Source organism: Pseudomonas sp. HUK17, from assembly GCF_001566765.1.
Genome location: NZ_LSMW01000002.1, coordinates 1 through 57,357 on the forward strand (window position 1 = coordinate 1; position 57,357 = coordinate 57,357).

General features: G+C 60.8%; 51 protein-coding genes and 4 pseudogenes (1 of these 55 only partly in view). 22 read left to right on the forward strand and 33 right to left on the reverse strand.

The features are described from left to right. Positions 1-96 precede the first annotated feature (96 nt). A complete protein-coding gene (locus tag AX284_RS01035) occupies positions 97-399 on the reverse strand; it encodes a putative quinol monooxygenase (protein WP_007182542.1) in 303 nt (100 codons plus the stop codon). A gap of 768 nt (positions 400-1,167) precedes the next feature. Here AX284_RS01035 and AX284_RS12200 point away from each other — a divergent pair. Further along, positions 1,168-1,476, forward strand: coding sequence for a helix-turn-helix domain-containing protein (locus AX284_RS12200; protein WP_371106407.1), 309 nt, complete (start codon positions 1,168-1,170; stop codon positions 1,474-1,476). Positions 1,477-1,952: 476 nt separating this feature from the next. After that, a complete protein-coding gene (locus AX284_RS01045) occupies positions 1,953-2,936 on the forward strand; it encodes an LLM class oxidoreductase (RefSeq protein WP_068383093.1) in 984 nt (327 codons plus the stop codon). Between the two features lie 55 nt (positions 2,937-2,991). Here the strand turns inward: AX284_RS01045 and AX284_RS01050 are convergent, their stop codons facing one another. After that, positions 2,992-3,300 carry a putative quinol monooxygenase gene (locus AX284_RS01050; RefSeq protein ID WP_068383095.1) on the reverse strand — a complete coding sequence of 103 codons (309 nt, stop codon included), beginning with the start codon at positions 3,298-3,300 and terminating at the stop codon, positions 2,992-2,994. Positions 3,301-3,384: 84 nt separating this feature from the next. Continuing rightward, positions 3,385-4,392 (reverse strand): zinc-binding alcohol dehydrogenase family protein, encoded by a 1,008-nt coding sequence (locus AX284_RS01055; protein WP_068383097.1) that lies wholly within the window; start codon positions 4,390-4,392, stop codon positions 3,385-3,387. A gap of 109 nt (positions 4,393-4,501) precedes the next feature. Here AX284_RS01055 and AX284_RS01060 point away from each other — a divergent pair, with 109 nt between their 5' ends. Next, the gene (locus tag AX284_RS01060; RefSeq protein ID WP_068383099.1) at positions 4,502-5,392 is read left to right on the forward strand and encodes a LysR family transcriptional regulator; all 891 of its coding nucleotides are present in this window, start codon (positions 4,502-4,504) and stop codon (positions 5,390-5,392) included. Between the two features lie 20 nt (positions 5,393-5,412). Here AX284_RS01060 and AX284_RS01065 read toward each other — a convergent pair. Then, positions 5,413-6,616, reverse strand: a pseudogene (locus tag AX284_RS01065) (cation:proton antiporter domain-containing protein); the annotation flags it as partial. On the opposite strand from AX284_RS01065, the pseudogene mobH reads away from it, so the two are divergent. Next, positions 6,609-8,127, forward strand: a pseudogene (gene mobH / locus AX284_RS01070) (MobH family relaxase); the annotation flags it as partial. The pseudogenes AX284_RS01065 and mobH overlap by 8 nt on opposite strands. 80 nt (positions 8,128-8,207) lie before the next feature. Here the strand turns inward: mobH and AX284_RS01075 are convergent. From AX284_RS01075 to frmR, 7 genes and pseudogenes are all read right to left on the reverse strand, one after another. Further along, positions 8,208-10,830 (reverse strand): annotated as a pseudogene (locus tag AX284_RS01075) (excinuclease ABC subunit A). 4 nt (positions 10,831-10,834) lie between these two features. Continuing rightward, positions 10,835-12,721 (reverse strand): Na+/H+ antiporter NhaA, encoded by a 1,887-nt coding sequence (nhaA, locus tag AX284_RS01080; RefSeq protein WP_068383101.1) that lies wholly within the window; start codon positions 12,719-12,721, stop codon positions 10,835-10,837. A 60-nt stretch (positions 12,722-12,781) separates the two neighbouring features. Further along, positions 12,782-14,095, reverse strand: coding sequence for a replication-associated recombination protein A (locus AX284_RS01085; protein ID WP_068383103.1), 1,314 nt, complete (start codon positions 14,093-14,095; stop codon positions 12,782-12,784). A 158-nt stretch (positions 14,096-14,253) separates the two neighbouring features. Beyond that, positions 14,254-14,781: a DUF3422 family protein gene (locus AX284_RS01090; protein WP_009681674.1), complete on the reverse strand. Its 528-nt coding sequence runs from the start codon at positions 14,779-14,781 to the stop codon at positions 14,254-14,256. 182 nt (positions 14,782-14,963) lie between these two features. After that, complete coding sequence (locus tag AX284_RS01095; protein ID WP_068383105.1) at positions 14,964-15,362, reverse strand: VOC family protein; 399 nt, start codon at positions 15,360-15,362, stop codon at positions 14,964-14,966. A gap of 43 nt (positions 15,363-15,405) precedes the next feature. Then, positions 15,406-16,515: an S-(hydroxymethyl)glutathione dehydrogenase/class III alcohol dehydrogenase gene (locus AX284_RS01100; protein ID WP_068383107.1), complete on the reverse strand. Its 1,110-nt coding sequence runs from the start codon at positions 16,513-16,515 to the stop codon at positions 15,406-15,408. 59 nt (positions 16,516-16,574) lie between these two features. Further along, the gene (gene frmR / locus AX284_RS01105; RefSeq protein ID WP_007182548.1) at positions 16,575-16,850 is read right to left on the reverse strand and encodes a formaldehyde-responsive transcriptional repressor FrmR; all 276 of its coding nucleotides are present in this window, start codon (positions 16,848-16,850) and stop codon (positions 16,575-16,577) included. Positions 16,851-17,199: 349 nt separating this feature from the next. Between frmR and AX284_RS01110 the strand changes: the two genes are divergently transcribed. Further along, on the forward strand, positions 17,200-18,177 hold the full coding sequence (locus tag AX284_RS01110; protein WP_068383109.1) for an IS5 family transposase: 978 nt from the start codon (positions 17,200-17,202) through the stop codon (positions 18,175-18,177). A gap of 153 nt (positions 18,178-18,330) precedes the next feature. Here the strand turns inward: AX284_RS01110 and AX284_RS01115 are convergent, their stop codons facing one another. The 5 genes and pseudogenes from AX284_RS01115 to AX284_RS01135 all read right to left on the reverse strand — a co-directional run bounded on the left by AX284_RS01115 (position 18,331) and on the right by AX284_RS01135 (position 23,305). Beyond that, on the reverse strand, positions 18,331-18,636 hold the full coding sequence (locus AX284_RS01115) for an ArsR/SmtB family transcription factor (RefSeq protein ID WP_068383111.1): 306 nt from the start codon (positions 18,634-18,636) through the stop codon (positions 18,331-18,333). A 93-nt stretch (positions 18,637-18,729) separates the two neighbouring features. After that, entirely contained in the window at positions 18,730-19,854 is a 1,125-nt protein-coding gene (locus AX284_RS01120) for an alkene reductase (protein ID WP_068383113.1), read from the reverse strand. 213 nt (positions 19,855-20,067) lie between these two features. After that, positions 20,068-21,144: pseudogene (gene tnpC / locus AX284_RS01125) on the reverse strand (IS66 family transposase); the annotation flags it as partial. 338 nt (positions 21,145-21,482) lie between these two features. Continuing rightward, on the reverse strand, positions 21,483-22,466 hold the full coding sequence (locus tag AX284_RS01130) for a zinc-dependent alcohol dehydrogenase family protein (RefSeq protein ID WP_068383115.1): 984 nt from the start codon (positions 22,464-22,466) through the stop codon (positions 21,483-21,485). A gap of 95 nt (positions 22,467-22,561) precedes the next feature. Continuing rightward, positions 22,562-23,305, reverse strand: coding sequence for an SDR family oxidoreductase (locus tag AX284_RS01135; RefSeq protein WP_068383196.1), 744 nt, complete (start codon positions 23,303-23,305; stop codon positions 22,562-22,564). Between the two features lie 143 nt (positions 23,306-23,448). On the opposite strand from AX284_RS01135, the gene AX284_RS01140 reads away from it, so the two are divergent. Further along, positions 23,449-24,363, forward strand: a complete 915-nt coding sequence (locus tag AX284_RS01140) for a LysR family transcriptional regulator (RefSeq protein ID WP_068383117.1) — start codon at positions 23,449-23,451, stop codon at positions 24,361-24,363. A 997-nt stretch (positions 24,364-25,360) separates the two neighbouring features. Here AX284_RS01140 and AX284_RS12115 read toward each other — a convergent pair. From AX284_RS12115 to AX284_RS12120, 5 genes are all read right to left on the reverse strand, one after another. After that, positions 25,361-25,477: a HipA domain-containing protein gene (locus AX284_RS12115; RefSeq protein ID WP_269084834.1), complete on the reverse strand. Its 117-nt coding sequence runs from the start codon at positions 25,475-25,477 to the stop codon at positions 25,361-25,363. 5 nt (positions 25,478-25,482) lie between these two features. Next, positions 25,483-26,043: a HipA domain-containing protein gene (locus AX284_RS12015; RefSeq protein ID WP_269084835.1), complete on the reverse strand. Its 561-nt coding sequence runs from the start codon at positions 26,041-26,043 to the stop codon at positions 25,483-25,485. A 480-nt stretch (positions 26,044-26,523) separates the two neighbouring features. Then, positions 26,524-26,823, reverse strand: a complete 300-nt coding sequence (locus tag AX284_RS01160; protein ID WP_153015297.1) for a HigA family addiction module antitoxin — start codon at positions 26,821-26,823, stop codon at positions 26,524-26,526. A gap of 241 nt (positions 26,824-27,064) precedes the next feature. After that, a complete protein-coding gene (locus AX284_RS01165) occupies positions 27,065-27,316 on the reverse strand; it encodes an EexN family lipoprotein (RefSeq protein WP_068383121.1) in 252 nt (83 codons plus the stop codon). Between the two features lie 1,139 nt (positions 27,317-28,455). Beyond that, the gene (locus tag AX284_RS12120; protein ID WP_269084836.1) at positions 28,456-28,581 is read right to left on the reverse strand and encodes a hypothetical protein; all 126 of its coding nucleotides are present in this window, start codon (positions 28,579-28,581) and stop codon (positions 28,456-28,458) included. A 221-nt stretch (positions 28,582-28,802) separates the two neighbouring features. Here AX284_RS12120 and AX284_RS01175 point away from each other — a divergent pair, with 221 nt between their 5' ends. The 4 genes from AX284_RS01175 (at position 28,803) to AX284_RS01190 (ending at position 34,082) form a co-directional block, all read left to right on the forward strand. Continuing rightward, the gene (locus AX284_RS01175) at positions 28,803-29,933 is read left to right on the forward strand and encodes a phosphoadenosine phosphosulfate reductase domain-containing protein (protein ID WP_068383125.1); all 1,131 of its coding nucleotides are present in this window, start codon (positions 28,803-28,805) and stop codon (positions 29,931-29,933) included. 542 nt (positions 29,934-30,475) lie between these two features. After that, complete coding sequence (locus AX284_RS01180) at positions 30,476-31,297, forward strand: RepB family plasmid replication initiator protein (protein WP_201785579.1); 822 nt, start codon at positions 30,476-30,478, stop codon at positions 31,295-31,297. 423 nt (positions 31,298-31,720) lie between these two features. After that, positions 31,721-32,848, forward strand: a complete 1,128-nt coding sequence (locus AX284_RS01185; protein ID WP_068383127.1) for a ParA family protein — start codon at positions 31,721-31,723, stop codon at positions 32,846-32,848. A 202-nt stretch (positions 32,849-33,050) separates the two neighbouring features. Then, a complete protein-coding gene (locus AX284_RS01190; protein WP_068383129.1) occupies positions 33,051-34,082 on the forward strand; it encodes a ParB/RepB/Spo0J family partition protein in 1,032 nt (343 codons plus the stop codon). A gap of 178 nt (positions 34,083-34,260) precedes the next feature. Here AX284_RS01190 and AX284_RS01195 read toward each other — a convergent pair whose 3' ends face one another. The 5 genes from AX284_RS01195 to AX284_RS01215 are packed head-to-tail and all read right to left on the reverse strand — an operon-like array spanning position 34,261 to position 38,925. Next, positions 34,261-36,924, reverse strand: a complete 2,664-nt coding sequence (locus AX284_RS01195; protein WP_068383131.1) for a DEAD/DEAH box helicase — start codon at positions 36,922-36,924, stop codon at positions 34,261-34,263. 40 nt (positions 36,925-36,964) lie between these two features. Next, positions 36,965-37,687 carry a hypothetical protein gene (locus tag AX284_RS01200; protein ID WP_068383133.1) on the reverse strand — a complete coding sequence of 241 codons (723 nt, stop codon included), beginning with the start codon at positions 37,685-37,687 and terminating at the stop codon, positions 36,965-36,967. 41 nt (positions 37,688-37,728) lie between these two features. Further along, positions 37,729-38,283: a hypothetical protein gene (locus AX284_RS01205; RefSeq protein ID WP_068383134.1), complete on the reverse strand. Its 555-nt coding sequence runs from the start codon at positions 38,281-38,283 to the stop codon at positions 37,729-37,731. Then, positions 38,280-38,672, reverse strand: coding sequence for a hypothetical protein (locus AX284_RS01210; protein ID WP_068383136.1), 393 nt, complete (start codon positions 38,670-38,672; stop codon positions 38,280-38,282). The genes AX284_RS01205 and AX284_RS01210 overlap by 4 nt, the downstream gene beginning before the upstream one ends. Before the next feature lies 1 nt (position 38,673). Continuing rightward, on the reverse strand, positions 38,674-38,925 hold the full coding sequence (locus AX284_RS01215) for a hypothetical protein (RefSeq protein ID WP_068383138.1): 252 nt from the start codon (positions 38,923-38,925) through the stop codon (positions 38,674-38,676). Positions 38,926-39,161: 236 nt separating this feature from the next. On the opposite strand from AX284_RS01215, the gene AX284_RS01220 reads away from it, so the two are divergent. Further along, positions 39,162-39,377 (forward strand): Imm31 family immunity protein, encoded by a 216-nt coding sequence (locus tag AX284_RS01220; protein ID WP_068383139.1) that lies wholly within the window; start codon positions 39,162-39,164, stop codon positions 39,375-39,377. A gap of 123 nt (positions 39,378-39,500) precedes the next feature. On the opposite strand, the gene AX284_RS01225 is transcribed toward AX284_RS01220, so the two are convergent. Then, complete coding sequence (locus tag AX284_RS01225; RefSeq protein ID WP_068383142.1) at positions 39,501-41,366, reverse strand: phosphoadenosine phosphosulfate reductase domain-containing protein; 1,866 nt, start codon at positions 41,364-41,366, stop codon at positions 39,501-39,503. Positions 41,367-42,540: 1,174 nt separating this feature from the next. Between AX284_RS01225 and AX284_RS01235 the strand changes: the two genes are divergently transcribed. Genes AX284_RS01235 through AX284_RS11790 form a run of 3 tightly spaced genes read left to right on the forward strand, consistent with a single transcriptional unit; the run spans position 42,541 to position 43,610 of the window. After that, positions 42,541-42,882 carry a hypothetical protein gene (locus AX284_RS01235; protein WP_068383146.1) on the forward strand — a complete coding sequence of 114 codons (342 nt, stop codon included), beginning with the start codon at positions 42,541-42,543 and terminating at the stop codon, positions 42,880-42,882. Positions 42,883-42,920: 38 nt separating this feature from the next. Further along, positions 42,921-43,103 carry a hypothetical protein gene (locus AX284_RS01240; RefSeq protein WP_068383147.1) on the forward strand — a complete coding sequence of 61 codons (183 nt, stop codon included), beginning with the start codon at positions 42,921-42,923 and terminating at the stop codon, positions 43,101-43,103. A 33-nt stretch (positions 43,104-43,136) separates the two neighbouring features. Further along, on the forward strand, positions 43,137-43,610 hold the full coding sequence (locus AX284_RS11790) for a hypothetical protein (protein WP_143008570.1): 474 nt from the start codon (positions 43,137-43,139) through the stop codon (positions 43,608-43,610). A 392-nt stretch (positions 43,611-44,002) separates the two neighbouring features. On the opposite strand, the gene AX284_RS01250 is transcribed toward AX284_RS11790, so the two are convergent. Further along, positions 44,003-44,923, reverse strand: coding sequence for an alpha/beta fold hydrolase (locus AX284_RS01250; protein WP_068383151.1), 921 nt, complete (start codon positions 44,921-44,923; stop codon positions 44,003-44,005). Further along, positions 44,920-45,810, reverse strand: a complete 891-nt coding sequence (locus AX284_RS01255) for an alpha/beta fold hydrolase (protein WP_068383153.1) — start codon at positions 45,808-45,810, stop codon at positions 44,920-44,922. Before AX284_RS01255 ends, AX284_RS01250 begins: the two co-directional genes overlap by 4 nt. 118 nt (positions 45,811-45,928) lie before the next feature. Between AX284_RS01255 and AX284_RS01260 the strand changes: the two genes are divergently transcribed. The 4 genes from AX284_RS01260 (at position 45,929) to AX284_RS01285 (ending at position 49,426) form a co-directional block, all read left to right on the forward strand. Further along, the gene (locus AX284_RS01260; protein ID WP_068383155.1) at positions 45,929-46,306 is read left to right on the forward strand and encodes a MerR family transcriptional regulator; all 378 of its coding nucleotides are present in this window, start codon (positions 45,929-45,931) and stop codon (positions 46,304-46,306) included. Positions 46,307-47,532: 1,226 nt separating this feature from the next. After that, entirely contained in the window at positions 47,533-48,057 is a 525-nt protein-coding gene (locus AX284_RS01270) for a hypothetical protein (RefSeq protein ID WP_068383160.1), read from the forward strand. A gap of 778 nt (positions 48,058-48,835) precedes the next feature. Beyond that, positions 48,836-49,120 (forward strand): hypothetical protein, encoded by a 285-nt coding sequence (locus AX284_RS01280; RefSeq protein ID WP_143008569.1) that lies wholly within the window; start codon positions 48,836-48,838, stop codon positions 49,118-49,120. Positions 49,121-49,225: 105 nt separating this feature from the next. Next, positions 49,226-49,426, forward strand: a complete 201-nt coding sequence (locus AX284_RS01285; protein WP_007162522.1) for a hypothetical protein — start codon at positions 49,226-49,228, stop codon at positions 49,424-49,426. A gap of 39 nt (positions 49,427-49,465) precedes the next feature. Here the strand turns inward: AX284_RS01285 and AX284_RS01290 are convergent, their stop codons facing one another. Then, positions 49,466-50,725 (reverse strand): DUF1173 family protein, encoded by a 1,260-nt coding sequence (locus tag AX284_RS01290; protein WP_068383165.1) that lies wholly within the window; start codon positions 50,723-50,725, stop codon positions 49,466-49,468. Between the two features lie 970 nt (positions 50,726-51,695). On the opposite strand from AX284_RS01290, the gene AX284_RS01295 reads away from it, so the two are divergent. The 4 genes from AX284_RS01295 (at position 51,696) to AX284_RS01310 (ending at position 52,930) form a co-directional block, all read left to right on the forward strand. Next, entirely contained in the window at positions 51,696-51,932 is a 237-nt protein-coding gene (locus tag AX284_RS01295; RefSeq protein ID WP_039976339.1) for a hypothetical protein, read from the forward strand. Then, positions 51,932-52,171, forward strand: a complete 240-nt coding sequence (locus AX284_RS01300; protein WP_007162519.1) for a hypothetical protein — start codon at positions 51,932-51,934, stop codon at positions 52,169-52,171. The genes AX284_RS01295 and AX284_RS01300 overlap by 1 nt, the downstream gene beginning before the upstream one ends. Positions 52,172-52,390: 219 nt before the next feature. Next, on the forward strand, positions 52,391-52,678 hold the full coding sequence (locus AX284_RS01305) for a hypothetical protein (protein WP_007162518.1): 288 nt from the start codon (positions 52,391-52,393) through the stop codon (positions 52,676-52,678). Between the two features lie 51 nt (positions 52,679-52,729). Beyond that, positions 52,730-52,930, forward strand: coding sequence for a hypothetical protein (locus AX284_RS01310; RefSeq protein ID WP_007162517.1), 201 nt, complete (start codon positions 52,730-52,732; stop codon positions 52,928-52,930). Positions 52,931-53,451: 521 nt separating this feature from the next. Here the strand turns inward: AX284_RS01310 and AX284_RS01315 are convergent. The 3 genes from AX284_RS01315 to AX284_RS01325 all read right to left on the reverse strand — a co-directional run. Continuing rightward, positions 53,452-53,661 (reverse strand): hypothetical protein, encoded by a 210-nt coding sequence (locus tag AX284_RS01315; protein ID WP_007162516.1) that lies wholly within the window; start codon positions 53,659-53,661, stop codon positions 53,452-53,454. A gap of 91 nt (positions 53,662-53,752) precedes the next feature. Then, positions 53,753-56,890, reverse strand: coding sequence for an efflux RND transporter permease subunit (locus AX284_RS01320; protein WP_007162515.1), 3,138 nt, complete (start codon positions 56,888-56,890; stop codon positions 53,753-53,755). Between the two features lie 9 nt (positions 56,891-56,899). Next, positions 56,900-57,357, reverse strand: partial view of an efflux RND transporter periplasmic adaptor subunit gene (locus AX284_RS01325; protein ID WP_371099833.1) — the 3' portion only. It continues 811 nt past the right edge of the window; 458 of the gene's 1,269 nt are visible here — the last part of the coding sequence; the start codon falls outside the window, past its right edge — the gene reads right to left on this strand; it ends in the stop codon at positions 56,900-56,902.

Below are 57,357 nucleotides of genomic sequence, written 5' to 3' on the forward strand. Positions count from 1 at the left end.
CTCCCTGGGCAAGTGCAATCGGGGGGGGGGGATCGCTGCGTAGGGCCGTGTGACCCCCATCCTGCAGCGTGACCTGATTGGGTCAAGGCCGGGTTGTCATGCAGGCAGTTTGGCTGCAAGCAGTTCGACCTTCTCGATATTGGGCGGAGAACTGAGCAAGGTCGCGGCGTTGGCCATCAAGGCCGCGGCGATCTGGCCGTTCAGATGTGCTTGGCGACCTGCCTCATCGGCAAAGGCATCGAACACACCGAACGTCGAAGGGCCAAACTTCAATGCGAACCAGGCAGTGGTGCCGGACTCGGCGTTGGCGAGCGGCAGTGCGCTGGCCAGGAAGTCGGCAAGCGCAGCCTCCTGGCCGGGTTTGGCTTCGAGGCGAACAAACAGGGCGAGCTTGGTCATACTGTAATCCTTTGGGTAAATGGGTTAGGTGAATGGATCAACGAGCCTGCAGTCTAAGTCGTCATGACAGCCATCTCTATAGACAATAATGACAACATTGATATCATTGTTGCCATGAAACTCCACATCCTTGTTTGTGATGGCGTGTTTGATCTGGGGCTTGCGGCGCTCACCGACACAGTGGGCTTGGCCAATGCGATGGCGGGCTCGCTGCCACAGGCTCCCGCGCACATAGAGCTCACGCTGGTGGGCGTGCGGCGTCGCATCCGAACTGCGCAAGGCTTGACGGTCCCCGTGGTCCCTGCGCGTAGTGTGCCGGAACCAGACGTCGTGCTCGTGCCCGCGTTTGGCGACAAGATGCCTGACACGCTCTCGGCTCGGCTCACACGCCCCGATGTGCCCGACGCGGTCGCGGCGCTACAGCAGTGGTCCACCGCTGGCGCGCACCTAGGTGCCGCTTGCTCCGGTAGCTTCTTGATTGCAGAGAGCGGCCTGCTTGATGGGCATCGTGCGACGACGTCATGGTGGCTGGGGCCGATGTTTCGGCAGCGCTATCCGAACGTCAAGCTGGAAGAGTCACGCATGATCGTGAACTCGACACGCTTCACCACCGCTGGTGCCGCTTTGGCCCACGTCGACCTGGCCTTGCGCATCATCCGGGAGCGCAGTCCGGCGCTGGCGGCCCTGGTGGCACGCTATCTGCTGGTCGAGGCACGCAGTTCGCAAGCCGAGTTCGTTATTCCCGACCACCTTGCGCATGCCGACCCGATGGTGGAGCGCTTCGAGTGCTGGGCCAGAAGTCAGCTCGCGAAGGGGTTCTCGCTGGCCGAGGCGGCCAGCGCCGCGGGCACAAGCGAGCGCACCTTGGCGCGGCGGCTGCAAAGCGTTTTGGGCAAGACACCGTTGTCGTATTTCCAGGACCTGCGCGTGGAGCATGCCGTCCATCTCTTGCGCACCGGAAACGCGAGCGTCGACCAAGTCGCCGCACAGGTCGGGTACTCGGATGGGGTGAGCCTGCGGGCCCTGTTGCGCCGCAAGCTGGGCCGGGGTGTCAGAGAGTTGCGACGCGGTGGATGACCAGAGGCGTTTGGTGTATACACGGCTGGAGACCGCCGAGAAACTGACGCAGGCCAAACGGCGCATTTGGACCTGACAAAACTACTGCCCGCCACGGCGCGCAAGCTCCAGCTTGACCCCGGACAAAGTTTTGCTGGCAAGTTTTGCTGGCAATGTCGTGGTTGAGTAAATCAATACCTTGATTGAGCAACGCTGTGCACTGACGATTCCGCGGCTCACCGACCCCGCCGCCGACAATGACGCAGCCGCCGAGCCCACCGTTTGAACTACCGTGCGGACACGGGTTCGATTCAGGGTTTGGGAATTGAACCTACATCCCATCGCAGACGAGTTTGATGCCCGTTTCCGGCGACCAGTATGGCTGAGAAACCTGCTTGCAGGTCTACAATCGGGCAGGCTTTACGATCGAGTTCGCAATGGTTCGCAGCAGCTCGTTGCACTTCTATTGCGTGGTTCTCCCATTGAGGAAGATTAGAATGTATCTGCCGAGCACGATTCCTTATCAGCAGCATCGAGGGTTCAGCCGAACCTTCACTCCGGGTCATTTGAGCCTGGGATTGTTCTTCCCTTTGGAGGCCTTCGGTGGGGACATTCCGAGCATGCGCAACCAGGTCGCATTGGCCAAACGAGCAGAGGAGCTGGGCTTCTCCGCGCTTTGGTTTCGCGACGTGCCTCTTCGGGACCCTAATTTCGGCGATGTCGGCCAAGTCTTCGATCCCTGGGTTTACCTGGGCTATATGGCGGCTCATACGTCAGAGATAGCGCTTGGCAGCGCATCCATTGCCATCCCTTTACACCATCCTCTGCACACGGCCAAGGCGTCAGCCAGCGTCGATCAGTTGAGCGCAGGTCGCTTGATTCTGGGCGTAGCCTCCGGCGATCGCCCAGTGGAGTTTTCAGCCTTTGACGTCGATCCCGAAAGGCGCGGAGAAGTCTTTCGAGAGCACTACGAGGTGATTCGCCGAGCCTACAGCACCAGCTTCGAACCCATCCGCTGGAGCGGTGGTAAGCTGCGCGGCGCAGACCTCATTCCGAAACCCACAACCCAAGTGATTCCGATGCTCGTGACCGGACATAGCCGCCAGTCACTGGATTGGATCGCGCGCGAAAGCGCCGGATGGATCAACTATCCACGCGCGCCGAAAATGCAGCGACTGATCGTGGAAGATTGGCGGATGGAGGTCATGAAGCAATGTGGTTCCGTCTATAAGCCCTTCACTCAGTCGCTTTACATCGACCTCAGTGAGAACCCGTCCACGCCGCCCACTCCCATTCATTTGGGGTTCAGGCTCGGACGCGACCACCTCCGGGCTTTGCTGGAGTCGCTTGAGGAAATCGGGGTGGACCACGTTATCCTCAATCTCAAGTACGGAAAGCGCCCTGCGGCGGACGTCATTGAGGAACTGGGCACTCACATCGTTGCGCAATTCGGAGTAAAGGCGCGTCCTGGAGCAAATTGATCCGCCGGCCGCGTCCAAGCCCGGCCGAGGTGGTGCGGCTCAATAGGCTGAATGATCAGGCCGATACCTGTTCAAGGAATATCAGTTGCAACGGCTCTTGCAGCAGATCATCTGCCGTGGCGGCAAAGCGCTGAAAGTAAGGCATCGAAAAATGCGCATCCAGCGCCGCCTGATCCCTGAAAGCCTCGCGCATGTAGAAAGTGCCCTGCTCGTCACGCTGCTCGAACAACACATAATCGAGATTGCCCGGCTCTGCGCGGGTCGGCTCTATCAGCGTCAGCAATTCTTCTTTCAATGCCTGTTCTTTGCCTGCCTTGGCCTTGAGCACGGCAATTGATACCAACTTGTTACTGGACGTATTCATCGTCAACTCTCCAACATAAAAAACGGCAAGTGATGCCGCAGGCGGTTCAACGGGCCCGCAGGCGAGCCCGTCTGATGAGTGAAATCAGAAACCTTCGAGAACGATCTTGCCCCGGGCCTTGCCGCTCTCGATCAGCGCATGGGCACGACGCATGTTTGCCGCATTGATCGCACCAAAGTGCTCGCCCACGGTAGTTTGCAGAACACCTTGGTCAATCAGAGCGCTGACCCGATTGAGCAGGTGATGCTGATTAATCATGTCCGGGGTTTCGTACAGCGAGCGGGTGAACATCAGCTCCCAATGCAATGACAGCGACTTGCGCTTGAGCGGCATCACATCGAGGGTTTCGGGATCGTCAATCACACCCAGACGCCCCTGTGGCTTGAGCACGTCGATCAGTTGTGCAAAGTGTTGTTCGGTGTGGGTTAGGCTGGCGACATAGTCGATCTCCGGCACACCGAGCGCTTGCAACTGTGCGAGCAGTGGCTGGCTGTGATCGATCACGTGATGCGCGCCCAACTGCCGCACCCAATCAGCGGTTTCCTGGCGTGAGGCGGTACCAATGACGGTAAGGCGGGTCAACTTTCGGGCCAGTTGCACCAGCATCGAACCGACGCCGCCAGCCGCTCCAGTGATCAACAGGCACTTGCCCTCCCCCGTACCCTCGACGACACCGAGCCGGTCAAACAACAATTCCCAGGCCGTGATCGAGGTCAATGGCAACGCTGCCGCATCGGCGGCACTCAATGAATGAGGCTTGTGCCCGACGATCCGCTCATCGACCAAATGGAATTCGCTGTAGCTGCCGGTGCGGGCAATCGAGCCGGCATAGAACACTTCATCGCCCGGCTGAAACAGCGTCACTTCAGCGCCGACCTCGCGGACAATGCCTGTGGCGTCCCAGCCGAGGATTTTCGGTTCTTTTGTGAAAGTTCCGGCGCGCACCTTGGTATCCACCGGATTCACTGATACCGCGCGAACTTCGACCAGCAGATCCCGAGGGCCAGGCGTGGGCCGCGGGAGACTGATGTCGATCAATGCTTGTGGATTGTCGATGGGCAAAGCGTGCTGGGTAAAGCTGATGGCTTTCATGGAGACTCGCTGTCGAAGGGTTGATGCATTCACTTGCGGCAATCTTCGACTTCCCATGGACAAAGAAAAACAAGCAGAATGCGCCAACACTTTCACTTCAGGAGTGAAAATGATCCGCATCGATGATCTTGGTTTATTCATCCGCAGCGCCGCGCTGGGCAGTTTCACCGCAGCGGCGCTGGAGGCTGATCTGCTGCCTGGTCAGGTCGCAGCCGCCATCAAACGTCTGGAGCGCGAACTGGACGTGCGCCTATTCGCCCGTACGACGCGCAGCCTGCGATTGACTGCCGAGGGCGAGCAATATCTGCCCACCGCCCACTCAGTGCTAGAGACCCTGCAGCAAGGCAAGGAAAACCTGCGGGGTGAGAACGCCACGCTGCGGGGCGTGCTGCAAGTGACAGCGCCGTCCGATCTGGGGCGCAACATACTGCTGCCGTGGCTGACGCTGTTCCGCCGTCAGCATCCTGAATTGACGTTGCGTTTTTTCCTGTCGGACCAGATGGCCAATCTGTTTCGCGACCCGGTGGACGTGGCGATTTGCTACGGTCCAAATGAAGACGCCAACTACGTGGCACTGCCGCTTGCACCTCGGAACCAGCGGGTGCTGGTTGCCTCGCCGGAGTATGTGCAACGCTGCGGTTCTCCCCAAACACCGGATGACTTGAGCAAGCATGCCTGCCTGCTCTATCTGCAAAATAGCCGGGTCTACGACAAGTGGAACCTGGGCGGGCAAACCGTGCAGGTTTCGGGACCGTTGTTCAGCGATGACGCCGATGTCGTGCGGCGCTGGTCATTGGAGGGTGAAGGTATCGCCTACAAATCCTGGCTGGATGTCAGTGCAGATATCGCCGCAGAGCGTCTGCTTGTGCTGCTGCCGGATTATCCTGGCGAAGCGTCACCGTTGAGTCTGGTGTGCCCGCATCGCAAGCAGATCAGCCCTGCGGTTTCTCAGCTTCACACGTGGCTGAGTAGCCAGTTTTCTGCTCTGGAGCGCAGGTGAACCGATCCTGTGATTGATGCTCACTGAGCATCCCGCGCTTCATGGTTCGGCGGATCAATGCGTTCAATATTCCCCAGTACCAGCGCTCGCCCGGCAAACAGGCCGCCTGCTGTTTCCAAGGCAAAACGTTCGGCGTCGCGTTTGCGCACTTCCTCGATCACTGCGTCGGCTTCGTGCTCAGACGCACCCAGAGTCAGCACGGCCTGACCACCGAGCAGCAGGGCGGCCTCAAAGGTTTCCCGCACTATGTAGTCGGCATCGTGTTTGACCAATTCCAGCGCATGTTCGCGGTCAAAAGCGCGCACCACCAATTTCACCTGCGGGCAGTAGTGCCGAGTACTTTCGACAATGCGTGTCGCGGCTTTCTTATCATCCACACAAATAATGATGGCGCGGGCGTGATGGGCACCAGCAGCGTGCAATATTTCATGGCGGGCACCATCGCCGTAATAGACCTTGAATCCATAGGGTGTCACGGCGCGGATGACCTCCGGATTTATATCAATGATGGAAATTTTCGCTCCCTGGGCGAGCGGTGCCTGGCAGGCAATCTGCCCCACTCGGCCAAAACCGATGATGAGTACATTGCCTTGCAGGTTGTGTGCGGCTTCCACACCGTCCATGGAAACGGTCTGCACGCGCGCAAAGCGTTTGTACAGCAATACAGTCACCGGCGTAATGGCCATGGAGAGCACCACAATAGCCGTCATATTGGCGCTGACTTCAGGACTGATGACCCTGAATTTGAGCGCTTCGGCAAACAGCACAAAAGCAAATTCGCCCCCCTGCGCCATAAGCACGGCGCGATCCAGTGCGTCGCTATGGCTGCTTTTCGCGAGGTCGGCGCGCGACCCCATAAATGCACAGCGCCTTGACCGTCATCAGCGCAAGCACACCAGAGGCGATGAGCATCCAGGCCTTGTCCACCACCTGCAGATCCAACGACATACCGACGCCGAGGAAAAACAGCCCCAGCAGCAGGCCGCAAAATGGCCCTATGTCGGCCTCCAACTGGTGGCGGAAGGTGGATTCCGACAGCAGCACACCAGCAACGAAAGCCCCCATCGCCATTGAAAGGCCGCCGATTTCCATCAGCAGCGCGACACCCAACACAATCAGCAACGCAGCGGCAGTCATGACCTCGCGCGCTTTGGCTCGGGCCAATACCTGAAACAGAGGATTGAGCAGCCACAATCCAATGGCCACCAATGCGCCCAAGGACAATCTGCTGCCCATCGGTGCCAGTCCCGAAGACCAGGCGGCGCAGTCCGAAGCCTGGACCGCCGCCGTTGCCTATGCTGCGCTGCTCCACGATATTGGCAAGATCGCCGTCGATCTACACGTCGAACTGGCCGACGGCAGTACTGGCATCCGTGGCATGGCCCGCTGCACCAGGCGTACCGATTTCGCTACCGTGACGACCGCGAATACCGCCTGCACAGCGCCGCAACAGGCTTGCTCTATCGTCAACTGCTCGACCGTCACGTCCTGGACTGGCTCAGCGACTATCCGGCTCTCTGGGCACCGCTGCTCTATGTGCTGGCCGGTCAGTACGAACATGCCGGTGTACTGGGGGAACTCGTCGTGCAAGCAGACCGGGCGTCGGTGGCCCAGGAGCTGGGCGGCGATCCGGCGCGCGCCATGGCCGCGCCCAAGCATGCACTGCAACGCAAGCTGCTGGACGGGTTGTGCTACCTGCTCAAGGAACAGTTGAAGCTGAACCAGCCGGAAGCCTCCGATGGCTGGCTCACCGAGGATAGTTTGTGGCTGGTGAGCAAGACGGTTTCGGACAAACTGCGCGCACACCTCCTGTCTCAGGGGATCGATGGCATTCCTGCGAACAACACCGCCGTGTTCAACGTGCTGCAAGACCACGGCATGCTCCAGCCCACCTCGGACGGCAAAGCGGTCTGGCGCGCGAACGTGACCAGCACGACCGGCTGGTCCCATTCGTTCACCCTGTTGCGTCTCGCTCCCGCGCTGATCTGGGAGTCTGGCGAGCGACCAGCACCTTTCGCGGGGACGGTAGAGATCGACGCGACGCCCGCGGAAAACGACGCCAGCATGTCGGCTCCCGCGCCTCCGTCTCGGTGAACCCAGCGCAGGGAGGTCAAGAGCCTCCGATTTGGGAGGGCGACAGCACCACCATCGTTTCACCGCCCGCAGCCCAGCCCGAGCCCGACGTCATGGAGGATTTGCTCGCGATGGTGGGCTTGGGTGAGTCGGCCGGCGTTGGCCAGGATGCCGAGGAGTTCCTCCACACCCCCGCGCCAGCAACAGCCGCGACGTCCATTCCATCGCCTGCACCTGCACCCGCGCCTACGCCTGGGCCATCGGCAACGAAGCCATCCGGGGAACAGTTCATGGTTTGGCTGAAGCAGGGAATCGCCTCACGACGGCTCATCATCAACGACGCGAAGGCACTCGTGCATACGGTGAATGACACGGCCTACCTAGTCAGCCCGGGTGTGTTCCAACGCTATGCGCAGGAGCATCCCGAAGTGGCCGCACTCGCCAAGCAGGAGAATCAACAGGATTGGCAGTGGGTGCAGAAGCGCTTCGAGAAGCTGCAGCTACATCGAAAGCAGCCCAATGGCCTGAACATTTGGACCTGTGAAGTCACGGGCCCGAGGAAGTCCCGCCGACTGCATGGCTACCTTCTCGAAGATGGGTCCTTGGCACTCGCCGAAATACCGCCCAACAACCCCTATCTTGCTCTGACTCAGGAAGGATGACGCGATTCGGGCATTGATCGCCACCGTCGTGTGGCGACGATCAATGCCCCGCGAAAATTGGCAACATTTGGCGAACTGAGCTACTCGGCCCGCGCCAACTCCTGTGCAAGGAACGGAGCGGTTCTGCTGCCAGACGTTCGGGCCACCTGCTGAGGGGAGCCCGCCACCACGATGCTGCCGCCGGCAGCGCCTGCACCAGGCCCCACGTCGATCACCCAATCAGCCTGGGCCACCGCGCGCATATCGTGTTCGATCATCACTACGGTATTGCCGGCATCGACCAGGCGCTGCAACTGCACCAACAGCGGTCGGCGTCCGACGCATGCAGCCCGGTAGTCGGCTCGTCGAGCACGTACAGGCTTCGGCCGCGCTGGCTGCGCTGAAGCTCGGTCGCCAGCTTGATACGATGCGCCTCGCCACCGGAAAGCTCGGTGGCCGGTTGCCCCAGGCGCAGGTAGCCCAGTCCGATATCGCGCAGCAGTTGCAGTGGCCTTGCCACAGCGTCTTCACCCGCGAAGAATTCGCTGGCTTCGTCCACGGTCATCTGCAGCACCTCGGCGATGTTGCGCCCGTTCCATTGCACCTTCAGCGTGGCCTCGTTGTAGCGTGCGCCATGGCACGTCGGGCACGGCGCGTACACGCTGGGCATGAACAGCAGTTCCACGCTGACGAAGCCCTCGCCCTCGCAGGTCTCGCAGCGCCCCTTGGCGACGTTGAACGAGAAACGGCCGGCGTCATAGCGGCGGCGGCGAGCGTCGGGCGTGGCGGCGAACAGCTTGCGCACGTGGTCAAACAGGCCGGTGTAGGTAGCCAGGTTCGAGCGCGGCGTGCGCCCGATCGGCTTCTGGTCCACCTGCACCAGGCGCTGTATGGCGTCCACATCGCCCGCCAGATGACCGCCAGTCGCTTCGATCACCGCCGGCCCTTCGCTGGTGGCGCTTTCGGCTACATCGTCTTCCGGCTCATGGCCCAGGTGCAGCAGCACCAGCTCCGGCAGGGCCTGCGCGACGAGGCTGGACTTGCCGGAGCCGGAGATACCGGTGACGGCCGTCAGCACGCCGAGCGGAATGCGCGCATTCACGCCATGCAGGTTGTGGCGGTGAATGTCCTGCAGCTCCAGCCAGCCGGTCGCTTCGCGTGCCCGGCTTCCCGGCGCGGGGATCTCCTCGAACAGATAGCGGGCGGTGCGCGATTCGGCAATCTTGCTCAGGCCACCCGGCTCCTCGCTGTAGAGCACGCGGCCGCCACGCTCTCCGGCATCCGGCCCGACATCCACCAGCCATTCCGCGCGGCGCATCAGGTCCAAGTCGTGCTCGACCACGAATACCGAGTTGCCGGCATCGCGCAGCCGGTCGAGCGCGTCGTATAGGGCCTGGCTGTCGGAGGGGTGCAGGCCCGCCGAGGGCTCGTCGAGCACGTACACGACACCGAACAGCAGGGAACTCAATTGCGTGGCCAGCCGCAGGCGCTGCAACTCGCCGGCCGACAGCGTCGGCGTGGCCCGGTCCAGCGTCAGGTAACCCAGGCCCAGCCCACGCAGTTGACGCAGGCGCGCCATCACGCCACCGGCCAGGCGCTGCGCGGCGAGGCGTTTTTCTTCCGACAGTGCGGAGGTGCGGCGCACGTCCGGCGATACCGCATGGACGGCGCGTTCGGCACGGTCGCGTCGGGTCGCTTCCTTGTCCGTAGCCGCCCCCGCTGCATGGGCGCGGAAATCGCCCTGGGCGATGGGTTCGAGCAAAGCCGCCAACTGGTCCAGCGGCATCTGCATGAACGCGCCGATGTCCACGCCGGCGAAGGTGACCGACAGCGCCTCGGACTTGAGCCGCTTGCCGTGGCAGGTGGGGCACGGTTTGCCCTCCATGAACCGGGACACGCGCTTTCTCATCAGCGCGCTCTGGGTATTGGCAAAGGTGTGCAGCACATACCGCCGGGCGCCGGTGAAGGTGCCCATGTAGCTCGGCTCCATCTTGCGCTTGAACGCGGCGCGGGTTTCGGCCGGCGTGAAGCCCGCGTACACCGGCACCGTCGGTGTTTCCTCGGTGAACAGAATCCAGTCGCGGTCCTTCCACGGTCGGTTAACGTCGTAGCCCATGCTGACCAGGATGTCGCGCAGGTTCTGGCCTTGCCAGGAGGGGGGGGCCAGGAGGCGATCGCCCGCTCGCGGATGCTCAGGGAGGGATCGGGCACCATGATGGCCTCGGTCACCTCGTACACATGGCCCAGGCCGTGGCAGGTCGGGCACGCTCCCTGCGGCGTGTTGGGCGAAAAATCCTCGGCGTACAGCATCGGCTGGTTGGCCGGATAGGCGCCGGCGCGCGAATACATCATCCGCACCAGGCTGGACAAGGTGGTCACACTGCCCACGGAGGAACGCGCGTTGCTGGAGCCCCGCTGCTGCTGCAGCGCCACCGCCGGCGGCAGGCCGTCGATCGCATCGACGTCCGGCACGCCGGCCTGTTCGATCAGTCGCCGCGCATAGGGGGCCACCGACTCGAAGTAGCGTCGCTGGGCCTCGGCATAGATGGTGCCGAAGGCCAGCGAGGACTTGCCGGAGCCGGAGACACCCGAGAACACCACCAGCGCGTTACGCGGGATGGAGACGTCCACCTCCTTGAGGTTGTTCTCGCGCGCACCTCGCACTTCCACCATGCCGCTGGCCGCAGCGGTACAAGAGGATTCACCGAAAGAATTGTTTGGCAAGTTTTTATCCTGTAGTTCGTCCCGCTAAGGACGGGACTTCCTGAGTTCGGATGCCGCGGCGGCTGGCTTCGAGCGCTGCGGTGACAGTGCGGGCGTCGTAGCTGCCGCGCAGACGACGACCCTCGACGAAGAACGTCGGCGTGGCGTGCGCACCGCTGGCGACCGCACTGGCGAGGTCGCGCTCGACACGCTCGATCACCGCGGTGCTGTCGAGATCCGCGATGAACCGTTCGACGTCGAGCCCAAGCTCGGCGGCGTAGCCGATCAGATGCTCGCGCTCCAGCGCATGCTGACGGGTGAACACGAAGTCCAGCCACGGCCAGAACATCCCCTGGTTCGCCGCTGCCTCGGACGCCCTCGCGGCAATCGGCCCGTGCGGGTGGTGCGGCAGATGGCGCACCACATACCGCAGGTCGTCACCGAAGTGGGCGCGAAGATCGTCCCACGAACCGGTGGCGTGCGCACAGTACGCGCACTCGAAGTCCACGTACTCGACGAGTGTGAGCTGGGCGTCCTCCGGCCCGCGGATGTGATCGATCTCCGGATCGACCGGCGGCTCAAGCACCATCGGCAGGTCAGCGGTCTTCTCACCCCACCGCTGGGCGGCGACCTTGAAGATCAGCCACCCGAGCAACGTGGCGAACACCATCGACACGAGCACGCCGACCGTCGCCTGGCGGCCCAGGTCGGAGGTCGTGCCGAACGCGAGCCCGATGATCAGCAGCGACACGGTGAAGCCGATCCCGGACAGCGCCGCCCCACCGAACACGCTCCCCACCCCGACGCCCTCGGGCAGCCGGCCCAGGCCGAGACGGACGGCGACGAGCGTGGTGAGCCCGATGCCCAAGAGCTTACCGAGCACGAGCCCTGCGATGACGCCCCACGTGACTGGCGAGCCAAAGGCCTCGGCGAGCAGCCCGCCACGCACGTCCACCCCGGCGTTCGCCAAGGCGAAGATCGGCACGATCAGCAGCGCCGTCGGCAGCCGCAGGAACTCGTGCAATCGCTCGTTCACCGAGATACCTCGGGACAGCCCGCAGTCCACCGCGCGGGCCGATGCGGCACTCGGCGACTGCCAGAAGTCGCGGAACAGTTGTCTTGCCGCAACGACCCCGTGACGTTGCGTCGCATAGGCGGGGATCAGCAGCCCCGCGGCCATCCCGGCGAGAGAGGCATGGATGCCGGAATACAGGGTTGCGAGCCACAGCACGATCACGATCAGCACATACGGCATTGCCCGCCACTGACGGGTGCGCCCTAGCCACCACAGCGCAACGAGACTGGCGAGGGCGATCAACAACGGGACGATCCAGATCTCCTCGCTATAGACGATGCCGATGATGGACACGGCGAGGAAGTCATCGACCACGGTCAGGGTGAGCAGGAACACACGCAATTGACCGGACAGCCGCGGACCGACGATCGCCAGGGTGCCCAGCATGAACGCCGTATCGGTGCCGACCACCGCACCCCACCCGTGCAGGCCCTGACCTCCGGCCAGCCCCACGAGCAGGACGTACACCAGAGCGGGAAGCACAACACCCGCGACCCCCGCGATCAGGGCGAGACCGGCACGGCTGCGATCCCGGAGCGATCCGTGGGCGAACTCCTGACGCACCTCCAGGCCGATCAGGAAGAAGAAGACGACCATCAGGCCGTCGTTGACCCAGTGATGCAGGTCCATGTGCAGGCCCAGCGGCCCGAAGTCAAACCCGACGTCCAGATGCCACAACTCGAAATAGGCATCGGATAGCGGCGAGTTCGCCCACGCCAGCGCCACGACCGTTACGATCACCAGCAGCACCGCAGCACCAGACTCCGTGCGCAGATAGCGGGCAACGCGTCCCAGGCTGACATTCGCCGAGGATGCACCGAAAGAAGTGGCTGACATGTTCTTATCCTGTTCCTGTAGTTCGTGAAGTCGCGATGAGCCGGTTTCGGAGACGACCGGTCAGGCGTCCGCCTCTGGCAGCGCCCCATCATCCAGCGAGCGCAGCCAAGTAAGCCTTTCTCCCAGCCTGCGCTCAACACCTCTGTCCGTTGGCTGATACCAGCCCGGCCGCGCCACGCCCTCGGGAAAGTAGCTTTGCCCAGCGGCATAGCCGTTGGGCTCGTCATGGGCGTAGCGGTAGCCTTCGTGATACCCCATCTGCTGCATCAGCTTCGTCGGCGCATTGCGAAGATGGAGAGGCACAGGCAGGGAGCCGCTGTTCTTGACGAAGGCCTTCGCCTTGTTCCAGGCGGCATAGGCAGCGTTCGACTTGGGGGCGGCAGCAAGGTAGGTCGCCGCGTGGGCAATCGGTATTTCGCCTTCGGGGGAACCCAGCCTCTCATAAGCCAGCGCGGCATTGAGCGCCAGTTGCAGCGCCTGCGGGTCGGCATTGCCGATGTCTTCGCTGGCCACTACCACCATGCGGCGGGTCACCTGGCTGACGTCGCCGCTACCGTCAAGGATGCGGGCCAGCCAATACAGGGCCGCATCAGGGTCGGAGCCCCGTAGCGACTTGTGGAAGGCTGAGAGCTGCCAGTAGAACTCGTCACCGCCCTTGTCGAACCTGCGCAGCGATGGACTGGTGGACAGCCTGGCGAACTCGCCATCGACCACGGTCTTGCCAGCGCCCGACGCCGCATTCGTCACCTGCTCAAGAAGATTGAGGAAGCGCCTGCCATCGCCATCGGCAAAGCCCTTGAGCAGATCCAGCGCGTCCGCGTCCAACGTGACGCCCTGGAGATGCGGCAGTGCGCGTTCGTAGAGTTGGTTCAGTTCGTCGCCGGATAGCGGTTCGAGGGTATAGACCTGCGCGCGCGAGAGCAGTGCGGAATTGACCGCCAGCCCCGGATGCTCGGTCGTCCCCCCCACCAGGGTCAGGAGCCCCGACTCGACATGGGGCAGTAGGGCATCCTGCTGCGCCTTGTTGAAGCGATGGATCTCATCGACGAAAAGCACCGTCGATCGACCATGGTTGTCCAGTTCTGCCTGGGCCTCGTCGATGGCTTGCCGGATGTCCTTCACCCCGGCCAGCACGGCCGAGATGGCGATGAATCGGCTGTCGGTCGCACTGGCGGCCAGGCGCCCCAGGGTGGTCTTGCCCACGCCTGGCGGCCCCCAGAGGATGAACGAGTGCAAATTGTCCGCCTCGAACGCGAGACGCAGCGGCTTGCCGGGGCCGAGCAAGTGCCGTTGCCCGACGAATTCGTCCAGCGCCTTGGGCCGCAGAAGTTCGGCCAAGGGGGGCTTGGGCTTTGTCGTGAATAGATCGGTCAAGTTCCTCTCCCTGGCATTTCTGATAGTTGACGTTCCGATAAGGTGGGCACCTCAATCCAGAGAGCCGGATTTATCCAACGCTGTGGGCTCTTTGTCGGCAATCGCATGCATGATGATGCGAGAGCCGCGGTAGCCGATGCTGTGGTTCCATACCCAGCTCAACGCGACGCTGAGCCGTTCTCCACCAGCGAGTAGCACAGGCTGGCAGGATCGAAGCGATCGACCTCCTTCTCCGTTTCCGGCGTCCACGGAAGAAGTCTCAAACGGATGCCGGATACGACCGGGCCGGGAGGAACAAATCCATGCTTGAACGGATTTTCGCCGCACGGCTCTCCCGTCTCGGAATCCAGCGAAGCGCACCAGAGATACGTTGAGAACTCGGTGTGCTTTTCACAGTGCAGGTCTCCCTCATCCCATGTCACGCCGTGAAGCGGCGTAGCGTGGTCGGGCTCGGCAACGCCGAAGCGATGAGACAACTCACTCATCGCCATCTGATCCCTGGCCTGATCGCCTTCGGTCATGAAAGCGAGCTGCAATATGCCGCGGGGGGCCTGAATCAAGAGATACGGGCGCGCATGCACTTCACCCACGGCCGCAGCACGATCGGCATAGGCCGGCATGCCGTACACGGTGGCGGTCAGGGCGGGTTGTACGGTCGTCGTATTGATGTTGGCCGGCTCTTGCATAACGACCTCATTTCTCATTGGTTGAAAAACACACTTCAAAGCAAATGCCCGCAGCCATGCGTTTCGCACATGGCTGCGGGCCGATCTTCATGAGCAGGCACCGCTCTACACGGTCCGTCTAATAGGCTCGCCGTATAGAGGCTTGTGCTGGCCCTTTCAGAACGCCCTCAGCTTCCTTGCTTTCAAACGAAGGTGTACGAGCAGACCTTGTTGCCCGCCGGATCACGCAGGTAGGCCGCATAGGCACCCGGCAGGTGACCACGTGCGCCAGGCTGGCCCTCGTCGGCACCGCCTGCGGCAAGGCCGGCAGCATGGAAGGCATCCACTTCGGCGGGAGTGGCGGCCGCAAAGCCGATCGTCACGCCGTTGCTGGAGGGCGCTTCACCATTGCCCGGACGGGCGATGATGAAAGCCGGCTTTTCGCGACCGAAAAGCACCCACCCGTTGCCGAAAGGACCGAGGTTCTTGATGCCGAGAGCACCCAGAGCGGCGTCGTAGAACGCGGCCGACTTCTGGACGTCGGCGGCGCCGATGAAGACGTGCGAGAAGATGCCGTCGCCGGAAATGACAGGATCGGACATGGTTAATTTCCTTGGTGGTTGGTGTTGAATGGATAGTGGGTGATCAGTAGTGGATCACCGTGCGAATCGACTTGCCTTCATGCATCAGGTCGAAGGCCTTGTTGATGTCGTCGAGGCCCATGGTGTGGGTGACGAACGGGGCGAGATCGATCTCGCCTTTCATTGCGTCTTCCACCATGCCCGGGAGTTGGGTGCGCCCCTTGACCCCGCCGAAAGCCGAACCCTTCCAGGTGCGACCGGTGACCAACTGGAACGGGCGGGTCGAAATTTCCTTGCCAGCACCAGCCACGCCGATGACGATCGACTGGCCCCACCCACGGTGGGCTGCTTCCAGTGCCGAGCGCATCACGTTGACGTTGCCGATGCACTCGAAGGTGTGATCGACACCCCAGCCGGTCATCTCGATCAGAACCTCGTGAATCGGCTTGTCGAAGTCCTTCGGATTGAGGCATTCGGTCGCGCCGAAGGTACGAGCCAGTTCGAACTTCGCCGGATTGGTATCGATGGCGATGATACGGCCCGCTTTGGCCTGGCGTGCACCTTGAATCGCAGCGAGACCGATGCCGCCGAGGCCGAAGATGGCCACCGAGTCGCCGGGCTGTACCTTGGCCGTGTTGTGCACGGCGCCGATGCCGGTGGTCACGCCGCAGCCCAGCAGGCAGACGTGCTCGGGGTTGGCGTCCGGGTTGATCTTGGCCAGCGAGACTTCGGCGACGACCGTGTATTCGCTGAAGGTCGAGCAGCCCATGTAGTGGTAAAGCGGCTGACCGTTGTACGAGAAGCGAGTCGTACCATCGGGCATCAGCCCCTTACCCTGGGTTGCACGAACCGCGACACACAGGTTGGTCTTGCCGGACTTGCAGAACAGGCACTCGCCGCACTCGGCGGTATAGAGGGGAATGACGTGATCGCCAGGCTTCACGCTGGTCACACCTTCACCCACCTCCACGACGATACCCGCACCTTCATGACCCAGCACGACCGGGAAGAGACCTTCGGGGTCGTCGCCCGACATGGTGAAGGCGTCGGTATGGCAAACGCCGGTGTTCGTGATCTTGATGAGCACCTCGCCCTTGCGCGGCGGCTCGACGTCGATCTCGACGATTTCCAGCGGCTTTCCTGGCCCGAAGGCAACTGCTGCACGTGATTTCATGATGTCGCTTCCTTTACTAGCTAACTAAATTTGCCCTCACCGAGGGCACCCTGGTGCCTCTACCGCAGATAGGAGCGGACGATAGAGATGGTCTCGTCAATGGACTTGTTCTGCGAATCGCTCCTGATTTCGCTACTGGGAAACTCTTCCCGCAGATAGCTCTCCAGAACCGTTGCCATCAATCCGTTGACTGCGCCACGAACGGCCGCAAGCTGCTGAAGAATTGCAGGACATTCCGCACCTGCATCAAGCGCTTGCTCAAGAGTCGCTACCTGACCTTTGATGCGCCTGATGCGCGTCAGTGCTTGCTTCTTTTCTTCCGGACTGTGTGGCATCGAACACCTCTCTACTTGGGTACACTGTCGCATTATACAATACTCCCCCATAGTATATGCGACCGAAAATCGACACAAAATCTGTGACGCTTCAAAATCGTAGACGTCAGCGGTCTTTACGGTGCCACTATGCCCCTCCCCGAACTCGTCACGGATAACCCCATGCTCCTGCATGAGGTGGCCGATCTCATGGAAATACACCCAGGTGATCGCAGCGACGAATAAATTATTGACGAGATCCTCGTCGGTGAAGCACTTAGGGAGCCACTGCAAAAATAGCCAACTGTGCCAGCCCTTGTCACACTGAACGCCCTCTCGACCATCTCCTTCAAACAATCCGAAACGCGCTATGCAGAAGACCTTTTCCGAGCTGGAGTATGCCAGCAAGAAGAAGCTGACTCGCCGGGATCGCTTCCTGGCGGATCTTGAACAGTTGGTGCCTTGGGCGATGCTAGAAGCGCAAGTGGCTCCGTTCTACGCCGACACTGCGGGTAAGCGCGGGCGGTCGGCGATTGGGCTGTCGCGTATGTTGCGGATGTATTTAGTGCAGCAGTGCTTTGGCTTCTCCGATGAAGGCACCGAGGATGCTATCTATGACAGCCAGGCAATCCGCGGTTTTGTGGGGATCGACCTGAGTCGCGATTCAGCGCCAGATGCTACGAAGCTGCTGCGTTTCCGCCGGTTGCTGGAAACCCATCAGTTGACGCGGACGCTGTTTGAAACGATCAATCAACATTTGGCCAGCCGGGGCCTGCTGTTCAAAGAAGGCACCATCGTCGATGCCACCCTGATCGCCGCGCCGCCCTCGACCAAGAACCGCGAAGGCAAGCGCGATCCAGACATGCATCAGGCCAAGAAAGGCAACCAATGGCACTTCGGCATGAAGGCCCACATCGACGTGGATGCGGCGACCGGACTGGTGCATAGCCTGATTGGCACGGCGGCCAACGTGGCGGACGTGACCCAGGTCGACCAGTTGCTGCATGGCCAGGAGTCGCATGCCGTGGGTGATGCTGGCTACACCGGCGCGGCCAAGCGCCCGGAGCATGCTGGCCGGAACGTGATTTGGTCGATTGCCGCGCGGCCCAGCAGTTACCAGCAGTACGGCAAAGACAGTGTGTTGTATCAGGCTAAGCGCAAGATCGAATACGCCAAGGCGCAACTGCGTGCCAAGGTCGAGCACCCGTTTCAGGTGATCAAGGTACGCTTCGGACATCGCAAGGTGCGTTACCGCGGCCTGGCCAAGAACACCGCGCAGCTGTTTAGCCTGTTCGGGCTGGCCAATCTGCTGCTGGCCAAGCGGTATTTGCAGCGACTGGCGGGATAAATCCGCCTGCAACACGGATGCTGACCCGCCAATCAGTGAAGTCTGGGCTAAAATCGGCCTCAGAACGACAGTGCCACGACCGGTTGGCTGAAAATTCGGCTTGAAAACAGCACACGACGCGAACAGATGAATTGTTCAGCGCCTCCCTAAGTATCAAATGGCCTTCTCAAGCGCATTCAGTAACTGCTCGATCTTCTTCTCATTGCGTTTGTAGTAAGTCCAGGGACCAATGCGCTGAGATGTAACCAGCTGAGCTCTCTGAAGGGCTGCGAGGTAATTTGATACGGTCGACTGTGATAGCCCTACTCTTTCTTGGATGATGCTTACGCACACACCAAGCTGATCGGGATCTGCTTCCTGCTCAGGAAAATTCTCCCTTGGGTTCTTGAGCAAGGTGAGGATGGCGAGGCGTGTTGGGTTATCCAGAGCCTTTAACGCTTCGCTGACGTCGATGTTCATAGTAAATGGCACATAGCTGACTTTTCGCGATTTTACGATATTTCGATTTTAGTTGCTGCGCGCACTCCAACGAGGCGCGCAGCTCCAGCGCTGTCAGCTTTTGTAGAAGGGATAATCAACATACCCTTTCTCGGTACCGCCATACATGCTGCTGTCATCCAGTGAATTAAGCGGCCAGCCATTAGCGATCCGTTGTGGAAGGTCTGGGTTGGCAATGAAGGGGCGACCAAAGGCAATTAAATCAGCCCAGCCAGCTTCAATTGCCGCGGCGGCACGCTCTGCCGTGTATCTCCCCGCACACAGAATGCGACCACTGAAGACCTCTCGTACCGCGTTGCGGAATGTATCTGGCAGCTCTGGAGCTTCGTCCCAGTCTGCTTCGGCCAGCGACAGGTAAGCGACACCAATTTCCTCCAGCACCTTGACGGCCTCAATGTAAGTCTCGTGTGGATTTTCTTCCACAAGGCCTAGGTAGACACGAAGCTCATCAGTGCTTGCAAACAGTGGAGCAAATCGAACACCCAAACGATCAGCACCCACCACGTCAGCAACTGCTTGTGTTATCTCTCGCAAGAATCGCAGGCGGTTCTGAAGGCTGCCACCATATTCATCCGTGCGGCAATTGGTGTGCGCTGAGATGAATTGGTTTACCAGGTAACCATTGGCGCAGTGCAGTTCTACCCCATCGAAACCGGCCTCTAGAGCATTCTGCGCTGCTTTGGCGTAGAGCTGGACGAGCTCTTTCACCTCTGTCGTGGAAAGCTCCCTTGGCTCAGATGGATCCGCCAAGATACCGGTGCCTGGTCCCGTCTCGATGAACACTTTCACGCTACGTGCTGGCAGTGCTGATGGTGCTACAGGAGCATCGCCATTTGGCTGCAGCGAGGTGTGGGATACCCGGCCAACGTGCCAGAGCTGCGCAAAAATGACGCCGCCCTCTGCATGTACCGCTTCGGTCACCTTCTTCCAGCCTTCGATTTGTTCTTGGCTGTGAATTCCGGGAGTCCAAGCATAGCCCTGGCCTCGTGGCTCGATCTGAGTTCCTTCTGTGACCATGAAACCCGCACTAGCTCGTTGTCGATAGTAGGTCGCCATCAAGTCGTTGGGGATGTTTCCCGGCTGCGAGCTACGCGAGCGAGTAAGCGGCGGCAGCACAATGCGATTACGGAGGTCATAGGGGCCAATCTTCGTCGAGCTAAACAGCTTGTTCATGTTCATTCGTAGATCTAGATATCGGTAAATATAGATTTAGCAAGGCGATTCACCTCGCTCCTGAGACGGCTTTAACTCAATGCACTCTCTGTAGGAGTGCTGATCAAGAGGTTACTGAATGGCATGATTCTAATCCATATATCTAGAAATGCAAATATCTAGATCATACCAAGCATCTCAGCGAACTCAGAATGGACTAGCTGTGTAAGCGAACTGGCATCACACCTTGCCGGCGGGCACCCAGTTGTGCGGCAGCAGCTCGGCCAGGGCGCTGGCCTTCTGCGTCGGCAGGCGCATGAGCACGTCCTTCAGGTAGGCGTACGGATCGTGTCCGTTCAGGCGGGCTGACTGGATCAGCGTCATCAAGGCTGCGCCACGCTGGCCACTGCGCAGCGAGCCGGCAAACAGCCAGTTGGCGCGCCCCAAGGCCCAGGGGCGGATCTGGTTCTCGATCCAGTTGTTGTCGATGGGCAGGTTGCGGTCATCCAGGTAGCGCACCAACGCTGCCCAGCGTTTGAGGCTGTAGTCGAGTGCCTTGGCGATCGCGCTGCCTTCCGGCACCTTCTGCCGCTGCCCAAGCATCCAGCTATGCAGGCCATCAATGATTGGCCTAGCTTTGTCCTGGCGCAGTTGCCGGCGCTGTTCGGCGAGCAGCTCCCGCCCTTCGCGCTCCACCTCGTACAGTTGACCGATGTACTGGAGGGCCTGCTCGGCCAGTTGGCTTTGGTTGGCAGCATGCAGGTCGAAGAACTTGCGCCGTGCATGGGCCATGCAGCCGATCTCGATCACGCCTTGCTCGAAGCTGGCCTTGTAGCCGGCGAAGTCGTCGCAGACCAGTTTGCCTTGCCAGTCGCCCAGGAAGCTGCGCGCATGCTCACCGGCCCGACTCGGCCTGAAGTCGTAGACCACGGCCTTGAGGTCGGCGAAGGGGCTGGGTGCATAGGCCCAGACGTAAGCCCGCTGGGTCTTCTTCGTGCCCGGGGCGAGCATCTGCACCGGGGTTTCGTCGGCGAGGATGACGTCCTGCTGGAGCAGGCAGTCGCGCAGGGCATCGACCAGAGGTTGCAGCTGGACGCCGCAAGCGCCGACCCATTGCGCTAGGGTGGAACGCGCGATGGCCAGCCCGGCGCGGGCGAAGATCTTTTCCTGGCGGTACAGCGGCAGGTGATCGGCGAACTTGGCCACCATGACCTGAGCCAGTAGCCCGGCAGTCGGGATGCCCTTGTCGATCACCTGCGCAGGCACTGTGGCCTGGATCAACGTTTCGCACGCGGCGCAGACCCACTTGCCACGGATACCTGGATGAGGTAGCACTGGATTTCCCTGAGCTGCGCATCGTTGCGGGGCAACTCGGGTTAAGCCCGGAGGTTGAGGCGCAATTTCTCTACGAAAATGCACGACGCGTGTTTAAGCTGTCGTAGAGGCCACGTCAGCCAAGTTGGCAGAGGGTGCCAATAGGCACAGGTTGGAGCCTGACTGGGAGCTCTATAGCAGAACTATTCACCCGCATTACCAGATGTCTCGGCAATGCGGGTGTTAGGGCTGTGAAAAAACGGCTTCACCGAGGTGGATCAGGAGAAGCAAGTTCCTCTTATCCCTGCATGGCACGATCTGCCTTACAGGCACGAAGGCCCTTAGTCGATATCAATGACGGCCTTACCTCGTACATCTCCGCGCTCAAGCATCTCATGTGCAGTCTGAGCTTGGCTTAAAGTAAAGCGGAACTCATCTACCAGCGGCTTCAACTGGCCCGCCTCTGCCAATTGGGCAGCCTTGCGTAGGATTTCGCCATGGTGAGAACGCCCTTTGCCAGAAAGCATTGGCAATAGGACAAATACCCCGGATAGGGTCATGCAGCGCAGGGAGCCCGGAGCTAGGTTATGGGAGGAAAAAGCAGCGCAACTGACGACGTGCCCATATGGGCGAATAGCCTGGAACGACAGATCCAAGGACTCGCCACCAACGGTGTCATAAATAATGTCGAAGCCATCCCCGTTAGTGTGCTGGGTCACATACTCATTGACGCCAACGCTTTGATAATCGATGGGCGTTGCCCCGTAGGACTCGATGATTGATTGCTTTGCCGGGGACACGGTTGCATAAACATCCGCACCAAACGCTTTGGCGAGTTGTACGGCCACATGCCCGACTCCTCCAGCGCCACCATGAACCAACACGCGGTCACCCGCTTTCACAGCTGCTTTATCTACTAGGCCTTCCCATGCAGTCAGCGTCACCAGTGGCAGAGCTGCCGCTTCGCGCATGCTTAGATTTCTGGGCTTGATGGCTAACAAATTTGCATCGACTGCCGCGTACTGGGCTAGAGATCCCTGCAATCCACGCACACCGCCAGTCAGACCATACACCTCATCCCCAACTTGGAATTGAGTAACGCCTTCGCCCACTGCCTCAACGACGCCAGCCAAATCAGTGCCAATGATCGCTGGTAACTCAGGCATCGCGTAAGGGGCCTGCCCCAGGCGAATTTTGTAGTCGATTGGGTTAACGCCGCTGGCTTTAATCTTTACCAGTACCTGCCCTTGTTGTGGCGAAGGCTTTGCGACTTCGACTTCAAGCAGGGTGCTCGCGTTATAGCTGTCTAGGCGCAAGGCCTTCATCAGTCCCCCACTCGAAAGCGATTCAGTTACGTTGCTCACAGCTTTTCACTCCATATAAGCGGGGCCTGACGCCGAAGCGGCAGGCCCTAAACTCATTAGAATTCCTGCACGGTTGGGCGCAGAACGATCTCGTTAATATCCACTTCAGCAGGCTGCTCAATTGCGAAGGCGATAGCCCGAGCGACGGATTGAGCGGGAATTGCTTGCTTGTAGAAGTCCACAACGAAATCGCGGCTCTGTTGGTGGGAGCTGCCGAGTTTCAACTCGGAGTCCACGGCACCCGGTTCGATAGTCGTGGTGCGAATGCTGCCACCGACTTCGTGACGCAGTCCTTCGGAGATGGCCCGCACAGCAAACTTGGTGCCGCTGTACACCGTGCCGCCAGGGCTGAATACCTTCAGGCCTGCAACCGATGCGATGTTGATGAAGTGGCCACTGTTTTGTTTCTGGAAGACCGGCAATGCAGCCGCGACTCCGTACAGCAGCCCCTTGATGTTGATGTCGATCATGCGATCCCACTCGTCAGTGCGAGCATCACTGAGCGGTGCAATTGCCATCAGCCCGGCATTGTTGACCAGTACATCAATGCGCCCGTAGGTGTCCACGGCACCTTGAATGAGCGTTTTGACCTCTTCCTGAGAGGTGACATCGGTCTGATACGCGATTGCCTGACCACCTGCATTGGTCAGCTCAGTCACCAACGCGTCGAGTTTATCTTTGCGGCGTGCGGCCAGCACTACGCGCGCGCCAAGCGCAGCAAGGTGGCGTGCAGTCGCTTCACCCAAGCCACTGCTGGCGCCGGTGATAACGACAACTTTTCCAGAAATGTTATTGCTCATGTTGAGAACCTCATCGGCGGGTTTGTACTTCGCCATGGCTGGTTAGCCTGGCAGTGCGCAAACCTTAGCCCCATGATTGATCTCAATAAATGGAAAAGATTGGATTAAGATATTCCTGAATATGGAATAAATGGGAGGGCAACATGCTTAACCGCATGGAGATGGTCAGGATTTTTTGCACAGCAGCAGAGGCAGGTAGCTTCCGCGAAGCGGCAACCCGATTAGGTATCTCCCCGCAAGGGGTTACCCGAGCCATTCAAGCCCTGGAAACGGAGCTTGGCGAATCGCTGTTTCACCGTAATACCCGCCAGGTGAGCATCACTGCTTTCGGTCAGGATTACGCCAAAGATGCCAGATCAGCTCTGGAGCATTTCGACACGCTATTCCGGTCGCACAGGATGGAACCTGAGCTGTCAGGGAGGGTGGGAATCACGGCTCCACATGCTATTGGCAGGCGCTTCTTAATACCGTTTCTTCAGCCCTTGGCCTCAGCACATCCAGACCTGCAATTCGATCTCCGCCTGGAAGATCAGATGACCGATGCCGTTGAGGCGCATATCGATATTGGCATCAGGGTGGGTGTTATTCGCGACCGGCGCTACGTCGCACGGGCCTTAGCTCCCGTGCCGTTTTACGTTGTCGCAAGCCCGGCGCTAATAGAGCAAAAGACAATACCTAGATCTCTGGATGCCTTGGCTCAGCTGCCACTTTCAGTCCTGATCGACCAGAAAAATGGTCGCCCTTGGCCTTGGCTATTTGCCGACGGGCAAACATTCACGCCCAGGCAGCCAGCTCTTATCTGTGATGATCCTGACACGGAATTGGAAGCCACCCTGGCAGGCATGTGCTTTGGCCAAATTCCTGCCTATCTGGCTGAGCCCCATCTGCGGTCAGGCAAGCTGGTTTCTGTTTTGGCTGATCTCGCTCCAGCGCCATGGGATCTGTTCATATACCGCCCGCAGCAGGGCCCTGTATCGAAGCGGGTGCGATTGGTGTACGACCATCTTAAGCAGGCTTTCTCAAACCCCGAGCTATTTCCCCAAGGCCTGGAGACATAGCGATGCATACCTGCCAGCCAATCTTCCGCTATTGGCCGCTAGCTGCCCACGGCCAACGGCAGCTTTGGGTCGAATGCTGTCATTGGCTACTTCCGGTTTTTGTATTTCCAGAATGTCGCAACAGTCTTGGAAATCAACGCAAGGCCTGTCAGGGAGCCGCCCCCTTGCGTTCTGAAAAGCTGTGTCAGGGTGATTGGCAGATATTAACCAGGAGCCTCACCATGAGCACCGGAACCTCCCCTCCCCTTCCACTGCTACAGCACAGAGCGCCGTCGTAGCGAGCCGCCTGGTCTTCCATCTTGACGAGCCAACCCGCTTCAGTGCCATCGAAGTAATGAGGCAGCACGGCCAGGCAACGGGCCTGTCGATGAAGCAACAGCAGATTCTGCCGTTTAAGCCGGAGGCGCTCCTCACCGCAGCGCAGCTAGCCGAAGTCGTGATCGATCTCGCCGGCGAGCACTGACCGACTGGCGGCCTACTATCTTACCCTGGCCGAAGCCTATGGAGCGCACAGCCAAGCGGGCGACCTCGCCGTAGGCGACTTCGCGTTCTACCACGAGGATCCGGATGAATACGGACCCCTCGCTATCCAGGCGATTTCCTCCAAGGTCACCGCCTACAGCAAGTACAAGGAGCTGGAGTTGGACCAGGCGGACCTGAGCACTGCCGACCAGCTGGCTGAGGAGCTCATCAGCGCTCTCGCCATCGAAAACGCCAAGCTGCGGCAGCTGAAGGTGTCAGCTCGCGCCAAACCCCTAGCCTCTGCGTTCTGCAGGTAACCATCTAGCCACCGCAGCGGGATCCGAAGATGCTTCCGGGTACTCCTCGGCAGCACCGGCTGCAGGAGGTCAGGCAGCGCATGCAGTCGCTCGGCGCTTTTTCTTAGTGCAGGCCACAGCCTCTCTGAATCGTCCCATACCGCCAACAGCTGGCAGACTTTCCGCCAAACTGCTGGTCCCGGCCTGCTCCACCGGCGCCGGCCATTTGGTCGCTCGAGTTACGCCTGCTCATCCATCACCATTGGCGCCAGGTCGTAGATCGGCGCGAGCCATACACCCTCACCGTCGCGCAGGATGGCGGTATTTCGGCCATGGTTGTCCGTGTTGCCCTGCACCCGATTCAGTAAGGCTCGCAGCAGGTACTCATCGAGTAAGCCTGGAGTAGCGGCCTCTTAGCCGGAGGCCCGCCATACCTTACTAGGACCTCAATAGCGTCGAGGTGCTCCAGGTAGCTCCCGAGCACCAGCATATCCGTCAACGAATAGATCGACTCCACAGCGACCTGCGCAAGACTCGTGGCACCTGGCCGGCGGTCGAAGCGCGGCGACCATAGGCTCGGCTGCCTACCTTCCTCCAGCGCAAGCTCATCAACAACGATCGTCTCCAGGCCCAGGCTGTCGAGCGCCAGGTAGTAGCGGTACTCGCTACGAAGCACGTCCTGGTCAGCAGCGCGACCCTGGTTGCGGGGAAATTTGACGAGCCAGTGCCGAGCGGCCAAGTCATCAGCAAGCATCCCGTCCAGGTAAAGCGGGTCCTGATCGCCCTCGGTCAGCAGCAGCTTTGGCGCATCGCCCCCGGCGCCGGTACCGCTGCCTAAGGGGGCGCCTTGCACATAGGCGTGATCAAGGAAGTCCAGGCCCAGATTGATGACCTGGTCTCGCCGGAATGCGATCGGCGCCACCTCCTCGCGGACTGGTGCTGCTTCGCGGATCCGCAGCTGCCCGATCGGGGCACGGGTACAGCGCGATAGCAGTCCAAATGCCGGCTGAGTGCCTAGTCCGCTTGCACGTGGCAGACGAGGAAGCAGGAATCGACGCGCAGCACCAGAGGTGCACGATATCGAACAGGAACGCGGGCCAATGCGGAAGACGCACAACGTCCCAGCTCAGCGGGAGATTCGCGCTCACGGCGTGCTGCAGCGATGGGCCAGGTTCGGTCAGGTACTGAGCGAGAAATGGCGCCAGGTACCGGCAGCTGCAAGGGCTGTTGAGAGGATGCCTGGTGGGATCGTCAAAGCGGATACTCAGTGCGTCCTGCCATTGACCCTCCACGAACGCCTGAACGACTAGATCGGCCATGGCTCGCCGCCCGAGCTGTCATCGTGGGGTGCTCCATATCGGCGTGTCGCCGGCTCAGCGGAGTGCAGTTGAAGCGCCATACGCTATTGCTTTGTTCCGCACACGGGCATGGTCCCGCCAGCCTGCTGGGCGACCGCCGCACTTCTCTCCTCGTAGGTGGCCTGTAACGACAGCCAAAAGCCCTCCGACGTGTCGAAAAATGCAGCCAGCTTCGACGCTAGCTCAGACGTCACAGGCGCGCGCTCATTCACCACCGCCTCCACCGTAGCGGCCGGAACACCAAGCCGCTCAGCAAACGCTATCGTGTCGGTCTGCAGCGGTACCAGGAACTCCTCCCTGAGGATCTCGCCCGGGTGGATCGGCGGCATACCGTTTTTGATCACTGCGATTCTCCTGGGGGCAGCTGGTCGGGTCAGTATGCCGCCACTGAGCCGCGGAGAGGAGGAAAGCTCTTAGAGGGCTGCTGGCGTATCACCAGGTGCCGGCCAGGCAGAGCATGGGCGTCACCTGCAGCAAGCCGCTGGTGCCAAAGACCCCATCCGCGCTACTGGAGTTGATCAACCACCCCTTTCGAGCCGGTCGACGCTCGGAAGCTTGCCAGTCTGCTCCTGGCCGAAGGAGGCCTTAGCGAGGTGTGATGTCCGGGGACTTGTTACTGGAAGGATCCTTGCCAAACAGAAACACCGAGGCTTCGGCTTCCAGCGCGTTCTGGCAGTCGGGCGTGGCCTCCTCCCTTGCATCATTCCGGCAGACCTCTACCCGCGCTTTGCGCTCACTGTCGTGGTCGGTGTACCACTGCTTGGTCTGCACAACCTTTTCATCTTTACAGCCCAAGAGGGCCAATCCTGCGAAAACGACAACAACTGCCTTGTTCATGACATCTCGGATCTAAACGGTGGAAGCCTGATTATCCCCGGCGCTTTTGTGTACCGAACAGCATCCTGGTCCTGGAGTGTGTCGCCTGTCCAAGTTTGGTCTGGGGCGGTTACCCTGGCGGTGTAGGGGCGCGGCACGGACTCGTGTCACGGGTACGCCCCATCTAACGGCGGTATAAGGCTAAGGGCGAGACAGCGGGGAGGGGTAAACGCCCAGGGCCTGCTGCTGCATCACAGGAGAGGCAGCTGCCGATTTGTATCTGCCTCGCCTTGAAACGCCTGGATCGTCTCGTCATCAGCATCGCACCCGCGTGCCGGCGCCTAGCAGGCCCGCTAAATGCGCCTTCAAGGCCTGTTCGCCCTGGCCGTCCGGGGTTAGCTGGTCGATCGCATGCCAAGAACCAACCGCTCCGGCGGCAGGAGCCGATAGGGATCGGCCACCAGCCCGCAGGCAAAACGGCCGGTACCGAGCGAAATCAACGCTATGCACCTCTCCTCGTCACCCAGCTCCATGCCGAGGTCGCACACCTCGGAAATAGAACACAGGCCGCATCCGTTGCACGGTTTGCTCTACGACGGCTTATCCAGCGAGACCAGGTGGAGCAGGTGCCAGACGGCGCCTGCAGGCTCTGGCTTATCCGTCTCCCCTCCCCTCTTCACTGCCAAGTCGCGACAGAAGCTTGCCTAGGTCACCCGGGCGCTATTGGGCAACTGGCTCATCGGTCGTCTGCAGGTTGCTACTGCGCATTATTTGCCACCTCGGCGCGCTATCCCCGATTTCCGGCCCGATCGGCCTTTCCCGCTGCGGCTCTTTCGGCTCTTTCGGCCCTTCCTACCCTTCCGGCCTGGCTTACCCCACCCTGCACCCCAGGGGTCGACTCGGATATCAGGGTACTGGTCCTTGACCGCGTTCCAGCTTGCCTCACGCGCTGGGAGCGTCGCTTCGACATAGGGCTCCCAGCCGACCCAACTGATCGCATCCATCAGCTCAATGCACAGCTCACCCGCGTCAACCGGTGACGGGACGCCATGCTCGTCGACAATACGGGTGGCGCCAAACGACCAGGTCTGCTCCTGTAGCTCGACCGCCATGAACACTTCCCATTCGGTCGTATCGTCATCCGGGCCTGGGTAGGCCACCTAGGCCTCACCGATCTGCAACGGCCCGTACTGCGTCTGGAAGGTGACCGTCACGTGGCCGCGGGCGTAGTACAGCCGCGGATTGCCGGTGCCGCGTACTTTTTTGATAACTGACGCGACGTTCATCGGCGGCAGGTCTTTCCCCGGCGCGTGAGCAATGTGCTCGAGTAACCAACGAATTCGTCGTAGCGGATATCCATCGTCTCAGGTCCATGAGGGGTACCTCGATACCCTGGCACCTTTCCTGAGAATGCAAGGGTGATCCGGCATGGACGCAAACCCTGCAAACGTTGCATTCCTGGGGAATGGGAGATGCTGCAGAGGTCCTTCCAACTGCGGATCTCCACATGTCTGTCGTCGCCCGAACTGCTGAAATCGATGCCCTCCTCTCCCGTGATGCCGTGGTCGCCATCGGCGTCAGCGGAGGCAAGGACTCGGACGCCTGTGCCCTGGCAACGGCCGCCTACCTCGACCAGGTTGGCCACCGTGGGCCTCGGTTGCTGATCCATGCCGATCTTGGCTCGGTGGAGTGGGAGCAGAGCCTGCCCAAGTGCGAGGAACTGGCGAGTGCGATCGGCTGGGAGCTCGCCGTCGTTCGCCGCGAAGCGGGCGGGATGATGGAGCGCTGGGAGGGCCGTTGGCAGAACAACGTTCGTCGCTACGCTGACCTGTCGTGCGTCAAGCTGATCCTGCCCTGGAGCACACCGTCGATGCGCTTCTGCACCTCGGAGCTCAAGAGTGCGGTGATCGCCAGCTATCTGAAGAAGCGATTTCCCGGACGAGACATCATCAACGTCACTGGCATCCGTCGCCAGGAAAGCTCTAGTCGCAGCAAGATGCCGGTAGCCAAGGTAGACACCCGACTCAGCCGGCGAGGCCTGCAGGGCCTGGTGTGGAATTCGATCATCGAATGGACGCTGCCAGAGGTCCTGGGAGAAATTGCGGGCCACGGCCGGGAGCTGCATGAGGCCTACACCCGGTACGGTATGAGCCGCGTGAGCTGCTCGTTTTGCATCATGGCTTCCAAACCGGACCTCATCGCTTCTACGACCTGCGTTGGCAATCAGGACACCTATCGTCGGATGGTCGCCCTGGAAGCAGCTTCTTCGTTCGCATTTCAGTCTGGTGCGTGGCTCGGCGACATTGCGCCTCACCTGCTCGCCCCCAAAGCGCTGGAGCAGCTCCGAAACGCGAAAGAGGTATGCCGCATACGCGAAGCCGCAGAAGGGACCATCCCGCGGCATCTGCACTACGTCTCGGGATGGCCTACCTGTATCCCCACTGCTCAGGAAGCAGACCTGCTCGCTGACGTACGACTGACCGTCGCGCGGCTGTTGAAGCTCGACGTCGCGTGCACTACCGGGCCCGAGGTCAGGGCTCGTTACGCGGAGCTGTACGCTGGCAAGCCTGAAGAGGTCGTGGAGGCTCGCATTCGGCTGATCCACCCTGCCGCATCGCAGATCGCGTTCGAGTTCTGATTTGCAGATTGAGTGCTGATTACATCGAATCTGATGCGAGGAAGGCTCTGTAACCCGCATTCTGAGCGGGTTGCAGAGGTAAGGGCGGCTTAAAAAGGGAGGGATTTGGTGCGTTATCCACAGGTCATTTTCCCTTTTTTATCCTTTACTACTTTTTCCTTTACAGGCCCCTGAAACCCGCGTCTATCAGGGCTTCCAGCACTTAAAAAGGGAGGGGTTTGGTGCATCAAAGGGAGGGATTTGGTTATTGTCGGGGAGAGATTTGGTGTGTGGCAGGGAGGGATCTGGTGCTTAACAGGGAGGGATTTGGTGGCTCGTTATTTACGCCCTTTTTGGGGGTGAATTGACGGTTTACAGGGAGGGATTTGGTGCTAAGGCCTTGATGTTTAGACGCTGACGGGCGGATCCATTCGCTAAAAAGGGAGGAAATTGGTGTTAGGAGGAAACGTTGTAAATGCTTAAAAGGGAGGGATTTGGTGTGTGCATAGGGTGTAGGCTTCGCCAACCCAGAGCTAGCCTGTGATCGCGCCATGAACGCTCCGATGATCTACAAGAGCAACGCCTTGATCGAGGCGTCGTACGAGCTGACCGTCTTGGAACAACGCATCATCCTGACGGCGATTACCAAGGTTCGGCGAGATGAGCCTGTTACGGACGACGTCATGTATTCCGTTTCGGCTCAAGAGCTAGCTGGAGAGTCAGGTGTCTCGCTGACGTCCATGTACAGCCGCATGAAGCAGGCCGCGTTCAACCTGAAGAAGCGAGACGTGTGGCTGACCCACCTCCCCAATGGCGCGGGCCCGATCCCGAAGAAACGTCGCCAAACGGGTTGGGTTCAGACAGTCGACTACATCGATGGCGAAGGCCGCGTCGAGCTACGTTTTTCAAAAGACATTCTGCCCTACCTCACTCAGCTCACCGGATACTTCACGCAGTACCCTTACCCTGACATCGCTCACCTTGAATCCCAGTACGCTATCAGGCTGTACGAACTGCTTTTGACGTGGGGCCCCAAAGGTATGCGTGAGGTGAGCCTAGAATCGCTCCGCGACTGGTTCGCGCTTGGCAATGCCTATCCCGTGCTGAAAGACTTCAAGAAGTGGGTGCTTGATGTGGCTTGTGAGCAGGTGAGCCAATGGTCACCCTATAAGGTCGAGTACAGCCAGCGCCGTACGGGACGTTCGGTCAGTCATATCATCTTCAGCTATGGGCCTAAAACGGCAAAAAAGCGGGTGAAGCTTGAGCCGAAAGACAAAAACATTGGTACCGAACAAATCACCCAGCTTGAGCTGAGCAACCTGGCAATGCCAGGTGAAAGCGAAGCTGCAGCTCGCGCCAGGCTCCGCACTCGAGCGGCACGCTAGCCGCCGCCATCACTTTTCGTATCCGAGACCAGATGCCTTAGTTTGGGCACGCATAGGTCAAGCGCTTTGGGGACTCCCGCAGGCCTGGAAAGGCTTCGCAGGGTTAGCCCTGCATCCAGACACCACTTAGATAGCCACATACCCGCAGCCACTCAAATGCGTGGCTGTCGCTGTGCTTGAAACTATGGCTTGAACTCCAGCCCGCTAGGTAAGCGTGATGTAGCCATCATGATGAGATCAGGCGCTGATGTCGCGGCGACCCAATAGCCTGCAATCTTAAGGCCTTTTGTTCGATAACGTGTCATGACCACTTTGTCTATTCAGTTCAGGTTAAGTGGCTAAAATTATCTAAATTCCTGAACTACGGCTTGCGTCCAATGAAAAGGTGGCTACGATAGCGTTTTCTCCACGAGAACTGTGAAAATGGCTGACCAGACCGAAGTGCCGTTGGGCGAGCTGAACTATACCGACTTTGCCTCCCTGCCCTACCCGCCAAAATTCGCTGCCGATTGCCTAGGCGTGACCACCCGGCGCCTAAAGGATATCGAGGAGGAGAACGGGATCGAGATCCGAAGGATCGCCAGAGGTACTGTTACCTCACGGTCCTATACCTTGCCCGATATTTTTGCTTTGGCCGCTTTGCGCCGGAGTAAGGGCTACACCAAAGGCCTCGGGCGCCAGGTCGTCGTCTCAACGTTCGTCCAGAAAGGCGGCACCGGCAAGACAACCACCACTGCAAACCTGCCTATTTACCTCCAGCTGTGTGGCTTGCGTGTTCTTGTTATCGACAACGATCCCCAAGGCGATTTGTCCAGCATGTTTGGGTACGACCCAGACCTGGAGCCCTCTGACCTGGAAGCTTTGGGTATTCCTGCTGATCGCTATGTCGACGGTCACCTCGGAAGCATTCTAAGTCGCGACCTCCGCGGGCGTATGTTTGACCCGAAGTCATTCTCGGACGTCGTTAAAAAGCCCTTCGGTGAGTATGGCCCTCACTTGATACCGGCCGATGCGCATTTGGAGGATCTCGGCGTAGCTCTGGATGCCGAGGACAACTCCGATTTCTGGTATGCACGTTGGCTTGAGCGTGCTCGTAGAGGCGACGTTCCGGGCGTTGATCTTTCCGCTTACGACGTCATTATTTTCGATAACGCTCCGACTGCCTCTCGACTCACCAAAAACTCTATCGTCGCAAGCGACTTTTTGATCAGTCCTGTGCGGATGGACAAGTTCAGTTTCCGCGCGCTTCTCCGTTTGAACGACTGGTTAGTTCGCTTCGCTGACGCCTATCAGCGCTCGCCCGGCATTCTCGCAATTCCAACAATGTTCATTCGCAACCGTCCTCGGATTCTCAACAACTTAGGCGTCTTGAATGAGCTCTTCCCGGGAGGGGTTGCCGAGGAGGTGCTCTTCTATTCGGAGGACTATGGCAAAGCGCTTGATCAGGGCGTTCCATTGCTCGTTTGGAAAGGCGCGTCTTCGAAAACGATTGATTCTATGCGTAAGGTGTTTGCTGAAGCGCTGGAACGGATCAGGGAGCTCGCAGGCTGAAGCATCCGACTGGTGCACGGTGCACCACATGCAGTAGGGGCACTGATCAGCCTCACGCGTCTAGCAGCCAACGTAGTGGTGCACGGTGCACCATTCGCGCGGCGCGCGGATAGCCGCTAACACATTGCAGGTCCGCTGCACCCCGGTGTCGACCTGTCTAGAAGAACAAACGGCTCAGAGGAGCCAACCGGAGGATTAACCAATGGCAAGATCGAGCGACTTTCCTGGTAACACATCTAAGGGAGGCGCCGCGATACGCGGGCTCCGAGCGCCAGCTACCGTAAGTCAAGCCAAGCTAGACAAGCCACTGTCTGAGATTTTCGAAGAGTCGGCCCAACAGGTTCAGGGGCCGGACACGCCTGGTACTACTGACGTCCCCACATCAGGAACGCAAAAATCCCAGGCTCTAGCTAATCGACCGGAGGCAAACCCCGGTGGCAATAGAGTCCTTCAAGCAATCCCAGTGGCGGAAATCACCAAATCCCGCTACCAGCCGCGTCTAACTTTCGACCAACAAGCGCTTGAGGAACTCGCAGACTCGATTGCCACAATTGGCTTGATGAAGCCGATCGTCGTTCGGCGTATAGGCGATAGGGCATATGAGTTGATAGGCGGAGAACGCCGTCTGCGCGCCCATCAGCTGCTTGGACTCACCGAGATCGCAGCAGAGGTGAAGGATGCATCTGACAGTGACGCAATGTTACTTGCGCTTGCGGATAACGAAGGTCAAGAGCCGCTTTCCGACTACGAACACGCCAAGCACTACGCGCTAATCTTGGAAAGCGCCTCGATGTCTATCCGAGCACTCGCGCGGTCACTTGGCGTGAACCACTCGGTGGTCAGTCGGCGACTCGCCCTGAATGAACTGCCGGCCAGCGCAAAGGAGATACTGGATAAATATCCAGGTGTTATTGGGTCAAAGTGGGCTCGAGACTTTGCTGAGCACGCGAAGAAAAACGAGAATTTGGTAGTGGAATCGCTGCGCCATATCGCGGAGCAGGGCTGGAGCCAGGAGAAAGCATTGAGGTGGCTGACGGCCACTCTGCAAGAGCTTCAAAATCCTGATGCAGCCGCAAAGTCTCCCGTCTCTGTCCCCGGCGTCGGGTACCTACGTAGGTCGGGTAAGAGGATAGAGCTCAAGTGCGATGCGACAGTTGACGCTGCAAAGCTAGAAGCAAAGCTAAAGGAACTGCTGGCGGAGCTGGATCCACACCTGTTCGCAGTAAGCAGCTAGAAACGGGCTGGCTATTTAGTAGGGCCTGTCCCAGCGTGTCTGCGGCAGCTCGGCCAAGCCGCCGTCGACGGCCAGGGCCAGCTGCTGCTCAAACTCGCGCTGCACCTGGTCGTTGTCGGAAGCCGACAGGTCGTTGGGTGAGTCTGGCCAGCGATGACTCGGCGCGAATTCTGGACTTTTAAGACAGAACGCCCAATCCGCGCAGCGCGGATTGCTTCGTATCAGAGAGCTTGCCGGCCTTCAGCAGGGTTTTCTGCCGGGACACCCACGAACCCAGCCGCAGCCCGTTGGCAGTTACATGCTTCACCGGTACCGACCCGCCGGCATTTGCAGCCAGGTAGTCTTGGAGCGCTGCAAAGTGCTGTTGCCACGCAGCTTCCGCAGGATCGAACGAAAACCCAGCGGCCAACAGCCGGCCGTGGTCCGGATCCTCCGGTTTGTCCTTGAGCCGCGTTCGTTGATTCGAGCACCACCTGCCGAGCTTGTATCCATCGCCAGTCACGTAGGCGATCGGCACATCGCAGTGGCCATGCGCGGCTTTAAACTGCTCCAGGTGCTGCAGGCCCTGGTCGAAGGCCGCACCGAACATCTCCCACACAAAACCCAGCTGGTTCAGGAGCTCAATGCGCTGCTGGTCCATTTGGCCGTCGCGGTAGCGCGCGCGCTGATTCCCGACCCAGGTACCGAGCGCTGTCCCATCAGGCAGCACGAAGTCTAGCGGCACATTCACATGGCCATGCCGTGCGCCAAATTCCTGCAGGGCGGTGTAGGCGGCTTCCCAGCGGGCATCCAGCACGCCAGCGTCGAAGTCGAAGCCCAGAGCGGCCAGCCGATCACGCCTGGAGAGGTCGATCTGACGGCTGCGCTGGTTCCGGCACCAGTCCGCCAGATCGGTGCCGTCGACGAGCACCTGGCGCTGGGCAATGCGCAGGTGGCCGTGCTCCTCCTTGAACGCCACCAGCGCCTGATACCGTTTCTCCCAGGCGTCATCGAAGGGGCTCAAGGCGAAACCCACGGCCTCGAGCAACTCTTTTTTCCGCGGCGCCAGTCGGCCGAGGCGATAGGCCTTGCGCTGCTCGCTGCACCAGTGGCCCAGGGCAATGCCGTCTGCGGTGACGACGTCGACGGCGGGGGAGGGCGATCCTGTGTCAGCCAGATAGCTACGCAAGGCTTCGTACCCCCGCTCCCAGGCATGCTCTCGCGGATCGAACTCGAAGCCGATGGCCTCCAGCTGCTCGGCACGGTTAGGCGCAAGCCGGCCTAGCCGGTGGAGCGCGCGCTGGCGTGAGCACCAGGCGCCCAGGGTGTGCCCACCCGGTGTGCGATAGCTGCGCGCGACCCGGGCGTGGCCGCGGTCAGTCACGAACGCGCGCAGGAGGCCGTAAAAGTGCGGCCAGCTGCCGGCGATGCGCCCTACCAGCTCCGTTGATAGCACAGCCTTGAGGCTGGCGGCCCAGACGCCGGCGTCGGGACGGCCAGCAGGCGCTATGACGTGCAGCTTGTTGAACCAGCCGGGCGACGTGGGCTGTCCGGTTTCGCCCTGGTCCACTGCGGCGCGCTGCACCTCGTTGAGCATGGCGTCGTCCTGCTCGGCGAGCGCCGCCAGGGTCCGCCAGACCGTGGACATGTCGCTCCGCGCCACGGCCTGGATGAGGGACTCGCCGGAGCTCCGCTTCAAGCGCAGGGGTATCAGGACATAGCCGTAGCGCTTGCCCGGCGCCTTGCGCACGGCGCGGCCGAGCGCCTGGACGATGTCGACGTGGCTTTCCCGCCGGTGCATGAAGGCGACCAGATCGGTATCCGGCACGTCCACCCCTTCAGCCAGGCAGCGCGCGCAAGACAGCGCTGCGCGCGGGGCCCGGCCGTACTGGTGCAGCAGGCGGGTGCGCTGCCATGAGGGGAAAGAGCCGTCGATATGGCGCGCCCAGAATTCACCGTCGCCGACGGCCTCCCGCAGCGCCGTGGCAAAGCGCTTCGACTGCGAGATCCGCGAGTAGAAGGCGAAGGCCTTTCGGGCGCCGACGTCTGTTATCGCCCGCAGCAACTCTTGGGCATGTACCGCGTAGCGGCGCTCCTCATCGTCCAGCGCTTCGGCGAGCTGCTCGTCGTCCACCTCTTCTACAGAGATGATGACGCGAAAATCGCAGATGATCCCCGCCGCGACGGCCGCGGAGTAGCTGAGCTCGTAGGCAACCGTACCGAAGACGGCCTCATCCGTCATGGAGTAGATGGGCCCGGTCCCGGCCGCGCCTTCTTCCTCAGCGATGGCCAACGGCGTCGCGGTAAGGAAGAGGCGCTTGTCGATGCGCAGGGTAGGGTGGTCACTCAGCGCGAAGCTGTTCCGCCGGCCGGCGGCGCCGGCTGTCTTGTGCGCCTCGTCGAGGATCCCCAGGTCAAAGGCAAAGCCGGGCGGCAGGCCCAGGGCGAGGGTGGGTGCACTGGCGTAGGTGCACAGCACGATCACGTCTCGACCCAAGGTACCGACCTTCAGCGTGATCTCCTCAGGCGAGGTGGTAACCGCCACCGGTAGATCCTCGAGCACCTCGTGCTCATCGTCGAGCGTGGCCACACTCTCATCGCTGCAGACGCACAGCACGCGCTCCAGATCCAGCTCGGCGTTGCTGACCCAGGCCTGCAGCGTCTGGCTGACTAGCGCGAGCGAGGGTAGGAAGATGACGATGCTGCGGGCATCGAGCGCCGCGGCGACTCCCTGGGCAAGCCGAGTCTTGCCGGTCTCACACGCCATATGCACCTGCAGCCGGGCGCGCCGCTTGAATCCGTCCAGGATGCGGGCGCGAGCTTCGAGCTGGTGAGGGGCGAGGAGGCTAGAGGAAAACTGCATCGGTAGTGGGCGGCGGTGAAGTAGTAGGGGAGGGGGGTGATTATCGCACCGAATCGGCTTGTGCTTCAGGTGCTCGCCCGCGCACAGGGATACCGCGGCGCTGACGGGCGCTGGCATATCGGGCGGGGGTCCCTCCATGCTGCGCCGCCAGGTCCTCATCTGACCGGGTACCCAGCAGGCCGGCAATTTCGCTGAGCGGCGTCTTGTTCGAAAGCACCTGCTCGCCGCGGCGGATCGCCTGGATCTGCACCACGCCGCAGCCAGCCTGGGCGGCTAAGGCCTCGTCAGATAGGAGGGGTAGCAGCGCCTGCAACTCGGCCGTCCAGTTCAGGGCGTCGCGGGTCGCCGGAACGCCACGGTCCCGACGCAACTTGCTGACCACGGGTTGGGCGATGCCGAGGTTCGAGCCGATCGCCAGGTCCGTGACAGTACCCAGCATGGCGTCCATCTTTGATCGATCCGGTACGTGCCGAGGGATGCCAAGCCGCGTGCGCACCTGTTGGATCTGGAAGTCGCTGAACCCAAACTCGCGCGCCAGCTCGCCATCCGAGCGTGTGCCGAGTAGCGCCACCTGGTCAGGGCTCAAGACCGCCGGCGCCACGGTAGCGCGTGGAGGTGACGGAATCTCACGCTCCGTACGCCATTTCCAGATCAAGCGTCGGTTGACCCCCAGTCGCTTGGCCAACTCGGCATCCGGCAGCTTTCCGAGGAGCTCGGCCACCTCGGCGGACGGGCCTTCGCGCTTCTCTTTCCAGGTCAACATCGGGGCGTTCGACGCCGGGCGCGCAGGACGGCTCTTCACGGTTATAGCCAGAACGCGAGGTCGGGGTAGGTAGGCAATGGACTGTAAGGGGTAGCGCGGACGACGCAGAAACCGGCGTGCATCAAGCCATGGATGCCGATGTAGCGACCTGCCGCCAAAGCAAGACGGATGTCGCGGCCGCCACCGCTGTATTCCCCATCCAGGATGATGAGCTCATCCGGTACGCCCAGATGGCGGCCAGCAGCCCAGGCCCAGGCGGTGGCTTCTGGGTCGCTCGCCTGCAGAAGCGCTCGAAGTGTCGGGTGATCCGGAGACAGCTCCGATACCGACGGATCGTCGAACACCTTGCCGATCGCGCGATGGACGTCTCCGGACAGCATCGCGCGGTAGGGGGTCGGCACTAGCGCCAGGTGGCCAGCCTCGTGCAGCAGTGCCGAGATCGAACAGCGCGGATCTAGGTGCAGCGCCCCGGCAACGACCTCGATATGGTCGATGAAGCCGGATGCGCCCGGGCGCCACAGAACTGTGAGGCCGATATCTGCCAGGAATTCAGCGGCCTTCAGAACGTAGGGGCACCCAACCGAAAGGGAGGTCATGCGGGCGATCCATCGGCCTGGTGGTCAGGGCGGCGCCGGGTGATCAGGTAGTTCCCAGCCAGGGAAGAGATCACCAGACCAGCGAACAGTCCGACACCGGTCAGATTGCCTCCCTGCAGGCGCCAATGCGGATTCTGATAAGCCATTGGTCCGTCTGGCATTTGGATCGTCAGTGGCGGCTCGGGCAGCGTGATGGTCCAGGTACCATCGAGGTTGCCCTCGGCTCTGCCCCTGACCTTGCAGCTCGACGCACCGTACGACTTCACGACCGCGCAGCGATCCTTGTCCAGAAACACATCCACCGGATCCATGATCTGCAGGGCGAAGCCGAGCCTCATGAAGAAGGCGAGGCACATGGCCGTCCAGACAATGCTCAGGAGAAAACGCATATCAGGTCCTCGGTCGTGGCAGCAACGCGAGTTGCGAGAGCTGGTCGGTCGGTATCGAACGCGCGAGGTTCCAGAGCAGTGCAATGCGCTCGGCGACCAGGTGGCGCGTCTCGTCGTCCTGGCTGTAATTGTACGTTGATGTGCACAGTGCGATGTGCCCATTGTCCAGTCGTACGGTCCGGCCCTGGAATCCTGTCGTGCCCGCTGATAGGCGGATCAGATGCTCGATTTTCTGGCGGGGATCGGTGGACATAACAGTTCCTACGTTCGATTGGCTGAGCTTGTCTTTCACCGGCTGATGGCGACCCGCGAAGGCTGTGTCGGTATGGCTAAAGCATGGCACGAGCGCCCAGAATGCAAGGGTGAATCCACGCCCCAGACGGACTAGACTCCTGGGTCACTCGACCGGTCGGTGTCACGTGCCAGAGCCCTTCGAATCGGTGAGTCGCGTTCCTGCGGCCGGCTTTCTTCTGCGAGAGAATCATCCAGATGGCGGCAACCATAGGCTTTTTTCAGGAGGTCGAAATCTGCAACGCTGATCACGAACACTATGGGAAAAGGGGCGTGATCTTGGGTATCAGTCAAGAAGGCGAAAGGCTGTTCGGCTACGCTATTTTGATTCACGGCATGAAAACCACGACCTACTTCGAGCCGACCGATTTGGCGGTCACAGGAACAGAGTTCCTCCGAGAGCAATTCTATTGACGGGCCTTTCTGTCCTGCCGCAGCACTTCGGAACCCAGTCCACTTCGCCGCTGACTCCGACCCTTTGTTCACCCTGGGCGCCTCCTGAGCTGCCGTTTGGCGTTTGTAGGAGAAGCGCCAAGCCTAGAAAGCCATCAGATACTGGCCAGAGTCTGTCACCGCGGGCGCCGGCCGTTCTGCCGCCTTCGGCCGGGGAGCTGCAGCAGGCCGTTCGGCGGACGCCGCATATGCACGCAGCCGCGCCGCCAGCGCCTCAGGATCGTTGAGCACGTCGCGCACGCCGGCGCGATGCAGCTGGTTGCCAATCCGCAACATGCGATCCCAGGAAGAGTGGCCACCCTTTTTGAAAGAGACCACACCAAAGCGGGCCAGGTAGTGCACTACCTCGGAGGGATAGACGTCCGTGTGCGGACCGTAATACTCGAGCGCGCGGTCGAGCTCGAATTCGTAGAACAGCTCCACCCCCTCGTCGTCGATATCGAATTCCTGGGTCTCGTTGACGTGGGTGTAGTAGACCCCGCCCTTGTTGATCACATGCTCGGCGCCCGCGGCTGCAGCGCTTACCGAACGCAGGCCCTCGTGGAGGCCGTTGAAATGGCGATCCGCGAAAGGCACCTGGATCGACAGGCCGACCTTCAGCGCAGACCGCGGGTACTCCTCGTAGGCCTCAGGAATCGCGTACCGGCGGCCGCGCTCACAGATCTCGCGGTATTCGTTCAGCGCGGTGAACGGGCGCTGGTAGGCGTAGCGCCCCCAGTACAGATCGATCGTCAGGATCTCCTTCATGCCCAGCAGGGTGAAACGCCGCGGTTTGCGGTTGGCCATGGCCCAGTCGGCCTCATCGGCATCGATCGTCAGCGCATAGCGAAGCAGCTCCAGGCAGAAGTCCGGCGAATACGCGTTGGCGGCGATCGTCAGGTAGCCGGTGTCCGGGTCGACGGTGCGCGACGCCCAGTTGCGGGCCGCTGGATCATAGTGGCGGGCCTTGAGGTAGTTGCGGAAGTCGTTCAGGGGCTTCATCCAACGATGCTTGCCCGACTCCTCGGCCAGCATGTTCTCCATGCTGCGATCGGTGCTCACGCGCAGGCAACCCCAGCACCCATGACGGCTTCCGCACGAGGTCTTGCGCTCGGCGCCGCCGTCACGGATGAACACGTTGATCATGCATTCGCCGGCCGCGTCCCGGTAAACGTCAGTGAGGCGCTTGAAGTCGGAATAGGTTTGAAAGCGCTCGTTGGTGACTTCAGCCAGGAAGCAGAAGATGTCTTCGGTGGTGAAGTCAGCGATCGGACTGAGAACCCAGGTCGGGGTCTCGCCAGGCTTGGCCGTGTTGACAGGGACATCGGCGCGCTCGCCGCGCGCTTCCATGTTGCGCTCGCGGGCCGCCGATTCGTCCCGACGGGTGCCGATCAGCAGCACCAGGTCCTCATCCCGGAAAGCCTTGCCCAGCTCGGCCTTGATCTTGGCGCGGATCTGGCGTTTGGTGCGCTCCAGCGGCGCCTTCTTCAACTGCTGCTGGCATTTGGCGCTGTTGCCCGGGAGGCTGGCCACCGTACGGCCGCCGATCATCGACACCAGCCAGTTTTCGGTGAGGTTCGGCCGGCAGATCCACACCCGTACCGGCAGCGCTTTGGCCTTGGCATAGGCGCGAAGTGCCTTGATCTCGCCCTGGGCATAGGCGTGCACCACCGGGTTTTCCATCAGGGTGTCGCTGTTCATGACATGCAGCTCGGGGACGGCGAACCCCTCGGCCTGCAGCTCTTCCATCGCTCGCAGGGCTAGCGCGACCATGACGCTGCTGTCCTTGCCGAAGGACGATGCGGCTACCAGGTGCTTGCCGGCCCGCAGCAGACCTTTCACCACCGCGACCGCGGCCCGCACCTTCTCCGCTAGGGAAGGCTCAACCAGCCGCGCCGGCGCCGTGATGTCCAGGAGGCTGATGGCCTGGTTGTCAGCGGGGTGGAAGAGGGTAGGGGCGACGTGTTGCATGGCGGTAGCTCGAAAGTCTTGAGGTACCTTCAAGCTACAGGCGATCTCCAGAATGCAAGTCTGGGCACCGGCAGGCCTCAATTGGCTGACCCAACCAGGCCGGTGGGCCTGTGAGCGAGGAGACCGGTTCACTCAGCTGCCGGTAGCCGACCTGCGCCAGCGGGCGCAGGTCTGGCGTTGTTCCTTACCGCCAGTGCGGGCGTCTCCTGGTTCTCTGAAGGTCGGTGGGTTCACCCCCAGCTAGGGCGTGAATCGGCCACCAGCGCTCGGCGCAACGACAGACAATCGCGAGAGGCAACTCAACGGCTGCCGGAAGTGCGTTCTAGGGACGCGACGATTTGCTCCTCGCCCGCGCCAGGAAAGGTCGATAAGGGCCGCGCGCTTTTAGACTCGCCAATTTTTTTAGGAAAGCGCGTTAGGTAATCACAGGACACCAAGAGGACTGTTTGAGCGATCTGAACGAATCACTTCGCTCGGCTCGGCGAGCGTAGGGATGGCGGTCCAAAACGACGCCGTAGGCTTCGCAGCGATATCCCAAGACTATAAGGAAGAACTATATGTTGAAAGTTATCATGCTCCTTTCTATTACCACAGGACCTTATAGTGCTACTGGCTATACGATCCCTGGGTTTGAGTCAATTGAAGAATGTAAAGCGTCTCAAAAGGTTGTAGCAAGTCAGTATATGAATACCCGATTCATCGATGCGAATGGCCGCCATGATCGGGAACCAGATACATTCGAGACTCGCGTTAAAACTAAGTGTATCGAGCTGTAATGCGCTCAAGCTTGCAGGCGAGACGGGCGCGACGTGTCGGCGTCAAGTTTGTTAGGGTGATGGTTGGTCCATGTGAGCTTTACCCATGACAACCTTTACTGAACAGGTCATTTCGCCAGCGGCATCCCTAGTCCAACCATTCGGATGGATAGCCCTACTGGTGTGCGCGTTCACGCTTCTCCGCGCCTTTGGTGCGGGCCAGATGGCCTGGTACCGGTGGCACGGCAACCGGACAGGTCATGCCGACATATCGGACCCGCTGATGCGGCAGATGCTCGAGGAGGCCCAGCTGAGCCCCTGGCCACCCTTGGCAGAGTGCGTCCTGATGACGGCGCTCTCTGGCTTTCTGCTGTGGTCAGCTTGGTCTTCGATAAACCTTTGAATCCAAGGAAAGCTCTATGAGTAACAGCGAAGTAGTCGATACTCACAAGGTATACGATACGATCAACCACGAGCATCTGGACAGTCTTGTATCTTGGGCCACCGGTGAATTTCCTGACGCAGGCTTGAATCTCGTCGAGTGCGCGGATGGCCGATGGTTCGTTGAGGTCGACCACGGGCGGGCTTTCGACGACATCGCAGGTGTTTCCAGGCCGACGTTGACACCTTATACCGCGCCGGCGTTCTTCCAATCCGAATCAGAAGCTCGGGAGTTCGCCTTTACTTGCATCAAGCAGGTGTATCCGGATCTGGCGAGCAAGGATCTGTCCGAATACTTTTCAGACGATGACGACGAATAGCCCTCCCAACACAGTTTAGTTCGGATCGGAAGAGCGATATGGCCATCTACGAAGAGATGCAAAGTCTGTTGCAGGAGTTGGTGGATCTGGTCAAGCAGGACGAACAGTACACGGCAGCTGTTGCACATGGTGCGGTCTCGCCTGATGCAGATACTGCCGACGCACATCGTCACCGCGCCATTCGTATCCACGAGCTGAAGCGCCATTTCGGATTGAAGTGACCTGGCAAGTTACGACCTGATAGGGAAAAACCCGTGTCGTCCATGCAATTTTTTCTTCGCACCGAAGATCCGGTGTCGTTGAAGGCCTATCTCGATGAAGCGCTAGCTTTCAGTGTTTCGCTTGAGCGAATGGGCCAGGAGTCGTCAGCTGTACTATCTGGCATCGCTACCGGTGGACCCGGGGAATGGTTCGAGTGGTACACGTATGCCGATTGGGCCAGCTTCGATCACTGTCTCTACATCGGCGTCATCGAAGACTGCCCGGGACTGCACAATGGCTTTTTTGAGCTGCATAGCGCATGCCTCGACCTCGAGCTCGCGGGAAAACCTGGCCGGGGCCTGCATTTCGACCGCAAAGCGTTTCTGGGGCATCTTCGCCGGTACCGCGCGGCTCCAGGCTGGTTTGGCGAGGAAGGGCAGCCTCGCCTTCCTTACCCACATGAGGTTATGACCATAGGCGACGAGCCTTCGGATTATCTGGCGCGCTTCAACATCGAGCATTTTTAGGAGAAAGCGCTATGCCAACTCCACGCGGTTCGACAAGAAGCGCTATCGCTTTGATAGCGCTACCGGGTCTGCAGGTGGCCGTCACCGGCCTCTACCCGCGCCTCCCACGATAAATACCTGAACAATGGCAGTCGGGGGAGTGACACTGGGCCCTGGTGCAGGGGCTTTTACCGGGGCGATGTAGGCCAACGCAGCGAAGAGGGTCGCGGTTGCGCTCAGTGCGAGTGTGCCAACTTCGTAGATTGTCATGAGGTGTTCCTTTGCTTTAGGGAACACCTATTTCAATGTCACGACCTGACCCCGGATTGCCGGACTTTCCGAAAAGAACACGGCCACGCGCCGACCACCTGTTCCGCGGGTATCACGACCGTCATCGGCGCAAGCGCTGATTGTCAGGTTTCCTCGCCTGCGAACGACGTATTACCGCCGGCTTCCGGTCTTCCCGCGAGGAACGGCACCAGCGCGGCGAGCACCTCGGCCGCGCATTCCTCCGGTTGCAGATGACCACCTGGTAAGGCTTTGCCGCGAACGTCGCGGGCCCACCGGCGCCAGATAGCCGTAGGCGGCTCACCAGTGACCTGGGCCGCCGACCAAAGTACCAGCAGCGGGCAGTCCAAGCGCTGGCCCCGAACCTGGTCCGCAAGATCGTCGGCCAGGTCCTCATCAGCGCCGGCGCGGTAGTTCTCGCAAATAGCGTGGCGCACCGCAGGATCGCGAAAGGCCTCTCGATAGGCTGCCAGCGCATGTGGCTCAACGCGGTCGAGCCCACCCGCCATGCGCGCCAGCGCCTGTTCGAGGAACGCATCGGGATCGGCCGCCAGTAGGCGCTCGGGTAGGTCGCTCGGTTGAGCAAGAAAGGTCCAGTGAAAATTCGCAAGCCCACGCGCTCGATCGAAGGACGCCCATGCCTCTGGCGTGGGCACCACAGTGAGCGATGCGTAGCGCTCGACGCGAGCCGGATGGTCCAGCGCCAGTCGGTAGCCGACGCGAGCGCCGCGGTCATGGCCAACCACTGCGAAGGTCTCAAGCCCAAGCGCGTCCATCAGCTCCAGCAAGGCCGCTGCTACGCGCCGCTTGGTCCAGCGACATTCCTGGTCTAGCTGACGGCTGGCGCCGTAGCCTGGCAGATCAGGTACCACCACCCGATACCTCTGGGCGAGCTCCGGGGCAATACGGCGCCAGGCGAGGTGAGTCTGCGGATAGCCGTGCAGCAGCAGCACAGCCGGTCCCTGGCCGCCGACCACACCGCGGAAGGCGGCCGACGGGGTGCCCTGGTAGAGCCGCTCGAATCCAGGGAAGTCGGAGAGAGTCATGGCTGCTGTCTCTTTACGCGGTCGACGAAGGTTGCCAGGTCGTGGTTGAAGCGTGGCGCCTCTTCCAGGAACGGCGCATGCCCAGACTCAGCGTAGCGCGTGGCCGCGACGCGCGGATTCAGCGCCTGGGCCCGGGCGATAGATGCCTCCGGCCGTACCAAGGCGTCCTTCTCGCCATAGAGCAGCCAGACCGGCACCTGCGCCCGGCCTAGCCCGGTGGAGGCCGCCACATCCTGACCCTGCACGGCGCTCTGCATGTCCCAGGACGCCATGGCAGCGTTGGCGTACAGGCGCTGGAACAACGCCGGCGCCGGCGGCGTGGCAAAGCATAGGGCGAGGAAATCCCGGATGGCATCCAGATGCGTGCGCAGATCAGATGAGACCAGGTCCTTGTAGATCTCCGGATGCGGCACGATCTGCGCCGACGCGAGCTCGATGACTCCGTCCACGTAAACCGCACCGGAAATGGCGCTGTCCCCATAGGCGGCCAGGTAGTTGGATATGACCGTAGCGCCCAGGGACCACCCTACGAGCACGGGTTCGCGGGCACCGGTGGCAGCGATGACAGCCGCCAAATCGTCGGCCCAGCGCCGACCCCCACGATAAGCCGCAGCATCGGACGGCTTGCCTGAAAGGCCATGGCCGCGAAGGTCGTAGGTGATCAGGCGAAAGCGACTCAACTCAGCGCTCGTAAGCTGGGCGTCCCAGTTCAGCCGGCTGCCCAGCAAACCGTGGATGAAGACGATCGGCACACCGCGGGGATTGCCCTGTTCTTGGACAGCGAGCACCACACCGTCAGGGGCCGTCACTCGCCATTCCCGCGCCTGGGCGGCCAAACTGGTCAGACTCAACAATAGGATCAGCGATAGCAGACGCACATGACTCATGGTGGCTCTCCAGAATAGGGGAGTCTTGAGTCTCGGGGGTGACACCAGTGTCAGGGTCAAGCGCCGCGTGTCATGCGATAGTGGATCTTTCCTGCCACCAATACTTCGGACCGTCGCCATGCCTGCACCCGCGCCTTCCCTCAGCATTGGCCAGCTGGCTACCGCCACCGGCGTCAGCGTGCGCTCACTACGTCACTACGAGGCCCAGGGCCTGCTGGCGGCTGGCCGCGGTACCAATGGCTACCGGCGCTTCTCGGCCAGCGCGGTGGCGCAGGTCCGGCAGCTGCAACGCCTGCTTGGCGCCGGCTTCAGCTTGGCGGAGATCCGCGGCTTCCCGGACTGCATGCGACTGATCGAAGGTGCACAGGCCTGCCCGGAGACCTCGGCTGCGCAGCGCGATCGACTGGAGAGCTTGGAGCGTCAGATCGGTGAACTGGAGAGCCGGCGCGCTCGCCTGCTGCAGATGCTTCGAGAGAGCGAAGGGCCAGGAGCTTAGCTCGCGCAAGCTGAAACCGGCAGCTTCGTGTCGATTGCGTGCTAGGTGCTTGAGCTGGCCTTGAGAGCAGCCATACGCGGAAGGAAAGGCAGTTCGCCCCCTTTCAGGGAGCAAATCGGCGATCGGCGCTGGATCTGTACCGGCACCATAGCGCAACAGCGCAGGCGCCACATGCTGCACCAATCCGATGTCCATCAAAGCGATCGAGTGCGAGGTGGCATCGCTGACGTATTACTAAACCTAGCGACGCTAGCTGCACCCATGAAGCGCGCGCTTATTCTAAAATCGGTCTTTACCTTCAAGATGGCGTCTTGCAAAGGAAGGGTGATCGACCTGCCAAGGAAATCAACTTGAATATTCGCCGTCTAGCCAATGATGTGATGAAGCTGAGTTACCGCGTCGAACGCACCAGCAAGCTCTTGCATTGGATCCTGTATTGGATTGCAAGGGGAATGCATTCAATAAACGCTCATATCAATAGTAGAAGAGCCAAGCGGCGAGACCTTGACCGGTGAAGTGGATAGCGAAGTGGGTACAATCAGTTACCAGCCCCTAGAGGACGGTCATTATGGATCGAGCAAAATGCGGCCTCGCAGCCCTAGCGACTGCGGTTTTAATGGCCGGTTACGCACTCGCCGGCCTCTACTGGTACGGCAAGATCAGCTGGTCTCCCTCCCACCTGTTTTACGAGGCGCCTGTGCCTGGCTGGAACGATTTTTTCGGATGGATGCTGGCCGGCATCGCCTGGATCTCCCCCGCCGTTATAATCGCTCTTGCGCTGCTCCACCTTTCTGGCAAGGCATCCAGCGCTCAGCACTGCTCCCTTCCCCGAGCCTAACCGTCTGAAGCCCTGCCGCGCTGAATCCGCCGTGCACGGCGCCTGCAGGTGTCGAGCATTGATATACGCCACCTCGTGCCGGCGGCCCTACCCAGATCGGGCAACTGGTCCGGGAGCGCGCCGGCGAAGCGGCTGCCATACCAGGTCGAAGCAGCAAGCTTCTCGCCATCTCGATCAGCAGCTGCAGTGAGCGCCTAAACGGTAAGCGGGGGGGTTACCTGTGCGTGAGGGTTCCCATCGCTACTACCACCGCTGAGGTTCACCCCTTCGATGGGCGCAAATTGGCCATTGTCTGGCGGCCGCCTCGGGCACCATCAGGCATTAGGCGATCATCTGTACCGGCCATTGCCTGTTAACCGATGCCTGCTGGCTGACTTAGGAACACATCATGAAGCTGGACGCGCTGAATAAATATCTTGAGGCTACCCAAGACCATCTGGGTGTTGAAGACCAACGCTATGGCGGCGGCTTCCGCGCAATCGTCGCGCACCGCTCGGCTGCTAATTTTCTCTTCGAAAAGCTCGAAGGCGGCGACTTCGACGGGACCGAAGCGCAAAGCTTCCTCAATGAAAATCCATTATTTCCGTCAGCGACAGGCAAAACGCCTCAAGATGCGTTGCAGAAACTAAACGATAAGCTGGAGCTTATCTATCAGTTCGAGCCTAACTCCGGCGTGTATAAGTGGGCCGCGATCCCTCGCTTCAAACTGCAAGCTCAATATGACGCCGATCCAGGTGAAGCCCGGAGTTGGTACGACGTGTGCTGGATCGACGTTGTAAATGACTTGCAGTCAGATGCGCTGTATTTCTACGAGAACTGTCGAGACAACTGCAGTGACCGGGTAAAGCGCGATCTGCACGCGTTGGTTAACTTCAAGTATGAAGGCATATTTGCCGGCCTGAAAATCGGTTGATCGTTCGGGTACAGCGCCTCGCGGCCAGGGCCATCTTTCTTTTACGCGACGTCTGAGCGCGTCCGAAAAGCTAATGTAATTTAGGTCGCCGCTGTTAGCGGCTTCGACGATGGAATAAAATATGAAACAGCCACCCTACATAGTTTTGATTATGGGGCCGATATTTAGTATTGGGAGCGTCTGGTTGCTTTATTCAAACGACCTAGAGCTGGGATATAGCCCCGTTTACACTGCCCTGCTAACGATTGGCGGCTGGGGCGGCGCCCTCTATTGTTGGTACACGCGTCGCAAGGTGATAGCCAACCGCCTTCGCTTGGAAATTCGGCCGAACTCCGCCCAAATAGTTGACAGTCCGGTATTCCATCAGTGGTTTTCCACGCGTACTCACTTCCTAGGCGATCCCGCGGCGTTTAACAGACTGATCACGGAGGTGGTTAACAGGCCAGCTTTTAGTAAAGGACGGTTTATGTATCGGCGAGAGTCCGTCCACGTGCGACTTCACACGGGTGAGTTAACCCTTACCGAGGTAGAGGCCGACCGCATAATGGAAATAGTCGAGAACCATTTCATTGATCCAATCTTCGAGCTAGTTGAGGATGGCGATGCCGAAGTAAATCAGTCAGTTTCCATTAGCGCTTAGCACTATTTATCAATCATAGTTTTAATACGCTGCTCTTCGAGGTGTTCTATGCGAAAGATGTGCACGATATTAGCGATGCTAATAACTACCGGGGCGCATGCGGCGCCTGATCTGAATTACGCAACGCGGGTAGTTTTGGTGACCGAGCTCAAGACTACCGTTGCAGGCACGCATTTAGCCTTCAAACGTCCAGGCGGATGCGTCTTTTCCGGTATTGCGACTGACGCTAAGGTCGTCGAAATCACCCAGAAGACCTGCCGAAACTCGACAACCAAAGTAGAAATGGTTGTCCCCCTTGAAAGGCAAAAGGCCTTTATCGACGCCGACGACGCTTGGCCGGAATTCGATTGGATCAACGACGATCGCCGTAACTATCTGCTCTTCCCGGTGGAGCCTGAAGCTCCAGCACAGAAGACGTCCTAGCTCCTACGGGGAGATCGCCTGAATCGCGGACTCACCGCTCAAGTAGCATCTCGGTAAATGCTGTATAGGCTATCGCCGATTGGCACCCAGACCTTGGAGAGCGTTATGTCGGAGCAGGCAAAGGTGATTGCTTGGCGCGTTGAGTTTAAAAGCGGCGCAGTTGAACTGCGGCCGTTCGAGAGCGGCGCAATTGAATTGCAGCCGGCAGAAGAGTTCACCGGCATGCCTGGGTTCGGACGTTGGGTGACCCCGCTGATCGCCGGCGGCGATACCATCGACCACTGTCCGGACCAAGCCGAAGAGTGAGCCCGGACGGTTGCGCTGCCTGTCCGGTTTCACGTTGACCTACCTGGAAGACCCGTATGCCGCGGGGAACGCCGGTATGTGTTCTCCCCGAGGGTCCTGGGTCGCGTCCCAGCGCCACCAGCCCGTCTTGCCATACTCGTTGCAGTACCACTGTTCTTTCGTGCCGCGCCGTTCCAGGTACTGCGGTGTGGCCATGCCGAAAACCTCGAGCGCGAAGTCCTGCTGCATGTCGAGCAGCCAGAAGTCTGGGAAGACGGCGCACTCATCAGCGTCGTAACGCAGCGGCTTGTCGAACTTGCGCCCCTCATCCCGCAGCTTCTGCTCGACCTTGCCTTCCAGGTCTGAATCAAGCGGGATCCACTGCTCGCTCACCTGCATCAGCGCGACCTCGAGCACATCCGCCTGGTGGGCTTTACCCGGCCGCTGCGCGATTTGAGCGATAGCGATAACCCGGCTTCCCCTGCGCCAGGCGCCCAGCTCCCGTCCGAATCGGCGAGAGGCGGTTTCCCATACGGCAGGGGGCAGGTAGAGCGTTGGCATCCCGAATGGCCCAGTCACCGGCAATCTCTCCGGCGAGCCGCTGTGCCGCTCCTCGTCGTACCTGGCCAGGGGACTGACGACGACCAGCCGCCAGTTGCGTGAGACCGCGTTCGTGGCGATCTCGCGGTTAGTGGCCTCGCGCCGCTTCTCTTTCTGAGCAGCCAACAGCAACACCTGGTCGAGCTTGATGCGAGGGGCTACCGACACCCGCCCGGCGCACTTGTGAAGCAGGTGAGAAACCAGCTCTCCATTACGCTTTCCCGCCATCGCCGGATACCAGGTGGTGAGCCGGCTTTCCGACCAGAGAAGATGCAGCAGGCCCAGGAGCGTCATTGCCGGCTTCTTCACGCCCGGGGCAGCCGGAGGGGAGAGCGCCGCATCCCCAGCTTCCCCAGGCGCTTGCTGCCGTACGCCCCGGGCGAGCCTCACCTTCATCCCCCCGTCGGCGGTTTCTTCCACCACGCCGACTGCGTAGCCCTGCAGACCGGAGCGCTGCGGCGCTGCTGCATAGAAGCGACAGTCATTGGCATGCTCCGGGCCGCTGTGAGGGTAGCGGGCTAGGTGGTAGCCGTCCGATCCTTCGCGCAGCTTGATCGTCAGCTTTCGCTCGCCGCTCCCGGGGCAGCCACATACCCCGTGCTCACGGCCGTAGGCGCGCTCAAGAGCACGCTTCCAGGCCGCGGCATACTTAGGATCCGTCTGGTATCCAGGGGAATAGGACTCCTCGCCCAGGGTGATCCGATAGCGGTTGTTGAGCATAGGCAAAGGTCTCCAAGCCGAAGTGGCAGCTATCTCCTCATCGCGCCCAAATAGCGAGCGCTGCGTGCCGGCGGCGCTGAAGGAGAGATTCCTGTCAGTACAGCACGGCAGCCGGATAGGCAAACTCCGGATTGAGCACGCTCCGGGCGTGAAGCCCGTAGATCTGGCCCGCGGCCGGCAGTCGCGCTAGTCCCTGTACTGAAGCCCCACGGCGGATCGGCAGTTGCGATGCTCTAGGCTGCCAGCCTTATATGGCCAGCAGGCGCGGTCCTTCATGCTCGGTGTCTGGTGCACCACCGTAACCTTAGTCGGCTGCGGGGGCTCCTCTTCTGGCGCCAGGCTTCGAGGGGCTTCGCTGAAGCTCACCACGTTATCGGCGCCGCGTGGCGTGAAGTTGCGGTCGTTGAAGACGGTCTGCTTGCCGACCGACGCTGCCGGCGGCTGGACGTTCGAGGGTGGGGTCGCCGCGGCTGCCGCATTTCCTTCCACGGGTGAAGGCGTGGCACGGCGGACCGTGCCGCGGGTGGTATCGGCCGGCTCTGGGGCAAGGTGAGCTGCAGCCTCGGCGCGATGGGCGGGGTGGCCAGTACCTACGGATGTCGATGGACCTGGCAGCACCCTGCTGGCCAGCTCCAGGGCAGCGAATGTCGCGAGGCCGCCGACGGCAAGGCACACGACTAAAGCGACCGGCCGCGCCCTACGCGGCTTCTGCGCCAGCCAGTCAGGCGCATCATCAGGCTCAGCACTCATTGCCATGTTCAAAAGTCCTTTTTCCTTTGCATCCAGGGCGGCCCCGGCGGTGTCACTCTGCGGTGCCTGACCTACTGGTGCCAGGGTAAACGCGCTGGCGCCCAGACCTGGCCATCCTTCGATGTGCGGTCCCCGACAAGCGATAAGGTGCCCGGTGTTTGCGTTTTCCAGAAGGCCGCTAGCCTAGGAGACGATTCCATCAGTATTGAGCGAGCGCAAGATGAACAGGCACCCCAAAGTCCTACAGGAACTGTATGCGGAGCGGGAGCGTGCGGTTGCCGCCTTGGGCGACGGAGAGCAGATTACCGCCGCAGATCTCGAAGGACTGGATTACTTGGGCCGGTTCAAGGTGGCCAACGAGCACTGGCACCTGTGTGACGCGTCTGCGCGGAGCGCGCTGCTCGGTGACACCCATCATTTCGTCGCTTCCTGCGCACGCCTTCAGGAGTCGAACTGATGGATCACACCACACGGATCGCATTCCTCACCGAGTTACGAGACCTCCTCCAGCGATACGACGCGGAGATCTCCGTCGACTATGACGACTGTAGCGATTTCCATGGAGTCACCGGTGAAGCCATGAGTGTCAGCATGGGCAAAGTTGATCGTTTTCATGGTCGCCCGACTTTCACGCTGGGGGAGGGATGGGGGATAGAACCCGAAGGCTTGTCCCGACTGCTAAAATCCTACGAGTGAGCGTAATCCAGGAGATGCAAAGGGCTACCACAAGGCATTGCCCGGCGGCGGCCTGAACAAGGCCGAGGAAGCTGAGCGCGCGCGGGTAGCGGGTATCTGTGAAATAGAGAGCGCGCACGTCTTTAACCGATTTGCCCACCTGGTACGCGCCGAATGCGGCTGACCAGATTTCAGAACCCTCCCCACAACGACCCCGGCGATGCCGGCGAGGATCTAGCCATGGGCACCACTACCGCCACAATCGTGGATATTCCACAGCTCGAAAAAACCATCCTGCAGATGGCACAAGACTGTCTGATCGTCGCCGAGCAATACCGCGATAAGCGCCTGCAGGGCACCGCTACGGACGAGGATGCGGAGACGTTCGTGGACAATTCCGTGGCCCTGGAGACGTTGGTGAAATTGGCCTACGACAACGATTCCGGAATGACCACCGAGACCCGCATGTTGCTGCTCGGCATCGAGAGTCAGGAGGTCCAGCTGATGCTCCCCCTGCGCGAAGGCTGAACCCTCCCCACTACCTACCCGACCCCGGCGCCGCCGGCAAGGCTCGAATCCATGAGTGAGCAACAAACGGAAATTGATGCCATCAAGGCCAAGATGGACATAGTGCGCCTAGCCTATCAACGCCTGGTGGACGAATCTGATGCGCTGCGGACATGCCTGAACGCGAAAAAGCGCCGTCCGGCCAGCTTGGTAAACGCGCGCGAGGATGTGGCTAGAAGTTGCCGGGCGCTGATATCGGTGTTGAAGAACTGAACCGCCATACGGCACCGCCGTGTCAAGGCTAAATAGAAATGTCGCTCTGGTGACTAAGTAGAAATGTCTGTCTCACCGGCGCAGTAATCTTGTTGTGGACCGCTGACGAAAGTGCCCAGGCGCAAACGTCCACTGTGCAGGTCACGGTAGCAACGTTCAACGCGCTGGGTGGTGGTAGGTGGTGTTCGATTCGGGCTGCTCAACTTGCTACAAGGGGAAGATGAGTGCCTGAAAGCAATTAAAACATTCGCCTCGCCTACCTCCGCGTTCGAAGTTGAGCTGGGCCGCGGTTTTTTCTAAAGCTTTAGATTCTGGCTCGAGTTTTCCTTTTCCTACTGTCGCGCGCGCGGGGCGACTGGGTAGGGAGGTGGAGCGCGGGCAAAAGGGGGGCAAGTGGTGCCGGTGAAGCTGTTTTTCCAGGGCAGTATATTTTTAGGTATGCAGAAAGCGCCACATGGCGCTTTCTGTTCGAGCCTCAGATGCGCGGCATCGATCGTCTACGGCCAAACAGATGCGTAGTCTCAGTTGGTCGCTTTGACGTTGGATGCTTTATCTGGCTGACGCCCTTCCTGTGCCAGCGTTTCATGCATCTCTCGATGCTGCTGGAGCGCCGCCTGGCTATCGCGGAAATCTTGGTTGTGCGAGATCGAGCGCTCGCTGCCGTCTGCGGCATAGCTGAGGTTCGCAACGGCGAGGGTGGCGGCAAACAGGGCAATTTTAAGGAACGTCATGGTGTTTCTCCTTCTAGAGTGCAGCGTGGGTATGAGAGCCACTCTAGAGGGGCGCGGCTAACGCCAGGATGAGCCGCGCATTACAATCCTGTCATCCTGCCGGGGGCTGTTCGCGACGGCGCAGGACGCTGTGGTAGAGCGCAGGCAAGACCAGCAGTGTCAGGGCAGTGGAGGACAGGATGCCGCCGATCACCACGGTCGCTAGCGGGCGTTGTACCTCCGCCCCGGTGCCGGTGGCCAAGGCCATGGGAATGAAGCCCAACGAGGCCACCAGCGCAGTCATCAGCACCGGCCGCAGGCGGACCAGCGCGCCCTCGCGCACGGCGATATCCAGCGGCTTGCCCTCCTCCAGCAGGCCACGGATGAAGGAGACCATCACCAAGCCATTGAGCACTGCGACGCCCGACAGTGCGATGAAGCCCACACCGGCCGAGATCGACAAGGGAATGTCCCGCAACCACAACGCCAATACCCCGCCCGTCAAGGCGAAGGGAATGCCGGTAAAGACCACGAGGCCGTCGCGCAGATTGCCGAACATCATGAACAGCAGCACGAACACCAGCAGCAAGGCCACCGGCACCACGAGTTGCAGGCGGGCGGCGGCGGCCTGCAACTGCTCGAATTGGCCGCCCCAACTGGTCCAGTAGCCTGCGGGAATTCGCACCTGGTCCGTGATGGCGGCAGTGGCATCCGCCACGAAGCTACCCAGGTCCCGATCGCGCACATTGGCACTGACGATCACCAGGCGCTTGCCGTCTTCTCGGCTGATCTGATTCGGCCCCAGCACCGTTTCCAGGCGCGCCACATCGGCCAGGGGAATGAACTCGACGCGGCCTTCCACCGCTGGCAATGGAATGGGCAACCGCGCCAGCACCGCCGGATCGCTGCGCAGGGTTTCCGGGAGGCGGATCATCAGATCGAAGCGGCGATCGCCCTCGAAGAGCGTGCCGGCCTTGCGTCCGCCGAGCGCCGTGGCAATCACATCCTGGATGTCGCCGACATTGAGGCCGTAGCGTGCGGCTCGCTCACGATCGATCTGCACACTCAGCAGCGGCAGCCCACTGGTCTGCTCCACCTTCACCTCGGCAGCGCCGGTGACCTTCTGCAACACCCTGGCGATGTCCGCAGCGGTCTTGTTCAGCACCGCCATGTCATCGCCGAAGACCTTGACCGCCACATCGCTGCGCACCCCGGAAATCAACTCGTTGAACCTCAGCTGGATCGGTTGCGACAGCTCGTAATTGCTACCGGGTACACGCGCAGCCGCTGCTTCCAGCTCAGCCATCAGCTGCTCGCGAGACTTGCCTGGATCAGGCCACTGCGCCTGCGGCTTGAGCATCACATAGCTGTCGGAGATGTTCGGCGGCATCGGATCCGCGGCGATCTCGGCGGTGCCGGTCCTCGCGAATACCCGCTCCACCTCGGGTACCTGATCCAGGATGGAGCGCTCCAGGCGTTGCTGCATATCCACCGATTGCCCCAGGCCGGTACCGGGCACCCTTAGCGCCTGCAGCGCGAAATCACCCTCGCTCAAGCTGGGTACGAATTCACTGCCCAGGCGCAGCGCCAGCAGCACCGTCAGCACCACGCTCAGGCCAGCGCCGGCGAACACCAGTGGCCGCCGGCGCATGGCTGCATCCAGCGCGACGGCATAGCCGCGCCGCGCCGCGCTCATCAGTCGATTGTCCTTTTCCTGCACGCGACCCGTGACGAACAGCGCCACGGCCGCAGGGACGAAGGTGATGGACAGCAGCATGGCGCCCACCAAGGCGATCACCACGGTAAAGGCCATGGGATGGAACATCTTGCCTTCCACACCCGTCAGGGCGAACACCGGCAGATAGACCACCATGATGATCAGCTGCCCGAAGATGAGGGGTCTCCGCGCCTCGCGGGCGGCGGCGAACACTTCCTGGAAGCGCTCCCGGCGATCGAGCGCCCGACCGTGCCGTTCCTGGGCATGAGCCAGCCGGCGAATGGCATTCTCCACGATCACCACGGCGCCATCGACGATGATGCCGAAGTCGAGCGCACCCAGACTCATCAAGTTGGCGCTGACCCGATTCGCGGCCATGCCGCTGAAGGTGAAGAGCATCGACAGCGGGATCACCAGCGCGGTGATCAGCGCCGCGCGCAGATTGCCGAGGAAGACGAAGAGCACGGCGATGACCAGCAGCGCACCCTCCACAAGATTCTTGCGTACCGTAGCGATCGCCTTGTCCACTAGCGTGGTGCGGTCGTACACGGCGACCGCCTGCACGCCTTCCGGCAGGTTGCGGTTGATCTGCGCCAGGCGCTCGGCCACTGCCAGGGCCACCTCGCGGCTGTTCTCACCCACCCGCATGAAGACGGTGCCAAGCACCGCCTCTTCGCCATTTTCGGTAGCTGCTCCGGAGCGTGACTCCTGCCCGACCCCGACCGTGGCCACATCCCGGATCCGTACCGGAGTACCGTCCACGGTAGCGAGCACGATGGTGGCGATATCCTCGACGGAGGCGAGCTGCCCCGGTACCCGAATCACCAGCTGCTCCCCGGCGCGCTCGATGAAACCGGCGCCGACATTGGCGTTGTTCCGCTCGAGCGCCATCGCCAATTGCTCTAGGGTGATGCGATAGCCTGCCAGCCGTTTGGGATCGGGCGCGATCTGATACTCCTTGGCATAGCCGCCAATGGTGTTGACTTCCGCCACCCCGGGCACGGTGCGCAACTGGGGTTTGACGATCCAGTCCTGGATCTCCCGCAGATCGGTGAGCGTATAGGCTTCGCCGTCAGCGCGGCGCGCCTGGGGCGCGGCCTTCACCGTCCAGAGGAAGATTTCCCCAAGCCCCGTGGACAGCGGACCCAGGTTGACCTCCACACCCTCTGGCAGGGCTTCGCGCGCACCCTGGAGGCGCTCGCTCACCTGCTGGCGAGCGAAGTACAGATCCGTCCCATCGGCGAAAATGACGCTGATCTGGGCAAAGCCCGAACGCGACAACGAACGGGTCCGGTCCAGTCCCGGCAGGCCGGCCATGGCTGTTTCCAGCGGATAGGTGACCCGCTGCTCGACCTCCAGCGGCGAGGCGCCCGGTACTTCTGCATTGATCTGCACCTGGACGTTGGTGATGTCCGGCACCGCATCGATGGGCAGGTGGCGATAGCTGTAGATCCCGAGTGCAGCGATGCCGAGCGTGGCAAGCAGCACCAACCAGCGCTGCTCAATGGCGAAGCGAAGAATACGTTCGAACATGATGCGCCCTTAGTGGGAGTGCTCGGCCGAGCCCTTGCCCAGTTCCGACTTGAGAATGAAGCTGCCGCGGTCGGCCACTACCTGGCCGGCGCTCAAGCCCTGACGAATCTCTGTGCGCTCACCGTCCCGGACCCCGGTGACCACGGGTGTCGCCTGAAAGCCGTCTGCCGTCCGGACGAACACCACGGTGCGATCCTCCACGACATGCACGGCGCCATTGGGCACGCCAAGTACCTTGGCCTGTCGCTCGTCATCGAGCCGCACCGTAACGAACAGACCCGGGCGCCAGGCGCCCGCCGGATTGGCTAGGGTGACGCGCGCGGTCGCCGCCCGGGTCTGTTCGCCCAGCAGATTGCCAACATGCGCCACGGTGCCCTCGGTGCGGCTATCCAGCTCACCCGCGAGTACCTCCACCTTTCGGCCAACGGTGACTCGATCGAGGTCACGCGCAGGAACGGCGAACGTGG

Coding starts and splice junctions, on each gene's coding strand:
- AX284_RS01035 (WP_007182542.1), bottom strand. CDS start 399: ATGACCAAGCTCGCCCTGTTTGTTCGCCTCGAAGCCAAACCCGGCCAG.
- AX284_RS12200 (WP_371106407.1), top strand. CDS start 1,168: ATGGTGGAGCGCTTCGAGTGCTGGGCCAGAAGTCAGCTCGCGAAGGGG.
- AX284_RS01045 (WP_068383093.1), top strand. CDS start 1,953: ATGTATCTGCCGAGCACGATTCCTTATCAGCAGCATCGAGGGTTCAGC.
- AX284_RS01050 (WP_068383095.1), bottom strand. CDS start 3,300: ATGAATACGTCCAGTAACAAGTTGGTATCAATTGCCGTGCTCAAGGCC.
- AX284_RS01055 (WP_068383097.1), bottom strand. CDS start 4,392: ATGAAAGCCATCAGCTTTACCCAGCACGCTTTGCCCATCGACAATCCA.
- AX284_RS01060 (WP_068383099.1), top strand. CDS start 4,502: ATGATCCGCATCGATGATCTTGGTTTATTCATCCGCAGCGCCGCGCTG.
- nhaA (WP_068383101.1), bottom strand. CDS start 12,721: ATGTCAGCCACTTCTTTCGGTGCATCCTCGGCGAATGTCAGCCTGGGA.
- AX284_RS01090 (WP_009681674.1), bottom strand. CDS start 14,781: ATGCAAGAGCCGGCCAACATCAATACGACGACCGTACAACCCGCCCTG.
- AX284_RS01095 (WP_068383105.1), bottom strand. CDS start 15,362: ATGTCCGATCCTGTCATTTCCGGCGACGGCATCTTCTCGCACGTCTTC.
- AX284_RS01100 (WP_068383107.1), bottom strand. CDS start 16,515: ATGAAATCACGTGCAGCAGTTGCCTTCGGGCCAGGAAAGCCGCTGGAA.
- frmR (WP_007182548.1), bottom strand. CDS start 16,850: ATGCCACACAGTCCGGAAGAAAAGAAGCAAGCACTGACGCGCATCAGG.
- AX284_RS01110 (WP_068383109.1), top strand. CDS start 17,200: ATGCAGAAGACCTTTTCCGAGCTGGAGTATGCCAGCAAGAAGAAGCTG.
- AX284_RS01115 (WP_068383111.1), bottom strand. CDS start 18,636: ATGAACATCGACGTCAGCGAAGCGTTAAAGGCTCTGGATAACCCAACA.
- AX284_RS01120 (WP_068383113.1), bottom strand. CDS start 19,854: ATGAACATGAACAAGCTGTTTAGCTCGACGAAGATTGGCCCCTATGAC.
- AX284_RS01130 (WP_068383115.1), bottom strand. CDS start 22,466: ATGAAGGCCTTGCGCCTAGACAGCTATAACGCGAGCACCCTGCTTGAA.
- AX284_RS01135 (WP_068383196.1), bottom strand. CDS start 23,305: ATGAGCAATAACATTTCTGGAAAAGTTGTCGTTATCACCGGCGCCAGC.
- AX284_RS01140 (WP_068383117.1), top strand. CDS start 23,449: ATGCTTAACCGCATGGAGATGGTCAGGATTTTTTGCACAGCAGCAGAG.
- AX284_RS01165 (WP_068383121.1), bottom strand. CDS start 27,316: ATGAACAAGGCAGTTGTTGTCGTTTTCGCAGGATTGGCCCTCTTGGGC.
- AX284_RS12120 (WP_269084836.1), bottom strand. CDS start 28,581: ATGAACGTCGCGTCAGTTATCAAAAAAGTACGCGGCACCGGCAATCCG.
- AX284_RS01175 (WP_068383125.1), top strand. CDS start 28,803: ATGTCTGTCGTCGCCCGAACTGCTGAAATCGATGCCCTCCTCTCCCGT.
- AX284_RS01180 (WP_201785579.1), top strand. CDS start 30,476: ATGATCTACAAGAGCAACGCCTTGATCGAGGCGTCGTACGAGCTGACC.
- AX284_RS01185 (WP_068383127.1), top strand. CDS start 31,721: ATGGCTGACCAGACCGAAGTGCCGTTGGGCGAGCTGAACTATACCGAC.
- AX284_RS01190 (WP_068383129.1), top strand. CDS start 33,051: ATGGCAAGATCGAGCGACTTTCCTGGTAACACATCTAAGGGAGGCGCC.
- AX284_RS01195 (WP_068383131.1), bottom strand. CDS start 36,924: ATGCAGTTTTCCTCTAGCCTCCTCGCCCCTCACCAGCTCGAAGCTCGC.
- AX284_RS01200 (WP_068383133.1), bottom strand. CDS start 37,687: ATGTTGACCTGGAAAGAGAAGCGCGAAGGCCCGTCCGCCGAGGTGGCC.
- AX284_RS01205 (WP_068383134.1), bottom strand. CDS start 38,283: ATGACCTCCCTTTCGGTTGGGTGCCCCTACGTTCTGAAGGCCGCTGAA.
- AX284_RS01210 (WP_068383136.1), bottom strand. CDS start 38,672: ATGCGTTTTCTCCTGAGCATTGTCTGGACGGCCATGTGCCTCGCCTTC.
- AX284_RS01215 (WP_068383138.1), bottom strand. CDS start 38,925: ATGTCCACCGATCCCCGCCAGAAAATCGAGCATCTGATCCGCCTATCA.
- AX284_RS01220 (WP_068383139.1), top strand. CDS start 39,162: ATGGCGGCAACCATAGGCTTTTTTCAGGAGGTCGAAATCTGCAACGCT.
- AX284_RS01225 (WP_068383142.1), bottom strand. CDS start 41,366: ATGCAACACGTCGCCCCTACCCTCTTCCACCCCGCTGACAACCAGGCC.
- AX284_RS01235 (WP_068383146.1), top strand. CDS start 42,541: ATGAGTAACAGCGAAGTAGTCGATACTCACAAGGTATACGATACGATC.
- AX284_RS01240 (WP_068383147.1), top strand. CDS start 42,921: ATGGCCATCTACGAAGAGATGCAAAGTCTGTTGCAGGAGTTGGTGGAT.
- AX284_RS01250 (WP_068383151.1), bottom strand. CDS start 44,923: ATGACTCTCTCCGACTTCCCTGGATTCGAGCGGCTCTACCAGGGCACC.
- AX284_RS01255 (WP_068383153.1), bottom strand. CDS start 45,810: ATGAGTCATGTGCGTCTGCTATCGCTGATCCTATTGTTGAGTCTGACC.
- AX284_RS01260 (WP_068383155.1), top strand. CDS start 45,929: ATGCCTGCACCCGCGCCTTCCCTCAGCATTGGCCAGCTGGCTACCGCC.
- AX284_RS01270 (WP_068383160.1), top strand. CDS start 47,533: ATGAAGCTGGACGCGCTGAATAAATATCTTGAGGCTACCCAAGACCAT.
- AX284_RS01285 (WP_007162522.1), top strand. CDS start 49,226: ATGTCGGAGCAGGCAAAGGTGATTGCTTGGCGCGTTGAGTTTAAAAGC.
- AX284_RS01290 (WP_068383165.1), bottom strand. CDS start 50,725: ATGCTCAACAACCGCTATCGGATCACCCTGGGCGAGGAGTCCTATTCC.
- AX284_RS01295 (WP_039976339.1), top strand. CDS start 51,696: ATGAACAGGCACCCCAAAGTCCTACAGGAACTGTATGCGGAGCGGGAG.
- AX284_RS01300 (WP_007162519.1), top strand. CDS start 51,932: ATGGATCACACCACACGGATCGCATTCCTCACCGAGTTACGAGACCTC.
- AX284_RS01305 (WP_007162518.1), top strand. CDS start 52,391: ATGGGCACCACTACCGCCACAATCGTGGATATTCCACAGCTCGAAAAA.
- AX284_RS01310 (WP_007162517.1), top strand. CDS start 52,730: ATGAGTGAGCAACAAACGGAAATTGATGCCATCAAGGCCAAGATGGAC.
- AX284_RS01315 (WP_007162516.1), bottom strand. CDS start 53,661: ATGACGTTCCTTAAAATTGCCCTGTTTGCCGCCACCCTCGCCGTTGCG.
- AX284_RS01320 (WP_007162515.1), bottom strand. CDS start 56,890: ATGTTCGAACGTATTCTTCGCTTCGCCATTGAGCAGCGCTGGTTGGTG.